The following is a 57,671-nucleotide window of genomic DNA, read 5'->3' as shown; positions in this document are numbered from 1 at the left end:
CTCGGCGCGCAGCGCCTCGTACTCAGGCAACATTCTGGGGTCTCGCCCCACCTTCAATGCCTGCTGGCCTTGTTGATTCTGTGACATATCGGCTTCCAAGATGAGAGGGGCTCGTATGCCCCCCCTGCATGATCAATAGAGGGATTCAGGCAAGCTGAACTGGCTGAACAGGCCGCCGGTGAAGGGGTTCTGGGCGCTGTCGGTATAGACCCGATAGGTCATGGCACCCTGATCCACCGGGAAGCGCACATCAAAGGTGGCCTCGTTGACCTGAGTCAGCTCCCCCTTGTCCATCAGGCGGAACATGGCCCAGGGACCGACAAAGCCCTCGCTGCGCGGTGAACGTTCGCGGGCAGCCGGTACCAGGGTGATCTTGCTCTCGGCCCCGTCGCGCATGGTGTTTGGCCACACCAGCGGGATCTTGTTGCGACGGCCGTGGGCATACTCCAGCAACTGGCCATCCAGGTTGAGCACACTACGCCGCTTGTTGGCGGTGAGTTCGATGGGCTCGAGGGCAAATTGCACCTCCAGATTGCCCTGCTGGCTGAAGAAGATCTGGCGGATCCGCGCAGCGCGATCCAGCTGTTTGATCAGCTCCGCCTGAATAGGTGAGCTCAGTTCTCCCTCCATCAAGCCCCCCTCCACCATGGGTTTCAGGTTGACCTGATAGAAGCTGTCCAGGGTGCCACCGGGGGCAAAGAAGCGCTCCATCTCGGAGAGCGGCACATCCTTGGCAGAACCCGGATTGAACGGATAGCGATCCGCCAGTTGGCTGTTGAACGGTGCCAGCACCTTCGCCTGCCACTCCTGATTGAGGGATGACATGGCCAGATCGACCACCAGTTGCGAGCTTTGATCCGCCAGCTGCCCCACCCAGCGATTGAGTGGTTCTGGCAGGCCACGGGCATACTGCTGCAGAGCAAAGACCGGGTCGGCATACTTGTTGGTCAGACGCAACTGCACCGCCTTGAGGGCAGACTGTCCCGGCTCGGTGGCATTGACGATCAGCTCCATATAATGCTGCAGCTCAATCAGCTTCTGATTCACTTCCGAAATGAGCGGCCCCTGTTCCCCACGGCCAGTCAAGACGCCATTGGTGGCCATAAAGGGGCGACCGATCCGGGCAGTGATCGCCTGCGCCGGATCTCCTTCCGCATCGGAGATCTTGCGAATACGGGTATTGTCATCCAGCGCAGCGAGCACCCGCAGGAATGGCTGGTCGTTGCCGGTGATGGCAGAGAGCACATCGAGCGCCTGCTCGGGGCTGGCAAGGGTCTGCACATCCAGATTGGTCAGCAATTTTTGCCACTGGTTGACGTAATCGGTGACATAGCGATCGTTGACCTGACGAGTGATCTCCTTGCGATCCGCCTCGCTCAACTGGCTCAGCTTGCGCTGGCCCAGCACCCAGGCATCCATGGCGGTGAGATCGATCAGCGCCTTGTCCTGCTTGAGGAAGAAGTCACTGAACCCGGGCCAGGTCAGCAAACGCGGCACCTGACCAGCACTCTCGTTGCGCAGGGCAAACACGGTGTCGAAGGTGGGGCCCACCTCGTCACGGACATTGAGATCCGGCGGCAACACATCACCCGCCTTCACCACCAGATTCTGATAGACCCGCTGATACATGGGCAATTTGCCCAGTTCACGCTGGGCGCCATACACCGGCTCCTTGAATGGCACAAATGCCGTGATGGCGGCCTGATCCCGAGCAGCGCGAGCACCATGCCAGTCGGTATGATCGAGGGCATAGTCAAGATGCCCCATCAACTGCTCCTGCACCGCCCCCTGTCCCGGGAACGCTTTCTGCCAGCGGCTGGCCATGTACTGCTCCACCAGCTCCTTGTTGCGACCGGAGGCATCATCGAGCATCCGCATCACCCGCAGGATGGAGAGCTTCTCCTCGCTGCCAGACGGTGCACGGTTGAGATCCTCCAGCAGTCCCTGCATCTGGGCAGGCAGGAAACGCAGCCCCAACAGTTGCAGATAGGAGCCTTCCACATAGGGGCCAATCTCATCCCCCTGATAGAGACCTAGGTCTGCCACCAGCGGCATCCGTTCGCGGTAGTTGCCAAAAGAGAGGGTTGCCTCGCGAATAAGGTTGAGACGTGGCAACTGGCTGACACCGAAGGCATGTTCATCAGCGACCTCGTTGGTCTCGGTGAACGCTTGCGCCTTGGTCAGTACATTGCGCCCCGCCTCCTCGTTGACCCGGTAGAAGTAGTGCCAGCCACCGATCAGGGCTGCAGAGAAGAGCGACAAACAGCCGAGGCCAATGGTCATCCGGCGGCGGCGATAGAGGGTATGCAGCCGGTTTTCTCCGGCCAGATGGGCCTCGGGGAAAATGATCGAGGAGAAGAGCTTGCGCACGAAATAGGTGTTGGACTCCCCGCGCAGGGCGGAGTGGATCGGCTCGGGCAAGCTGTAACGCCGGGAAGCGGCCTGAGCAAAAGCATCGAACGGGACACCTTGCTGATAGACGGAGCTGATATAGACGCCGCGCACCAGCAGTGGCTTGCTCTCTTCAATGGTCAGGGTTTCATCGAGCAGGCTGGTCACATAATCCTTGAGACCCGCCAATTGACGAACAAACGAGAAGAGGGCGTTGCGCTGGGCGGCATCGAGCCGGGCCAGCATCATTTCCGGCAGATTGCGGTTGAGATTGTCGACCCACAGATCCCAGAACAGCGCCAGATCCTGCTGCCAGGATTTGCCCTGACTGCTGCTGGGGTTGAAGGTCACCCCCAACACGGCGTCACGGGCCTCTTTATCCAGCTGTTCAAAGACCACATCAAAGCCGCGCAGCATGTCGAGTTTGGTGAAGGTGACATAGAGCGGCAGCCGGGTATTCATGGTGGCCGACACCTCTTGCAACCGGGCACGCATCAGCTGGGCATACGCCTTGCGCTCGGCCACACTGGCCGCGGACAGCCATGCCAAATCAACAGTCAGTACCAGACCATTGAGGGGCTGACGACGACGGTGCTCGTTGAGCCAGTTCAGCAGATGCAACCAGAGCCGCTCATGCTTGCGAGCTTGCGGGTCCAGCTCGGGCTCGGCTTGTGACAACAGTGCACCGGCCGGATCCAGCATCACGGCTTGCTCCCCCAGCCAGCAATCGACCAGCTGGCCTTGCGCCACGTCCCGCAGTTCGGTATCGAGTCTGGGATTGAGCTTGTTGGCCGGATTGGCACGGTGGATCAGGCTGCTCTTGCCGCTGCCGGGCAGACCCAGCACCAGATACCAGGGCATGGCGTAGAGCGCCCCCTTGCCAAGGTGTTCATTCAAGGCTTGCAACCAACGATTGAGGAACTGCGCCTGTTTGTCGATGAGCCCTTTGACCGGATCTTGTTCCAGCAGCACCTCATGCTGGCGCTCGGCCTTGAGCTGCTTCATCTTGCGCCATACCCGCCAGGAGAGTACCCCCAGCAGCAACCAGAGCCAGAGCAGGGTAAACACCACCCGCCCCCACAAGGGCTCGAATGGCTTGGCATCACGGATCTCGATGCGAGGCCCCAGCCACCACACCAGGATCAGGGCGACAACCCACAGCACCACACCGAGCAGGGGCCAGGAGGGTTTCAGTTTCGGCAGCTGTTGCCGCAGAAAGGTAAAGATGGTTTTGAACATAAAATGTGATCCAACTCCGACTCAATGACTCATTTCGGCACTTATTTCGGCAAATGGGTGGCATAGGGGGCCAGGCGGCTGACCAACCCGGGCTCCCACTGAGACAACCCAAGGCGCTCCGCCTCTTGCCACAAGTGTTGATATTGCTGGCGCGCAAGCGCCTCCATGCCTTCCTGCTCCAACAACTCCGCCTGCACCAGCAAGGCATGGAAGCGGGCTCTTGGCTCTTTCATCTGTGCCATCCGTTCATCAAGCAGGGCGAGCGCGGCGGCAATCCCCTGCTCCCCATGACGCAAGGCGACCTCCTCGGCCAGCTCGGCCTGTCCGCTGCCGCCCCCACTGCTCTTGGCAGGCTGCAACCAGCGGCTGCACTCGGGGGAGAGAAACGGGGAACCATCGCTGAAGGTGAGATCCCGCAGCGCTGGCAGGCGCTGCAAAAACGCATCCAGCTCCGCCATGATCGCCTGCGCCACCGCGCCATATCCCAGCTTCTGGGCCACCTCGGCCGAGAGCCTGTGCCCCTCGAACCAGTAAGGGGCCAGCGTCAGGCTCTGCTCGATGCGCTGCCAGAGCGCCAGATCTGGCGTGCCCATGGCGGCGCGATATTCATCCACCATGTCTGCCGACATTGAGGCCAGCTGGGTTTTGTTCCCCTGCGCCGTTATCGGCGGGGTGGTGATGCCGGCCCAGATGGCGTGACGACGCAGCCGATAGCCGATAGCCACCTCTGGCTGGCGCTCAATCAGCAGCTCCGCCACCTTGAGCTGGGTCTGTCGCCATGCCCGATCGTTGGAGCTGTCAATCTCGACCCCGGAGCCCTTGCTGCTGCCACTGAGCACCATAGCGCTCGCCATGCTGCTTGCGCTGGCGGAGGCCGAGACAGAGCTGTTCGACGGTTGGCCAGCGGAATCAGCCTGAGCCTGGACAACCTGCTGTCGCTGGGCCCGCTTCAACCCCATCACCAGAGGATCCAGCAGTTCCCCCTTGTCAGGGCACTGGGCCAGCCAGACGGCCTCCAGCTGTTCTGCCTGCGCCAGCAACTGCGCCAGTTCAGCCGCAGAGGCGCTCTCGCTCACCCTCGGCAGGGCACCCTCGAAGCGCTTGATGATCTGCACCATCAATCGCTGCTTCTGGGTCGCATTCCCGGGCCAGGCCAACAGCCAGTAAGCCTTGATCCAGGCTTCCAGCAAGCTCAGCGCAGCCCCCATCGGGGTCGCCTTGGCGGGGTGCTGCAGGCAGCGCAACAGCTGTGCCAGCACCCGCATATCCTTGGTGCGGCTCTCCAGCAAGCCGAGGCAGGCCTCGGCCACCGCATTGAGATCGACCTGGCTGTGAGCGAGGGAGCCCAGCTTGACCAGCTCGGTCTCCACATAGTCCCAGCGCGGCTCGTCGGCCAGCACGGCGCCTCTGATCTGTTCATCCGGCAGGCTGGTGAGCAGGCGTGCACACCAAGGGTGTTGATAGCTCATCTTCCCCCCTACCATCGGCACTGCTGACGCAGCGGTGCCAGCGCCTCTTTCAGGCCGCTCAAATCGACCCGCAGAAGGGCGCCGTTGTCGGCCCGCACCTGCAGCTCGCGATGGCCCTGCCAGCGCTTGAGCTCCTCGATGGCGGGCAGACCGCGGCCATATTCGAGCAGCCATCCCTGATCCCGGATAAACCAGCTCTGACTGCTGCGAGTTGCTTGTCCATCCAGCGCGACTTCGACACTCTCCCCGCGCCACGGCGCATCCAGCCGCAAGCGAATATGGGTGATGCTGTTGACACAACCGATCGCCAGGGTGGCACCGCGCAGGGCCGGACGGGTCAATACCGCCGTGCCACTCTCCTCATCCTGTCGCAACAGGAAGGGTGAGCTATCCGGCACTCGGGCCAACTCCTGCTCCGCTATCGCCAGCCAGGCCGGAGACTTGGTGCTCTCCTTGCTGCCTGATGGCGTCGCCTCATTGCCAAGGGCGTCATAACAGGCGAGCCGGATCAGAGGGGATGGCTCGCGACGACACGCTTGCCATGCCGCCATATCGAGGGGAGGCACCACATTGCCGGTCGCCAGCAGCAGGGGCAACAAACCCATGATGCTCATCAGTTCACCTCCAGTTTCTGGCACTTGTGATCCAGGGTGCGCTTGGGAATATTGAGGCTCTCGGCCACCAGCATGCGATTGCCCTGAAAGTAGCGCAGGCGCGCTTCAATCACCGATGCCTCGTACTGCTGCATGGCCCGGCGCAGATCGCGGATATGGTTGTAATCATCCAGCGCATCCGGCAGCTCGGCACAGACCCGATCCCGCAGCTCCGGCGGCAAGGCGCCAAGCCCCACCTCTTCACCATGACGGGTGTGGGCACAGGCCACCTCCAGCAGATTGCGCAGCTCGCGCACATTGCCGGGGAAATCGTAACTTTGCAGTTGCTTGAGGAACTTGCGCTGCAAACCAGCCAGTCCCTTGTCATCCTGCGCGGCAAACTGGGCCATGAAGTGCTGGCAGAGCAGCGGCACATCCTCGATATGCTCGCGCAAGGGGGCGATCAGCAGCAGACACTGGCAGAGACGGTGGTAGAGGTCGGCACGGAACCGCCCCTCCTCCACATGGCGGGTCAGCGGCTGATGAGTGGCCGCGATGAGGCGAAAATCGGAGTGATACTCCTGCTCTGCCCCAAGCGGCCGGTAGCTGCGGGTTTCCAGCACCCGTAGCAGCTTGGCCTGCATGGCGGCGGGCATATCGCCCACTTCGTCTAGAAACAGGGTGCCACCATTGGCCTGCGCCACCAGCCCGGTCTTGTTGGAGAGGGCGCCGGAGAAGGCCCCCTTCTGATAACCGAACAGCTCGCTCTCAATGAGATTCTCGGGGATGGCGGCGCAGTTGATGGCGACGAACGGCTTGGCGGCACGCTCGGAGCACTGATGCACCAAGCGGGCGACCACCTCCTTGCCACTGCCGGTCTCTCCCTGAATAAGCACGGTCAGCTTGTGCTGGCCCGCCTGGGCGATCTGCTCGCGCAAGCCTCGGATCACCGCCGACTGGCCAACCAGCTGATCCCCCAGCAACTTCTCGTGCTGGCGCTGGCGCTCCCCCTCCCCCTTGATCTGACGCAGGGAGTCGCGCAGCACGTTCTGATCCCGGCGGCTACGCCCCAGATCGCGGATCAGGGTGAGCTGGTTGCAAAAGACCTGCGCCAGACTGGCCAGCTCGGGGCGAGCCGCCCACTCCTGCAACACATCGCCACTGTCCATCATCGCCAGCACGGCAAACGGCTTGCCGTTGCCATCATTGAGCGGAAAGGCGTGCAGGCCGCACGGCTGGCCAAGGTTGGCCAGCAGTGAGCGAAAACCGGCGTGCTCAATGCGGGCACCGCCATGGAGGGAATCCCAGGTGCGGGATTGCGCCTTGTGCAGCACATAGGCGAGTGGATGAGAGAAATCATCCACCGCCAGCGCCAGCGCAACCTCCTGCCCCTTGACCCACCCTTTGCACTCCAGCTGGCGGCCGCTCACGTCCAGCATGCCAAGCAGCAGTCCTTTGGGCTGGAAGCTGGCATTGAGGGTCGAGCTCCACCAGTGGCAGAGATGTTGTTCATCCCGTTGCGAGGTGAGCGCGAGGGCGAATGCGAGGGCTTGCTCCATGGTCAGCCCTCCACCTCAGCCACAAACTGGTGATCGGCCACCGAGAAGCGCACCCGGTTGATGGGCTCACCGGCCGAGAGGCGCTGCAACAGTTGCAGGGAGACCGGCGGCAACAGGGCTCCATCGATGACGGATTCGAGCATCCGCGCGCCGTTCTCGCTGCGGTTGGCCCGCAGCAGGATCTCCTCGGCCACCTCGCTCTCCAGCACCACCTCCGCACCGAAACGCTCCTTGAGCAGCTTGACCAGCCGGTTGAGTTTGCCACCGACGATCTGCACTAGCGTGTCGTGACCGAGCGGCAGGTAGGGGATCACCTCCATCCGCGCCAGCAGGGCCGGTTTGAAGAAGGCGGCGAGCTCCGGATAGAGGGCATCCAGCAGCACATCGGGCTGCTCGGCATGCTCGACGATGGTCTGGAAACCGAGGTTGGAGGTGAGGAAGAAGACCACGTTCTTGCAGTCGATGATCCGCCCTTCCCCATCCGCCAGCTCGCCCTTGTCGAACGCCTGATAGAAGAGGTTGAGCACGTCCGGATGGGCCTTCTCCACCTCGTCCAGCAGCACCACGGAATAAGGCTTCTGACGGATCGCTTCGGTCAACACGCCCCCCTCGCCAAAACCGACATAGCCGGGCGGCGAGCCGATCAGGCGCGAGACAGTGTGCTTCTCCTGATATTCGGACATGTTGATGGTGGTGAGATACTGGCGACCGCCAAACATCAGCTCGGCAATCTGCAGCACGGTTTCGGTCTTGCCGACCCCACTTGGCCCCACCAGCAGGAAGGCCCCCAGCGGACGGCCTGGACGACGAAGATCGGCGCGGGCGGTCAGCAGGTGTTTATGCAGGTGGGCCACCGCCACATCCTGCCCCTTGATGAGCTCGCCAAGGTACTCCGGCAGACGGGTCACCACATCGAGCTCCCCTTGGGAGATGCGATTAAGCGGCACCCCGGTCCACTCGGCGATCACCGCTGCGATCTGGGTCTTGTCGACATGGGCAGAGACCAGCACCTCACCCTGTTGCAGCTCGACCAGCTCGCGCTCGAGCCCGGCAAGCTGCCCGGCGGCCGCTTGCGGATCGAGCGGCGCATCGGCGAGATCCAGCGCCTCTCTGGCCAGCATCTCATCCTGCTGATCCGCCAGCAGGGCGGCACGCAGTTCGACAATCCGATGCACCAGCCCCTGCTGTTGCTGCCATCGGGCTTCCTGCTCACGCAGGTTGTCACGACAGGTCTGCTGGGCCGCTTGCAGCTCGGCGAGGCGCTCATCGTTGTCACCCAGACCAATCAGGCTCTGGCGCTCCAGCTGACGGATCTCCAGCTCGCGCTGGCGCAGTTCGTTTTGCAGGTGACTGACCGCGCGTGGCGGCGTGGTCAGGTTGATGGCCACCCGGGCACAGGCGGTATCGAGTACGTCGATCGCCTTGTCCGGCAGCTGACGGCCGGAGATGTAGCGGGCGGAGAGCTGAGCGGCAGCTTGCAGCGCCTCCTCGTCAATCAGCACCCCATGGGCCTTCTCGTAGATGCTGCGCAGGCCGCGCAGGATCACGGTGGCTTCACCTGCATTGGGTTCACCCACTTTCACCAGCTGGAAGCGGCGCGACAGGGCGGCATCTTTTTCAACGTACTTCTTGTATTCGCTCCAGGTGGTGGCAGCGATGGTGCGCAGCTCGCCCCGGGCCAGCGCGGGCTTGATGAGGTTGGAGACATCCATGCCGCCCGCCTGGTTGCCGGCACCAATCAGGGTGTGAGCCTCATCGATAAAGAGGATGACAGGTCGCACGGCATCCTTGACCTCCTGCATCACCCCCTTGAAACGCTTCTCGAACTCCCCCTTGACCGAGGCGCCCGCCTGCATGGCGCCGAGATCCAGGGTCATCAGTTCGACCCCGCGCAGCTTTTCGGGTACCTGACCCGCCACGATGCGCAGCGCCAGCCCCTCGATCAGGGCGCTTTTACCGACGCCGGCCTCCCCCACCACGATGGGGTTGTTTTTGCGGCGACGGGAGAGAATGTCGATCATCAGATCGATCTCGTGATCCCGGCAGAGCACCGGATCCAGGGTTCCCTGACGGGCCTGTTCGGTGACGTTGACAGTAAAGCGGGCCAGCAGGCTGGCATCGGCGGGCAGCGCGGCCTGAGTCGAAGTGCCGTTGGCAGAAACAGTCACTTGGGTCTCGGCAGACTCTTTCACCCACTCGTCGAACTGCTGGCGCAGCAGCTCGCGATTGATGTTGGCAAGCAAACGGGTCACCGAGCCCGGCAGGTAACGCAGGGGAGTCATCAGCAGCACCAGCAGCATGACGCCGCTGCGCAGTTGGCCATGTTGCAGCTCGGCAGAGGCGAGCAGCCAGCTGTCTTGCAGCCACTCCACCAATAGCGGCGAGAAGGAGGGATAACCCTGACCATAACCGTTATCGGCCGCCGAGGGTTGCAGCAGGCTCTTTAACTCTTCAACCTCAACTTCGGCCCGCTTGAGGATCTGGCGCACATCGCTGAGGGGGGTCTCCAGCATCTTCAGCAGCAGGTGCTCGATGCGGATCTCGGCGCCCTGATGATTGACACAGAGGGCCGCTGCCTCCTCCAGCATGTGACGGCAGATGGGGTTGAGTCTTTCCACCAGTACCGGTAGCTCTATACGAATCAAGGCGTGCTCTCCTTAAGTATTTATTTTAATAATTCGCCCAGTTGACGCAGTACGTCCTGGGTCTGGTTATTGAGTTGGTGGTGATAGAGGCCAAAGATGATGGCCAGGATCAGCGCCCCTCCCATAAACAGGGTGCGCAGGGAGACTTGCTTGCGCAGCTGGTAGCGAGATGCCTGCCGACCGAGGTCGAGATGAAACACGCTGGGTGCCTCGCCGCCGGCCTCGGGGGCCAACTGCTTGTGCAGTTGGCGCACGATGCGCTCGAACTCCCCTTGCCCCTTGCTCATCACCTTGTAACGCCCCTCGAAGCCGAGGCAGAGGCAGAGATAGATGAACTCCAGGATGTCGCGATAGCGCACCGGATCTTCCTGCAGACGGGCCAGCAGGACGAACACCTTCTCGCCCCCCCAGGTCTCGTTGTGAAACCGGGCCAGCAGAGAATGTTGGGACCATTCACTCTGGCTGCCCCAGTCGCGCCCCATCACCGCCTCATCGATAAAAGTGCAGAGGATGTAGCGAAACGAGAGGACGACGCCATTCTCGTAACCCTGCGCCATCAACTCCTGTTCGATGGCCTGGATCTCGGTCACCACCCGCTGATAAAGCTCGGGCACCCGGTCGTAGCGCGACAACAGACGCACCCGCTGCACCAGCCCCAATAGCGGGGTCACCGCATCGATCATCGGGTTGATGCTCTGGCCACGCAGGCGGAACCAGTAGTCCGAATCCATGTCCAGCTGCTCGGCGTGATCGAACAGCAGGTCGCTCAGTTGCTCGTTGTTGATAATGTCCGTGGTCATCTCTGCTTGTTTCCTTGATGCGATCACTGGCTACGGATGGCCCAGAGCTGCATGTCGAGCTCGGGGAAATCGCCGGCAATGTGGAAGGCGAGCGTGTTGCTGACCGCCAGCATCTGCCAGGCAGGGCTCTGACGGTCGAGCTGGAAGTAGCTGTAACCGGCGTGATAGGGCAACTGGCGCGGCGCCACCGGCAGCGGCAACAGCGGGATACCGGGCAGCTGCAGGCTGATGAGTTCGCGGATCTTGTCGCTCGACGCCACCTTGGTCTGCTGCAGCAACTGTTTGCGCAGCTGCTCCTGCGGCATGCGGGCACGCACTGCCAGCACGAAATCGGCGCTCTGCATCAACTCGCTCTCGTTGACCATGGCCACCATGACGCCGTACTGGTGCTTGCGCAGCTGGATGGAGACGGCACGTGGCGACAGCACGGTACTGAGCGCCTGACGCAGGGCCAACATCACCGGCTCGAAGCTCACCTGCTGATCGTCATGACGATAAGCGGGGAACTCGGGGGGCAGACGGGACTCGTCGGTAAAGGTCATCAACTCGCCACAGAGCTGCACCAGCGCCTCGTGCAACCGCTCGGGGTGCAGGGTGCCAAGACGCGCCAGATGGGAGAGCAGGGGCTGAGCCCGGTTGAGCAGTTGCAGCATCATGAACTCGGCCACATCGGCCACCCCCTGCTGACCCGGCGTGGCGATGCGCTGGGAGAGGCTGCGAGCCCGCTCGGCCACGAGGCCAGCCGACTCGCCGAGGAAGCGCTTGAGGGTCGGGATGGCAGAGACACTGATACTGCAGGGCATGAAGTTGGGATCCAGCACCAGACCGCCATCCGGGCGCTTGTCCAGAATGCGAGCAATGGCGAGGGACGCGTAGGCGCTGCGGTCTTCCCGCTCCAGCATCAGCCGCAAGCTGACCCGCCCCACTTCGAGGGAGACCACGTCGCCCCCTTCGCTGTGGAGATCCCGCACATCGTGGCGATGAGCCTGCAGCCGGGTTGCTACCTGACCGCCCTGATTGACCTCGTTGACCCCGCTCACCGAGAGCGGCAGCGCCAGATAGACCTTCTGGTTGGCCACCGAGGCATCGGTGATCTCCAGCGGGGTCGGCAGCACATCATCGTTCGGAATGTTGAAGACGGTGCCGTCCGGCATGATACCGGTGGCCCCCACCAGCGCGATGCGGCCAAAGCCGAGGTAATCCTCGTTGATGGCAAGCGACTGCAACCCGTAGAAATAGTCGGACAGCGCGCTCAAACGCGCGTGCAGCGCGTAATCTGAATGTCTCTGTTGTTGCTGGAAGTGCTGGGGCTTGATAAAGAGCCCTTCACGCCAGATAACCCGATTTCGACTCGACATGATTATTCTTCTTCTTTTTGTAGTTCCACTTCATCCAGGCGCAGGTGCACCAGAATTTGATAGGCCGTTCCCTTGCTCTTGACCTTGATGACCTTGCGCCACTCGGCGCTGTCCGGATCGGCGTACCGAGCAATCACGCCGATGTAACGGGTCTTCTCGTCAAGCTTGACGGGGGGCAGGTATTTGAACTGGCCGGGTAGCAGGGTGTAGTCCTGATGATCCAGGTAGTTCTTGCCAAGGGCCTTCTCTACATCTGCCGTCACCTGGTCGTAGTCGGTGGCGAGCAGCCTGGAATCTTCCGCCAGCAGCACCACCTGAAACTCGATGGGTGCCGCCTCCCCGCTCTCGTTGGGGTTGACGTCAGGCTCCGCCAGCAGGCTGAGCCCCAGGGTGGAGGGCTGGTCATCGTTGCTCCCCACCTGGACATCCGGGTTCATGACCACATCGGCCATCTTGCCCATGGTGGTACAACCGGCCAGGGCCAGCAGACAGGCCCCAAACCACAGTGCACGTATCATCAAATCAGTCCCTGTTGCTGACGCACGGCCTGGTCATAGGCCTGGGCGTAGACCTGATGGAACAGCTTGTCGAACCCCTGCTGACGGGCAGAGGTGAGCTCACGGTAGTAGTGCTGATACATGTTCCAGGCCCACCCCTCATCAGCCATACCCGGCGCGCCGCTGCGGCGGTATTGCTCGAAACGGCCGAGCAAGGCTTCCGGTGAGAAGGCCTGCAGGATGCTGTCGAGCGCCGCACTGATGGCCTGCTGGTTTGCCACGTGGTGGATGCGCACGTTGTGCAGGCTCTCGGCCACCGCGGCCGGTGCGCTCAGGTGCACCGGGCTCTTCTGCTCGGCAAACAGCACCGCCAGGGTCTCGTCATAATCGAGGCCAAGGCGCAGAGGGTTGTCCTCGATGGGGCGCAGGTGCTTGTCTGCCAGCGCCGCCTGATCGCTTTGCAGTTGCAGCAACCCCTCCACCATGGCCCGCACTGTCTTGCCCATCTCTTCGAGCATGTCGTGGGCCTGTCGGGTGTCCTGCAACTGCAACGGCTGACCCAGCCCGCGCATCAGCGGGGTCAGGGCGACGTGATCAACGCCCTCCAGCGGCTGGAAGTCGGGGTGGTTCTCGATGGCGGGCATATCCAGAAATTCTTGGTTCATGGTGTTCTCGACGGCAGAAAATGGAGCGAGGGATACGGTGTCCATATCCGGTTGAAAATGCGGTTGAGCCTGCGGCTGGGTATCCATCAGCGGGCCAGGAGCCGCACGCTCCTGCTGCAATGCCAGCAGGGGATCGACTGCCAGGGCCCGAGGATCATCCAGGGTCTGGGTGTGGTGGGGATCGCTGGCCAGCCACTCGTCAAGCTGTTCGGTTGGACGGTTGCCCAGCACCTGCTGCAGGCTCTGCTCGGGGGAAATGGCACCGAGATAGGCGCGCAGCCGGAACGGGCCGACCACCAGCTCGTCTCCCTGCTCCAGATGCACCTTGCGAGCCCGCCCGATGGGCGAGGTAGCACCATTGATGTAGGTCTGGCCGCTGAGATCGCACAGGCAGAAACGACCGTCATTGAGCTCGACCCGGGCATGGGCCGGCATCACCGCACCCAACCTGTCTCGCAGTTGCCAGTCATCCTGTTCGGAGGAGCCCAGGGTGCCTCCCATCTCGTCGAAGCGATATTGCACCTGCTGGCTGCCGTCGAGCTGCTCGCTGTTAAGCACCACCAGAGATAGTTGCTGGTTAAAGTCGTCCACATTCACTCCTGCACGTATTCCTACACTGAATTTCTGTGCTTATTCCTGTACACAGATCGTCACGAACGGGTCACTCGGCGGTTGGCCGAGAAAGGTACTCCACCCCAGACGGGCACTCTGCTCCTCCCCCAATCTCAGCCCCTTGGCCTGCTCCTGACCGAAGCCAAGCCGCAGATCCCAGGCCAGCTGATCGCGCAAGATGAAGGAGACAAAGGTCACCAAGGCGTGGAAATGCTCCCCGTTCGGGAGAAATCCGAGAAACTGGCTAAAACTCAGATCATTGATTTTCAATAAAAACTTGCCGGCACAATCATTGACCTTGTCACCGATGACGAAGTCATTCCCCAGAGTGGCGCAAGCACCGCCCAGGCGGTTTTGCTGCTCCGGATGGATCGGCACATTGCGCCACTGCCAGGCGCTCACCTCTACATCCGCCAGATCGAAGCAGTGGGCCACCAGACCGGCGACCACCTCGGGCGAGCGGCTGGGGCTGGCCAGCATGCCCGCATAGGAGAGCATCTTGGCGCGGTTGACCGGCAGGCTCTGGCAGACGGCGTCGTTGCCAAGCCCCACCAGCGCAAACATCAGGCGGGAGAACCCATCCTCACCGTCGTCCTGAAAACGGACGTGGTAGCGATACTTGCGCCAGATCCGGTGCAGCAGGGTCAGCAGACGGTGGTGGAAGAAATCCAGAAACAGGCCGAGCTTCTGCTCACCCTGGGCGTACTCCCACGCCAATGAGTCGAGGTAATACCCCGGCATCGGCGACTGGCTGCCGTGCAGACCCAGAAAGGCCACTTCCAGCTCGTGGCGCCCCTTCTCGTCGCGGCCAATCTGCAGCACGTCACTGGTGGGAAACCCCAGCGATGCGGTCGCCTTGAAACGAATATTCTCGTCACTTGGCAGGTGGTCGAGACCACGCTCCTGATCGGCGCCATCGAGCCGGTTGAGCAGCTCGACCAGCTGGAAGAAATTAAAACGGGGCGCCTCGTTGGCGGCGCTCACATCAGGGAGTGCTGACCGATCTGGACTGGCCACTGATAGCGCTCCTTGTTATCGAGATTGACCACCTCAAGCAGGTGGAAAGCGTTGACGCTGGCATAGAGCGAGAAGAAGTGGGCCAGCACGGTGCTGAAGAGATAGAGCTCCCCTTCGCTGCCAAAGGCGGACTGGCGGATGGAGAGCACCGACTTGAGCCCCCGCACCGGCATGCCGCGCACCAGTCTGTCCACCGGCTTGGTCTCGATCTCCTCGATCCCCGCCAGCCGCTTGCGCGACGCCTGCTCTGCTTGCTTGTCGTGCAAAGCGGGAAAGTCGTAGGTACGCAGCACCTGCACCAGGGCATCGCGGCGCAGCAGAGAGACATAGTTGAGCGACAGGTTGGAAATCAGGGTCCAGTGCAGGCTGCCATCCAGTGCCGGGCGCAGCGGCCGGGTCGGCCGGATCAGGTTGCGGAAGGTGGCAAACGACGGCGAGCTGCCGGTCGGCACGCAGATGCTGCCGACCTTGAGGCGGGCGGCGCGGGAGCGGTTGGTACAGGTAAGCGTCACCGAGATGGATTCATCGAGGTCGACCGTGGTGGTTTCATCGCCCCGCACAAACGAGAGGCTGTGCTCGAAACCATCACCACTCACCGACTCCCTGACCCGCACCCGGTAGTAGAGTGCCAGCCGCTGCTTGGCCCGCTCTATCTGGTGCTGAAAACTTTCGAATGGCTGATAGATGCGCGGCGTGCCCCGAGAGCGCCCCAGATTGCCCTCGACCCAACCTTCAACCTGATCCACCGAGAAAATTTCGAAACTGTCGGCATAGCGATAGCTCGCCTTGAGCGGGTATTCCGCCTGACGGCCGTTGAGATTGACCGGCTCGCTGTCGTGCTGGAACAGGTTGATGGCCGGCACGCAGTTGAGCATGAAGGAGTCGGGACGGATCTTGAGTTCCGCCGGCAAGGGCCGGTCGAAACAGAAATGAATTTTGAATTCACTCACCGGCAGCGGCTGTTTGGGCCACTCGCCACCGGAGAGTTCGAAGAAGAGGAAGCTCTCCGGAAAGCAGAAATACTCCTGCAGGATCCGGTAGCCGGAATAGACGTTGTTCGGATAGGGCAACAGCGCATCGTCGCGCTCGAAGCCGACCGGTTTGAGGGCCTTGGCCTCCTGACGAAAGCGCTTGCCGTCGATCTCGAGCTCGATATGGGAGAGCTGGTTGGAGAGCCAGAAGTAGAGCTCATAGGCGGTGTAGCTGTCGCCACCGAGGAAGAAGCGCAGCTTGTCCAGCTGCAACTCACTGAGCAGCAAGGGGGCATGCAGGGCAATATCGAGCGAGATGGTTGAGAGATCGTTGCCACTTTGCGCCGTCACCTCGCGCATCTCGGCCGGATAGACCCAGGCATCGTGGCAGGTTTGAAAATGACAGGTCACATCGTCAATAGGCAGACTGTCGAGTTGGCAGCCCTGCTTCACCAGCGCGGGCTGGGCGATGGCCCCCGGAATAACCGAAAACTGCATGATAGTCATGCTGGGGACGGGACGCAGGTAGTTTGGCCAGAGCATATTGAGCAGACCGTGGGTCAGCTCGGGAAACTCGTCTTCAATTTTTGCGCGCAGGTTGCCCGTGAGAAACGCAAAGCCTTCCAGCAGGCGTTCCACATCCGGGTCGGTATTCTGCTCCGACAAAAAACGGGTGAGTTCGGGATAGCTATCGGCAAATTCGCGCCCTTGCAGGCGCAAAAATGCCAACTCATCCCTGAAGTAATGTTCCAGCGACATTGATCAGACCATGCGGTAGTGGCGGTGACTGTCCATTTGGACGTTGAACGAGGTAACTTGCTCGATATGCTCCAGCCTCACGTGGGCCGTCACCTGAAACGACATCTCGAGCGGACTCGCCTGATAGTCGGGTGAACGGACATCCACATGCACAATCCGCGGTTCATAACGACGGATGCATTGCCGGATCGCTTCGCGGATCCGCCCCTTGATATCCGCACTGCCCTGAGTGGCGTCATTGAGATCGATGACACCAAGCTCGGGAGCACTGCGGCAATTGCCGGGACGGGTGTTGAGGATCTGTTCGAGCTGCCGCTTGACAGAATCAACCAACTCCTCAACCTCCGAACGGGGAGAAGGGCTCAGCCCCTCCCCCCGTATGCGATCGAACAGGCTGGCCGCATTTCCTCTATCCCAGGAAGAGAGATACGGCATCGGGCCTTATTCCTTGTCCAGTCGACCTACCAGAGAGAGCTCGAAGCTCGCCCCCATGTACTTGAAGTGCGGGCGCACTGACATGGCGACCTGATACCAGCCCGGCTCCCCTTCCACATCCAGCACCTTGATCTGGGCGGCGCGCAGCGGACGACGGCTGCGGACCTCTGCCGGCGGATTCTCCTGATCGGCCACAAACTGCCGGATCCAGCTGTTCAACTCCCGTTCCAGATCCTGACGCTCCTTCCAGGAGCCGATCTGCTCGCGCTGCAGCACTTTGATGTAGTGCGCCAGGCGGTTGATGATGAACATATAGGGCAGCTGGGTGCCCAACTTGTAGTTGGTTTCGGCCTCGCGTCCTTCCTTGGTGTTCGGGAACACCTTGGGCTTTTGCACCGAGTTGGCAGAGAAGAAGGCGGCGTTGTCGCTGTCCTTGCGCATGGTCAGGGTGATGAAACCCTCTTCCGACAGCTCGTATTCACGACGGTCAGTGATCAGCACTTCGGTCGGGATCTTCGCCTGCAGCTGACCCATGGCTTCATAGACGTGCACCGGCAGATCGTGGATCGCACCACCGCTCTGCGGGCCTATGATGTTCGGGCACCAGCGGTACTTGGCGAAACTGTCAGTCAGGGAGGTGCCCATCAGATAGGCGGTGTTGCCCCACAGATAGTGATTGTGATCCGAGCTGATATCTTCCTGATAGTTGAAGCCCTTGATGGGGTTTTCGGTCGGGTCATACGGCAGACGGGCCAGGAAGCGCGGTGCGGTCAGTCCCAGATAACGGGCATCTTCCGATTCACGCAAGGCGCGCCACTTGGTGTAGGCCGGCCCTTCGAATACCGATTTCAGATCCTTGATGGAGGGCAGCTCGGTAAAGCTGTCTACACCAAAAAAGGTCGGTGCAACGGAAGAGATGAAGGGGGCATGAGCCATGGCGCCGACGGCGCTGACATACTGCATCAGCTTGATATCGGGTCCGCTGTGGGTGAAGGCGTAATCACCGATCACGGCCCCCACCGGCTGACCACCAAACTGACCATAACCGCTGGAGTAGACATGCTTGTAGAGACCGGACTGGGTGATTTCGGGTGAGAATTCGAAATCTTCCAGCAGCTCTTCCTTGGTAGCGTGCAGCACCTGGATCTTGATGTTTTCGCGAAAATCGGTGCGATCCACCAGCAACTTCAGGGAGCGCCAGGAGGACTCCATCTCCTGCAACGGCTTGGCATGGAGAATGATGTCCATCTGCTTGCCGAGCTTCTTGTCGAGCTCGACAATCATGCTGTCCACCAGTGCCTTGTTGACCGGACTGCTGGCAGTACCGCTATCCAGAATGTTGGCGATCAGGGCTGCGACCCCCTGCTTGGCGACGCTGTAACCCTCATCAACCGGCGTGATGCGTGCTTGTGCCATGATTTCGTCCAGCAAAGAGGACGAGGAGGCGGCATTCGCCCCCGCTTGAACCTGTTCTTCGACCAAAGACATGTTTGTTCCTTCTCGTTCAGTCAATACAACCCGCCGATCACTCGACTGGCTTGATCAAATCCAGCTCTTTGAGCAACTGCTCACGAGCCTCATCACTGGACAGCAGATCCTGCAAACGATTGCGGAAAGCAGGGATATTGCCGAGCGGCCCCTTCAGGGCAACCAGCGCCTCACGCAGCTCCAGCAGCTTGCGCAGTTCGGGCACTTGCTGGGCCACATTGTCAGGAGTGAAGTCTTCCAGGGACTGGATTTTGATCGAAACCGGCAGCTCGTCCTGGCTGTTCTCTTCCAGACGATTTGGAACGGTGAAGTTCAGTTCCAATGCCGATTCTTTCATGACAGATGAGAAATTATTCTTGTCGATGGAGACAGTCTGACGCTCCTCGATGGGGGTATCTTCGGTGCGTCCTTTCATGTTGCCGACCACCATCATGGTCAGGGGAAGTTCTACTTCTCCCTGTTGACCACCAGTCGACGGTACATACTTGATATTTATACGCTCTTTGGGCGCGACAGTAGCGCCATCAATTCCTTTTCCCATGCTCTAGTACCCGATTTTGAGGTTTTATCAAGAAGGGCAGAGCTTATAGCCAATAGTACTGGCAACAACTGTAATAAATTACAGTTGAAGCAAGGCCGATATTAAAAAGGGATGATCCAGAGTAATAACTTTAATATTTGACGACATATCAATAAGCCGCCACAGCACGACCCGCACGGCACCAGCCCTCTCAAGACCATATTTATTTCTTTTGAGACTGGTAAAGCACACGCGTTACTCCGCATCATCAAAAACAAAACAAAAAAACAAATAAAATCAATGACATGGCGATTTTCAATAAAGATTTTCAGCGCCAGAAGCTTTAGTGGTGCCTTGTCAGGTACATTATCGTTCTCGGCACATTCATATACGACAAATTCTGACATATATGAATCAAGGGTATGTGACCCTGGTAGATGGCATGGTCTTGAACAAAATTGTAACCGGAAATTACAGCCTAATAATCAGAATAATCTTACGTGAAACAAGAGGCCAAAAATGGCAGAGACAGATAAGTAAAAATTACGCTATTAACAAACAGTAATTAGCGTTACATCCCTTATTTAATATATCTGAGAGCAAGCCACAACACCGTCACCACAGATGACATCAGTCAATGTGAGCACTCCCTGCTAACGCTGGAGTCAAGCAGGATTGGCTGTGAAAATCAGCCCAAGCACCCTCGTCTGTTTTGACGATGCGCCCGGTGAGCAGAGGCAGAGGAATGTCACCATCATTCACCAAGCGCATGGTATGGCACCGGGAATAAATATGAGCCTTGACCAGAGAACCGATCCGTTCGCTCAAGCCACCAGAGCAGGGCTCCCTCACCGGGGAGATGGGACGTAATGAGAGGCACAACCAGATCCCGCTCTTTGCTACATAGAGAAGTGCACCTTACTCCACAAGAGGTGTCGTTCAGTGCGCCAAAAAGCGCGGGGGGCCTGATGGCCCCCCGCAAACACACCGGATGAGAAAATGCCTTACTTGGCGGCGCTATCCTTCACGCACTTCTGAACAAAACTGTTCTTGGCCGCGCCAGCCAGCTTCTTGTCGGCTGCCGCCTTCTCGCACTTGGCCGCCGGATCGATCGCCGCGCCCGTCTTCACGCACTTCTGGATAAAGCTGTTCTTGGCCGCACCGGCCAGCTTCTTGTCGGCTGCCGCCTTCTCGCACTCGCCGGTCGCGGCGCCAGCGGCATCTTTCACACACTTGCCGACAAAGCTGGTCTTGGCGGCGCCGTTAAGCTTTTTGGCCGCAGCCTGCGCCTCGCACTGCAACTGGGCTGCATCGTTGGCAAAGACCGGATTGGCCAGCAGCACGCTGCCGCAGAGCAGGCCGAACAGGATGCTACGCTTCATGGGTGATCTCCTCTCTATCTGGTGATGTGTTTGCATGGTCATATTTGCATGACGATGTGTTGCAAATGGCTTTGATTGCAACAGCTGATTGTTGCCGCAGATCCCCCGCCTCGCCAGCTTGGGAGCGGAGCAGAGGGCAACCATCGCCCGCACTATAACGCCGATTGGCGGAGCGGGATTGTCCCCAACCAGCCCCTCCTCAGCGGCAAGCCCGCCCCCTACTTTCCCGCCATACCCGCCAACCCCAATAAAATCAAGGGCCATGGGAATCCGGTGCCCACTCAGTTCGATTTGTTGAGCCAGCGCAAAAAATCAGTCATTACTGACACTTACGTCACTTTTTGACTGGTATGGCCAGATTCGATTGGATTAACATAGCCATCCGGTGCCTATTCATCTGTGATGGGCTGCTGCCCTCGCTGGTTAATGGAGCATATTGGAAGCTGTAATCCACGGGCGGTAGCGTGTAGCTTGAACCGTGACTGATGCCATTCATGGGTTGGCGCTGAGTAGAGTGAAGCTCAACAAACGGGAGAGATGATATCCAAATCGCGATAGATAATCGTGACAATAGAAAACCAACAACCGAATTTAGCTTTCTCAGTAGACGTTGAGCATCACTTCGTTTAGCCCACACCGATAAAATCTGTTCCAATACACGAGACACCCAAATGATAAATAATATTCATCCAAGTATATAAATATTTCCCACAAGAATTACTTTTTAGCAAAGTTAAATCTATAAGATCTAAATCAGGAAAACTATCAAATGAAATATATAGAGCATAATGATGAGAATGCAGTCATCATGTTAGCCCATGCATTTTCCAACAATAGCTTAATCCCAATTATAGGTGCAGGGTTTACTGCAGGCTGCTTGACAAGAAAATCAACAAGAGTTCCAAATGGACGTGAATTCAAAGACATAATGATTAATAAAATATGTAGCATAAAATGTTACAGTGATGAACAAAAAACAAAACTTGAAAAGAAACGATTTAGTGAGGTCAGTGATTTATTTTTTGATGACTCGTGGACAGATACGAAAACTAGACAATTAATTTTAGAAAATAATTTCAGCGGCGTAATTCTTGATGATGAGAAAAAAAGGTTCATAAATGATATAAAGTGGCCTTATATATACACTCTTAATGTTGACGATGCCATTGAGAAGTCATCTAGTTATAACGTGGTATTACCATACGACATGGCCTTATCTCATGATTCTAAAAATCACCAAACACTATATAAAATTCATGGTGATGTAAATTATGAGCTGCGCCATGAAACAAGCAGATTAATATTCAAACGTTCAGACTATCTTGCATCACTTGATAAAAACAAGAAAATGCTAGAACTTCTACAGGCAGACTATCAAGAAAAAAACGTAATTTATATCGGTTGTAGTCTTAATGATGAAATGGATCTTGCTTTTGTTATTGCAAAACAAGCACAGGAAAAAAGAAAGCAAACTTTCAACATAATATTCCTAAGCGAAAAACCAGATGAAATAGATCAGCAAGACTATGTGAACATGGGAATAAACTGTATTATTCTTTATGAAAAAGGTAAATACGATCAAATATATGAATTAATCAATAAAGCATATCAACGCTCAGCTCAAAACACTCCTGAATTAGCCGCTTACAAAAAAACAATTTCACTTCTCCCAAAAAACAATGAGTTAAATAAAAACTTCCTGCTAACTGGGGCAGCTCAAATAAACGAAAAAAGCAAAACTGATACTTACACAATACCCTATTACTATGGAAAAAGAAGCCTTGAAAAGGAATTAATATCATCAATTAATAGCAATACAATCACAATTATTAAGGGCCCAAGAATTTCAGGAAAAACATTACTTTGCTACAGCGTAATCCACACGATAAAAGACAGAGAGATCTTTATCGTAGAATCCTCAAGCACTATCAATAACCACTCATTAAATAAGCTACTTGGACAAAAAGAGTCTGTTATATTTTTTGATTCTCAATCATTAGACAGTGAATCCTTCATTAAAATAAGAAAACAACTTGAACACATTCAAAAAAACAAAACCTCTATTATCATTTGCCTCAACGAGAATGATAATGATGACTCATTACTTTTAGAACGAAGGGCAATTCCAATTGGTGTATATAGATTGCACAACACCTTTAACCAAAATGAACTTGCTCATATCAATGAAAAAGCTATCGATGTTTTTCTCCCTACATTCACCCAAGGGAAATTCATTATTGACAAAATATTTAATGCGCTGAGAATCATGGGGGAAGATAAGATTATAAGCAAGATAAAACCTAGTATTGAACTTTATATTATTCTCTGTGTAATCGGTACAAAACACAGTATCTCAGGACAAGAAATATTATCATCAAGTTTAAATCCTGACAGTGTAGCCAATGTCGTAAAAGAGAATACACCTTTTTTAGAAATACAAGAAATACATAGAGGCGAGTATTACGATCACACCTCGTATAAAATTGTATCTTACGCATCCAGTTGGGTTGTTGCTGTCATAAGGGAATTTTTCAGAACAAAGGGCATTGAGTGGTGCACGGACAACTTAATTATCTTCTTAAAAGAAACATATATTAAAAACAGGTCACTAGCAATAAGCATGAGAAAATTTGACAATTTAAACTATCTATTTTCAGAAGGTAAGGGAGGTGCCGCCGGATTAATTATAAGCCTGTATGAGAAACTACAAGAAATAGAAGGAAGGGATCCTGAGTTTTATGTTCAAAAAAGCAAGGCTTATTATAATATATATCAAGGTGAAGACATATTATTGCAGTTAAGAAAAAGGATTAAAGAACTTGACACAGCTCAAACATGGGCTAAAAGCAGCAATTCATTGGCAACAGAGAGAAATATAATTCACATAAGAGCATTGCTATGGATAAAAATAATGCTCGATATAGCCACTCACGAAATTTCAGAGCATGATTTTAGTCGTTCTCTTAACTGCATCTTAGAGGCCACTGAGAATGGGAACAATCAAGAATATAGTGATACATTATTGAACAGCACAAGTAAATCATCACTAAACCTGAGGAAGTACATTGACAAGATAAATAAGAACATTACATCTATACCATTCATTTTAAAATACAAAGGCGAATGGACAACCCTGTCAAAAAAAATAAATAAATGACGTTCTCAATTAACTATGTTTTTAAGATTTTCTTTATGATCACTCTTTAGGAAATTTGAAAGCAAGCATTCAGTTCTAGTTATCGCCTGACACCGGCCTTAAACCGGTGTCAGAAGTAAGCTGAAATTTGGGACACCCACCTTTCTGAGCCAGTCATTACTCGGCTAGCTCAGAACTTATTCACCTTGCCCTATGCACAAAATAACCCCCCCCCCCCAGCTAGCGGGGGGGGGGTATTTCTATCGATTAGCTCACGACTAAGGCTCAAGCCAGCAGAAAAGTCCTTAACCGGGCAAACTCCGCTGGCAGGTTATGGGAGAGCAGCGGCAACTCGGCGTGTTTGGCCAGCGGGCCGGGCAGCGGTACATCGAGATGCAGGATCTCGTCCACCGACTCCTTGAACTTGGCGGGATGGGCGGTGCAGAGAAACACGCCCACTTCGTCCTCGGCCAGCTGTTCACCCAGCAGATCCCAAGCAATCGCACCGTGGGGCTCGCACAGATAATCCAGCTGATGCAGGCGCTTGAGCGCGTCGCGGGTCTGGGCGTCGTCACGCATGCCGGAGCCCAAGGTCTCCAGCGCCCAGCCCTTGCGACGGCACAGCTCTTCTACTCGCGGCCAGTTGTTGGGGCGGCTGACATCCATGGCGTTCGACAGGGTGGCCACTGTCTGGTGCGGCTCCCACTGACCGGTTTTCAGGTAGCGCGGCACGGTATCGTTGGCGTTGGTGGCGGCGATAAAGCGCTTCACCGGCAGCCCCAGCGCCTTGGCAATCAAGCCTGCGGTGAGGTTGCCAAAGTTGCCGGACGGCACGCTGATGACCGCCTTGGCGCGATCGGCTTTGGGCAGCTGGGCCACCGCTTCGAAGTAGTAGCAAACCTGCGCCAGCAGACGGCTGATATTGATGGAGTTGGCAGAGTTGAGGCCAATGGCCTTTTTCAGCGCTTCGTCGTCAAAAGCCTGTTTTACCAGCGCCTGACAGGCATCGAAGTCGCCATCGATGGCGATGGTGCGAATATTGCCGCCGAGGGTGCAAAAGAGCTTCTCTTGCAAGGGGCTTATCTTGCCCTTGGGATAGAGGATCACCACCTCGATCCCCTCCAGCCCGTAGAAGGCGTGGGCCACGGCGGCGCCGGTGTCGCCGGAGGTGGCGGTGAGAATGGTGATCTTGTCGTTGGTTCTAAAGGCCGCGAGGCACTGGGCCATAAAGCGGCCGCCGAAATCCTTGAACGCCAGGGTCGGGCCGTGGAACAGCTCAAGGGCATAGGTGCCATCCTTGAGTTTCACCAGCGGCGCCGGGAAGGTGAAGGCGGCGTTGATAAGCTCGCTCACTTTCGCTGCAGGCACTTCGTCCCCCAGCAGGTGGCTGATAATGCGGGCTGAGCGTTCGGCCAACGGCAGATCCAGCAGGGCATCCACATCGGCGAGCGGTTCGAGTTGTTCGGGGAAGAAGAGCCCCTGTTCGCGACCCAAGCCCTGACGCACCGCCTGCGCAAAGCTCACCTGTTCGCTGTTGTCCTTGATGTTGTAGAGATTCATAGCTCGCTTCCTGTTACCCGTGCCCCGGCCATGTCCAATTTGCAGACCCGGGCAAATCCATCTTCGTTCTGCACGAAATGTGCTTCCATCCAATCCTTCATCCGCTCGGCCTGCGCCAGATCCTTCATCACCACAAATACGGTGGGGCCGGAGCCGGAGATGCCGGTGGCCAGCGCCCCGTTCTGGGCCGCCTGCGCCCGCACCTCGGCAAAGCCTTCGATCAGCGCCGCGCGGTAGGGCTCGGCAATCACGTCTTTCAATACGCTCGCCGCCAGCCCCTCCTGCGCGGTGTAGCTGGCGTGGACAAAGGCAGCCAAGCGACGACCGTAGGTGAGGCAATCCTGACGGCGATATTGGGCCGGCAGAATGGCGCGGGCGGCAGCGGTCGAAACCACGGTACCCGGGTAGCAGACCACCCAGTACCACTGATCGAACACCGGAATACCCTGACTGATAACGCCGTGCTCTTCCAGCACCAGCTGCATGCCGCCCAGATAACAGGGGGCCACGTTGTCGTAGTGAACGGAGCCGGAGATCTTGCCTTCCATCTCCCCCATCAGCAGCAGCATGTCGTGCTCGTTGAGCGGCGCGCCGTGAAAGGCGTTGAGCCCTTCAAGGGCCGCCACCACGCTGCAGGCGCTGGAACCCAGACCCGAGCCGACCGGCAGGTTCTTCTCCAGCACCATTTCAAGCGGCTTGAGTTTAAGGCCGCGCTTCTCCAGCGCCTCGCCATAGGCCACCCAGCAGTCATGGAGGATATTCTTTTTCGGATCGTCCGGCAGCTTGTGGGCGTAGCGGCCCACGGATGAGAGGGCGAACGGCACGTCAGCCCCTTTTACCTGTACCCGATCGCCGAGCAGAGAGCCATCCACGGGGGCGAGCGCCGCCCCCAGTACATCGAATCCCACGCTCAGGTTGGCGCTGGAGGCGGGCGCGTAGGCAACCACGCTACTGCTCTGGTACATGTCTGAACTCATGCTTACAACTCCTGCTTCCAGTTCTGGGTGCGCAGCACGTCGGCAAAGACGCCCGCCGCGGTCACTTCGGTACCGGCGCCATAGCCACGCAGCACCAGCGGGATCGGCTGGTAGTAGGTGGAGAAGAAGGCGAGCGCGTTCTCCCCGTCTTTGACCTTGAACAGCGGCTCGTCGCCACCGACCGCCTTGATGGCCACCTTGCACTTGCCACCCTCGATGGAGCCCACATAGCGCAGCACCTTGCCTTCACGCTGGGCAGCGGCGAACTGGTCGCGGAACCAGCCATCGGCTTCGGGCAGGCGGGCCATAAAGGCTTCCACGTCGCCGCTCACATCAAAGCCGGGCGGCAGCGCCTGCTCGACTTCGACATCGGAGAGCTCCAGCGCCATACCTGCTTCGCGAGCCAGAATGAGCAGCTTGCGCGCCACATCCATGCCGTTGAGATCGTCACGGGGATCCGGCTCGGTAAAGCCGTTGCTGCGGGCGATTTGGGTTGCCTCGGAGAAGGCCATCCCCTCGTCCAGCTTGCCGAAGATAAAGGAGAGGGAACCGGAGAGGATGCCGTCAAACGCACGCAGCTTGTCACCGGCCATGATGAGGTTCTGCAGGTTCTCGATAACCGGCAGACCGGCGCCGACGTTGGTCTCGTACAGGAACTTGCGGCGAGTCTGGCGGGCGGTGCGGCGCAGCGCCTTGTAGTAATCGAGCGAACCGGTGTTGGCCTTCTTGTTGGGAGTGACCACATGGAAACCGGCGGCGAGGAAGTCGGCATACTGGACGGCTACCGCCTCGGAGGAGGTGCAGTCGACGATCACCGGGTTGATGATGTGGCTATCTTCCACCAGCTTTTTCACCCCTTCCAGCGAGAAGCTGTCGCGGGCTTCCACCAGCTGTTCACGCCAGTTGGCGAGGTTCAGGCCATCCTTGTTGACCGCCATCTGGCGGCTGTTAGCGATGCCGACCACGCGAAGGCCTGTGCCCTGCTCGGCCAGTACCGGTTGCTGGCGGGCAATCTGATCCACCAGCGCCGCACCGACGCCGCCGACCCCTACCACAAACAGATCGATAAACTGCTGGCTGCCAAAGAAGTTCTGGTGGCACGCCTTGATGGCTTCCGCCACCTTTCGATCCCGCACCACCGCCGAGATGGAACGCTCGCTGGAGCCCTGCGCAATGGCGACGATATTGATGGAGGCTTGCGCCAGCGAGGTGAAGAAGCGGGCCGCCATCCCCTTGCTGGTGCGCATGCCGTCACCGATCAGGGAGATGATCGCCAGATCGCTGATGATATCCAGCGGCTCCAGCAGCTGGTTTTTGAACTCCAGCTCGAACTCGCGCTCTAGCACCTTGCGGGTCTTGTCGCTGTCGTAGCTGTGGATACAGAAGCTGACGCTGTACTCGGAAGATGACTGGGTGATCAGCACGATACTGACCCCGGCGCGGGAGACGGCTGAGAAGATACGACCGGCCATGCCGACCATCCCCTTCATGCCGGGGCCGGAGACGTTGAACATGCACATGCCGGAGAGATCCGAGATGGCCTTCACTTTCAGGTCATCGTCGCCGCTCTCGGGGCCGATAAGGGTGCCCGGCCCCTGCGGGTTGAAGCTGTTCTTGATGAGGCAGGGAATGTGGAACTGGGCCACCGGCGCGATGGTTTTCGGGTGCAGCACCTTGGCACCGAAGTAGGAGAGCTCCATCGCCTCCTTGTAGGAGAGGGTTTTCAGCAGATAGGCATCCGGCACCAGACGGGGGTCGCAGCTGTAGCAGCCTTCGACGTCAGTCCAGATCTCGCAGCACTCGGCATCGACACAGGCAGCCAGCACGGCGGCGGAGTAGTCGGAGCCGTTGCGACCCAGCAGCACGGTCTCGCCCTTGTCGCTGCCACCGGTAAAGCCCGGCATCAGGTAGAGGCAGTCGCTACGCAGCCCCTTGGCGGCAAAGCGCAGGCGGGAGGCTTCGATATCGACATGGGCTTCCAGATAGCCGCCGTCGGTGACCAGCAGCTCTTCCGGTACGATCAGCTCCAGATCCAGACCACGCACCCGCAGCAATTCGTGCATAAAGGCGATGGAGAGGTTCTCGCCACGGCTCAGAATGCGCGCCTGCACGTTATCCGGGCAGAGGCCCAGCAGGCGGATGCCCTGCATCAGCCGCTCCACCTGATCCAGCTCGGCGGTGAGACGGGCCAACAGCGCCTTGTCATCGAGCGCCGGATAGGCCGCCTTCAACCCGGCCAGCAGTCGGGAGAAGATACCGTTGACTTCAAACAGGGTGGAACTGGCATCCATGCCGCGACTGGTCTGTTCCACCAGCGCCACCAGATGATTGGTCACCTTGGCAGGTGCAGAGAGCACCAGGGCTACCTGAGATTGGCCGTGGGTGTTGACCGCGATATCGGCCACCCGTAAAAAACGCTCTGCATCGGCCAGTGAAGACCCGCCAAATTTCAACACTCTCATCGCTTTCTCTCCCTGTAAATCTATGAAATTCAATCTAAAAACCAGTCCAACAAAAAGGCCCGTACTGGGTGGGTACGGGCCTTTTCTGATTTCTGTGCTTGTTCGTCAGCGCATCAACCGGCCCCAGTGCCACCTGTGGTGGTACCGGTAATAATGGTGGTGGTGATGACGTTGGTGAATAACTGCATGACGAACACTCGTTGACGAAGCTGGCTTTTAGCAATACCGCGGCGGGCGCTGGGCTGTCAACTTAAACCTCTTTGCCAAGTTTGCGCGCAAGGTCTTTGCAGAGCAGGTGGAGCATGTTCAAATCCCGCTGCGGCAGCATGGGCACCCGGTCCATCACCCATTGATACAGTTTTTCATCCTGCGAAACTCCGAGTTCACCCAGCAATTCTGCTGTTTTGCTTTTCAGCACCCGAACCTGCCCAGCGTTATCAAAATTTTCTGCTACCGCAGTGGCGCCGTCGGCGTTCAGCTCATCCATCAGCTGACTCATCTCGTAGGCGTAGAGCATGATCGCCTGCCCCAGATTGAGAGACGGGTAGCTCACCTTGAGGGGCAGATAGCTGATGAGATCGACCTCGGCCAGCTGCTCGTTGGAGAGCCCCGACTCCTCGCAGCCAAAGACGATGGCGACCTTGCCGAGTGATGGCTTGGCGCGGATCTGCTCGCGGATCTCCCCCGGCGTGAGGTAGTGCTGGTAGCGACCGCGCTCACGGGCAGTGGTGGCGATCACCAGATCCATATCCGCCAGCGCCTCGGGCAGGGTATCGAACGCCTCGGCCTGGGTCAGGATCTCCTGGGCGCCGTGGGCTACCCAGCTCGCCTCCTCCTCTTCGTGTACCCGGCTCGCCACCAGTCGCATGGCATCGAATCCCATGGTTTTCATGGCGCGGGCAGCCGCCCCCACATTCGCAGGTCGGGCAGGTGCCACCAGGACAAAATAGAGCTTCATCGGGTTTCCTCACAGGCCGAACGGCCTCTCAAACAGACAGCAAACAGTCGCTAAACCATCACCAAAACAGGGGCGCAATCTACCGTTTATCCCCGAAAATTGCCACTTGAACAGACGTTTGAATGTTGCGATAGTGGCCAGACGTGTGAACAAATTACACCCAATCCTTCGCGCTATCGGCCCGACAGATCACAAGGAAGAGAGAGATGCAGCAGCCATTGGAACAGGCCGTCGCCGAGACTATCTTGCAACGCTTCGAGTCGTTTTACAGCCGGTTTCTCGAGATAACCCAGGGCAGCAAGAGCCGCTTCGAGAACAGTGACTGGCTGGGGGTGCAGCTCGCCGGGCGCGAGCGAATTCGCCTCTATGACCACCATGTGGGGGCAACCGCCAGCTCCATCCGCCAGATGATGGGGGAGCACCACGCCACCCAGGAGCTGCTCAAGCGGGTCAAAAGCGCCTTCAGCGATCTACTGCCCCGTTGTGACAACTTCGAGGTGGCGGAGTCCTTCTTCAACTCCGTCTATCGCCGGATCTTTCGCCATCGCAATATCCGCGACGAGAACCTCTATATCCACCCCTTTGTCAGCCGTGGCGAAAAACCGGACCTGAGCGCCCTGCTGCGGATCTATCGCACCGATCTGGCCCATCTGCCGCAGACCTTGAGCCAGCTTTTGGGGGATTACAGCTTCACCCTCCCCTACGAGGACAAGCAGCGGGATATTGTCGACATCCACCGCCATCTTGCGGAGAACGGCCCGCAAATCCTCCATGACGAGCCGTTTGCCATCGAGCTCCTCAAAGAGGTGTTCTACCGCAACAAAGGGGCCTATCTGGTGGGGCTGATCCGGGCCCGGGATCAGGTCTTCCCCTTTATCCTGCCCCTGCTCAGCACCGGCCACAGCATCTATGTGGACACGGTGATCTTCGAGCCGGATCTCGCCTCCATCGTGTTTGGCTTCGCCCGTGCCTACTTTATGGTTTATGCCCGCGAACCGGCGCTGTTCGTCGCCTTCCTGCGCCAAATCATGCCCCACAAGCCCGATTACGAGATCTACAACGCCATCGGCTGCCAGAAGCACGGCAAGACCGAGCTCTATCGCCACTACCGCCATCATCTGGCCCAGAGTCGGGATCAGTTCATCATCGCCCCCGGCATCAAGGGGATGGTGATGAGCGTGTTCACCCTCCCCTCCTACGATGTGGTGTTCAAGGTGATCAAGGACGAGTTCACGCCGCCCAAAGATGTGAGTCACGAGCAGGTGAAGGCGAAATACCGGCTGGTAAAACAGCACGACCGGGTTGGCCGGATGGCCGATACCCAGGAGTTCACCAACTTCGAGTTTCCGCTCGATCGCATCTCGCCGGAGCTCCTTGCCGAGCTCAAGACGGTGGCACCGTCGGCGCTCACCATCAGCGACGACAAGCTGGTGATCAAGCACCTCTATACCGAGCGCAAGATGATCCCCCTCAACCTCTATCTGGACAAGGCGGACGAGCAGCAGACCCGGCTCGCACTGGAGGAGTACGGCAACGCCATCAAGCAGCTGGCGGCGGCCAACATCTTCCCGGGGGACATGCTGTTCAAGAACTTTGGCGTCACCCGTCACGGCCGGGTGGTCTTCTACGACTACGACGAGATCTGCTACATGACGGAGTGCAACTTCCGCCAGATCCCGCCGCCCCGCTACCCCGAGGATGAGTGGAGCGCCGAGCCCTGGTACTCGGTGGCCCCCAACGACATCTTCCCCGAGGAGTTCGCCACCTTCCTGCTGCAAAAACCGCAGGTGCGGGAGATCATGTTGCAGCTGCACAAGGAGATGTTCGACGCCAACTACTGGAAGATGCTGCAGAGCAACATCAAGGTGGGGGTGTTCGAGGATGTCTACCCCTACCGGCGCAAGAAGCGCTTCAAGTACCAGCGCGGCGGCTGATCCCGCAGCGCCCGCGCACATCGCAGCAACGAAAACGGGGTGGCCAGTGCCACCCCGTTTTGCTGACCGCTGCGCGACTTAACTGCCGCGACGGCGGATCACCCCCTCCTGCATGGTGCTCGCCACCAGCATGCCATCACGGGTAAAAAACTGGCCGCGCACCAGACCGCGACCGCTGCTGGCGCTCGGGCTGTCTACCACGTAGAGCAGCCAGTCGTCGAAGCGGAAATCCCGGTGGAACCACATGGAGTGATCGATGGTGGCCACCTGCATATCCGGCTCCCAGTAGGACACCCCGTGGGGCTGCAGCGAGGTGAGCAGGAAGTTGAAGTCGGAGGCGTAGGCCAGCAGGTATTTGTGCACCCGCAGATCATCCGGCATCTGGCCGTTGGCCTTGAACCAGACGTGACGCACCGGATCCTGCACCGTTGGCCGGATAGGGTCGACCAGGGTCACCGGGCGCATCTCGATGGGCTGCTCGCAGAGGATTTTATCGCGCAGGGAGGCCGGGATCAGGTTCTCGTAGGGGCGCACCAGCTCCAGCTCGCTCTTGAGCTCCTCCGGCGGAGTGATGCCGGTCGGCATCTGCGCCTGATGCTCGAAACCGTCGGCCGGCACCTGAAACGAGGCGTTGAGATAGAAGATGGGCTTGCCGCCCTGAATCGCCTTGACCCGACGGGTGGAGACGGTCTGGCCGTCGCGGATATTCTCCACGTCATAGACGATGGGACGGGTCACATCCCCCGGACGCAGGAAGTAGGAGTGAAAACTGTGAACCTGACGGCCGGTCTCGACCGTCTGCTTGGCGGCTGACAAGGCCTGCCCCATTACCTGTCCGCCAAACACGGCCCGCAGACCGAGATCCTGGCTCTGGCCCCGAAACAGGCCCTCCTCGATTTTTTCCAGCGCCAGCAACGCCAGCAGCTCATCAAGTACCTTGCTCATCGTTCACTCCTCTATCAGAGCCGCACAGGCTAACAAGCTCACCGGAGCAGAGCAACCGCCACAACCCCTTCCGCCCGCCAAAGGGAACTTCAAGGGCCATACGCCGCGACCAACAGCATTTATCGAGTCTGTTTTTTCCCTGCCAGAACCGCTACGCTGTCAGCAATCGATAGAGGTGAGGTCACCCGCCATGCACATCCGTTATCCGGTCACGCCCTCTGCCACTTATCGCCTCCGCTCGTCCCTTCGCTTTCTTGCCACCCTGTTTGCTCTCTCGCTGCTCCCGGCCGCCACGGTGCAGAGCGCGGTGATTATCACCGGCGAATTGCCCCCCTACTCTTCAGCGACGCTGGCCAATGGCGGCGAGCTGGCAAGCAAGGTGCTCACCACTCTCAAAGCGGCAGGCCACCCAGGTCTGCGGATCTCCTACCAGCCTTGGCCGAGAGGACTTAAAAACATCGAGCTGGGCAACGCCATCGCCGCCTTCCCCTTTACCTGGACCAACGAGCGCAGCAACACCCTGTTGTTCAGTACCCCCATCGCCTTCGATATCCAGTCCTGGTACACCACGCCCGACAAGAAGGGGCTGGAATCCCCACCCTGGCAGCAGAAAACCGCCTGCGTGCCCAAGGGGTGGTTCTCCGATGCCATCGAGCGGGTGACCATCGAGCAGAAGCTGATCGTCAGAACAACCAACCGCCTCAACCAGTGTGTCGAACTACTGAAAAAGGGCAAAGTCGATCTGGTGCCCATCAACGACACCTCAAAAAAGAACCTCTCGGAGGAGGACAACGCCGCCCTCTACCGCCTCTCGCTGTTTCGCCAGAACGTCACCTTCTATCTGGTCACCGCCCGCAATGAAGAGGGAGAGATGTTTATCCGCGACTTCAACAAAGAGTGGATGACACCGGCCAACTGAGGAGTGTGAGAGCAATCATTGCCACATGACCGGAGCCAGCCTGCAGCTGGAGGTCACCCGCTAGAGATGAAAAAGGCCCGCACCAGTTGGTGCGGGCCTTTGCTTGGCCGACTGCGCACTTGAACGGCGCACAGTTCGCAACGGGCTATCGGCTTACTTGCTGCCGGTACCGGAGTTGCGGGTAGACGCTTGTGGCTTGCGACGGGCGGTGGTGGCGCGAGCGCGCGGCTCTTTGCCCTGCATCTCTTTGTGACGCTGCACGGCGCGACGGATCTGGGCGGCCTGCTTGTGGCGGCTGGTTTTGCCATCTTGCTGCAGATCGACCTTGGATTCGGTCTCCGGCGGCAGGTTGACCAGACCGCGCAGGTAGTTCACTTCCGGCAGTTTCAGCTCTTGCCAGCCGCCGCGCGGGATGCCGCGGTCCAGCTTGACGTCGCCGTAGCGGATACGCATCAGGCGGCTCACCTGCACTTCCTGGGATTCCCACAGGCGGCGCACTTCACGGTTGCGACCTTCAGTCAGGGTGACGTTGAACCACTGGTTCAGACCCTCACCGCCAGCCGGTTTGATCTTGTTGAACTTGGCGGTGCCATCTTCCAGCTGCACGCCCTTGCGCAGACGCTGCAGCATGGCTTCGGTGATCTCGCCAAAGACACGCACCGCGTATTCCCGCTCCACTTCGTGGCTCGGGTGCATCAGACGGTTGGCCAGCTCACCGTCGGTGGTGAACAGCAACAGACCGGAGGTGTTGACGTCGAGGCGGCCGACCGCAATCCAGCGGGCACCTTCCATCTTGGGCAGACGATCAAACACGGTGGGACGACCTTCCGGATCGTGACGGGTACACATCTCCCCTTCCGGCTTGTGGTAAGCCAGTACGCGGCAGATCACTTCCTCTGCGGCACGGGTCTTGACCTGGTGACCATCCACCCGGATCACGGCGTTCACTTCGACGCGATCCCCCAGTGTGGCGACCTTGCCATCCACACTGACCCGACCTGCGGTGATCAGGGCCTCCATCTCACGACGGGAGCCGTGACCCGCGCGGGCCAACACTTTTTGCAGTTTTTCACTCATCGGGGTTACCTGATTGTTGATCGCTGCCCACTGGTAAAAGGGGCAACGGGGTTAACTGTAACAAACGCCGGTTGGAGCGATCGCCACAGTTGAAAAATGTATATCTCGGTGACATCGGCACGCTTGGGCGCCATTCACCGGGCATCGCTCTCCCCGTCCACCGCAGAGGGCAACAGGGGTTGCAGCTCCGGATCCAGCTCGGGGAGCTGCTCCAGACTCTGCAGATTAAAATAATCCAGAAACTCTCTGGTGGTGGCGAGCAGTTCGGGGCGACCGGCCACCTCTTTGTGGCCTATGCTGCGCACCCAGCCACGCTCTTTCAGGGTATTCACTATCTGGCTCGACACCGCCACCCCGCGGATCGCTTCGATCTCGGCCCGGGTGATGGGTTGGCGATAGGCGATCAGGGTCAGCGTCTCCATCACGGCGCGCGAATAGCGCGGAGCCCGCTCGCTCCAGAGCCGCGAGAGCTCTTCGGCATACTCCTGACGCGCCTGAAAGCGCCAGCCGGAGGCGACCTCCTTGAGCTCGACGCCTCGTGAGCTGTAATCTTGCCTGATCTCGGCCAACAGCAGCTGAACATAGCGACTGGTCACCGGATAATCCGCCAGCACGCTGCTTTTCAGCTCGCTGACATTGAGCGGACGACCGGCCACAAACAGCGCCGCTTCGATCAGGGTCTTGAGTCGTTCAGTGGGCAGCGCCACGGTTGCCCTCCTCGCTCTGCTCGGCCAATGCGAAATGGATTGGGCCAAGGGGTTCTGCCTGCAGGATCCAGATCAGTTGCTCCTTGCACAGCTCCAGCAGGGCCAGAAACGTCACCAGTACCCCCATCCGCCCCTCTTCGGCACGCAGCACCTGCTCAAGGCGCAGGGTCTGCCCCAGCGTGAGCATGGCAAGGATCTCCGCCATGCGCACCCGGGTCGGGATCTGTTCGCGGCGGATCTGGTGATGTTCGAAATGAGTCGCGCGTTTTACCACACTTTGCATGTAAAGGGCGAGCTCAACCAGCGAAACATCGGGCGCCAGTGGCTTGAGGGCGCCAAAATCGGGGGGCAAGGCGGTGGCGATATAAATCTCCCGCTCCACCCGAGGCAGCTCATTGACCTTCTCCGCCCCTACCTTGTAGCGCTCGTACTCCTGCAGGCGGCGGATCAGGGTCACCCGCGGGTCTTCTCCCTCATCTTCATCCTCCAGCTCCGGCGCCTTGGGCAGCAGCAGGCGGGATTTTATCTCCGCCAGCCAGGCTGCCATCAGCAGATACTCAGCCGCCAGCTCAAGGTTGAGCCCCTGCATCAGCTCCACGTACTCCATGTACTGGGCGGTGATCTGCAGGATCGGCAGGTTGAGAATATCGAGCTGCTGGCGCCGGATCAGATAGAGCAGCAGATCGAGCGGCCCCTCGAAGGTATCGAGGAACACCTCCAGCGCATCGGGCGGGATGAACAGATCCTGGGGCAGCTCGTGATAGGGCTGCCCCAGGACTTTCGCGATGGGTAGTGCGGTGCCAGCCCCCGTCACGGCGGAAGGGACTGTCACCGGTTCAGCGACATCACTCAAATGGAGTCGGATCCCCGGCGCCGCGACGACGCAATACCGGCTCGTCGTCAGAGAAATCGACCACAGTGGTGGGCTGCTCACCCAGATAACCGCCGTTGACCACCAGATCGATCTGCTTGCCCAGCTTGTCGAAGATCTCTTCCGGGTCGAACTCGGCCATCTCTGACTCCGGCAGGATCAATGTGGTGGAGAGCAGCGGCTCGCCGAGGGCTTCCAAGAGCGCTTGGGCAATCTTGTTGTCCGGCACCCGGATACCGATGCTCTTCTTCTTCTCGTTCATCAGGCGGCGAGGCACCTCTTTGGTCGCCTTGAAGATGAAGGTGTAGGCGCCCGGGGTGTTGTTCTTGATCAGGCGAAACGCGCTGTTGTCGACCTTGGCGTAGGTGGAGATCTCGGAGAGATCGCGGCACACCAGGGTGAAGTCGTGGTTGGCATCGAGGCGACGGATGCGGCAGATGCGCTCCAGCGCGCCCTTGTCACCCATTTGGCAACCCAGCGCATAACCGGAGTCGGTCGGATAGACGATGACGCCGCCGTTCTGGATGATCTGTACCGCCTGACCGATCAGACGGGCCTGGGGGTTTTCAGGATGTACGTAAAAATGCTGACTCATAGCTTGTTCTCGCAATGGGGGCAGCAATACCTGCCCGCTCGTATGGTCACGGGTCAAAGACCCATGACACTACCTTAACCTGTTTGTGGCCGCTTCGCTGGCGCCGTTACCGGCTCGCCAGCAGCTCGGCATGCTGTTCGGTGGTGAGCCCAAAGTGACCGGGATAGGCCAACCAGACGGGCATTCCCTCTTTGGGCAGCCAGAGGTGGCGGCCCAGCTCGGTCCAGTTGGAGGGGAAGTGAAAATCCGATCCCACCGAGATATAGAGGTCGTGCTCCTTGGCCCACTGGCCCAGATTGGCCCGCTCCTGCGGGCTCTGCTGGGGCAATGAGACCTCCATGGCATCGCCACCGGCCGCCTTGAAGGCCACCAGCAGCCGCTTGATCCACTTGGCGGTGAGATCGTAACGGCTGGGGTGGGCCAGCACAGCCAGCCCACCAGCGGCGTGAATGGCGGTGATGGCTTCACTCATCTCGGGCCACTCGGCCGGGGCATACCCTTTATTGCCACGGCTCAGGTACTTTTTGAATACCTTCTGCATGTTGTCGGCCACCCCGCGTGCCACCAGCACCCGGGCAAAGTGGGCACGGGTCACGGCGGCGTCACCGGCGAGCGCCTTGGCCTCTTCATAGGTGCTGGGGATGAGGCACTTCTCCAGACGACGCCCGATTTCCAGCGCACGCGCCTCACGACGTGCCAGCTGACCGGCCAGAAAGTCGGTCAGCTGCGGATTTTTTTCATCCACCCCCAGCGCCACTATATGGATCTCGTGATGCTCCCAGCCGGTGGAGATCTCGACCCCGCTCACCAGTCGCAGCGGCAGTTGCTCGGCTTCGATGGTGCGGCGTACCTCATCAAGCCCGGCAAGGGTATCGTGGTCAGTAACTGCTAACACCTCGACCTGTTTCTCGGCGGCGCGGCGCACCAGTTCGGCTGGGCTCAGCACCCCGTCGGAGGCAGTGGTATGGCAGTGAAGATCGAATCTCATCAGGTTATTCCGCTCTCGTGGTCAGGTCACCATTCATGGCAAATCGGTGAAAGAAGGCTAAAAAGCGACTTGACTTGGCCGCGGCTTTATCGTTTTCTGTAGGCACTTCATTGCAAACATCTTTTTACAGGACTTTATCATGCAAACGACTTCCATCCTGACCATCTGGTGGTGGCACACTCCCTGACATGCGGGCGTGTGGTCGTTGCTGTACCTGTAATCTGACAGCAAATTAAGAACCCAAAGAAAAAGCCCGCTGACCCCAGCGGGCTTTTTTATTATCCGGCAAATGGACCTGTGATGAAACCGAGAATTCAGACAAGCAAGCTGACCTGGCGATGGCGCCCCTGAACCAGCCACCCCGGACCAATAAAATTTCTAAGGAATTCAAAGTCATGAACATCGGTAAAACGCATCACACGCAAGGGAACGCACTATGACAGCCACACATCGCCTTCCTCTGGGTGAATTCGATACCCTCAAACTCAACGCCCCCTATGTGGCCGATCCGCTGGCGCTCTATACCCGCCTCTGTCAGGGCCGCCCCAACAACCTGCTGCTGGAATCGGTGGAGATCGACTCCAAGGCAGGCAAACAGAGCCTGCTGCTGGTCGATGCTTGCCTGCGCATCGAGTGCCGTGGCCGCACCGTGCGGGTGCGCAGCCTGAACGACAACGGCGCTCAGTTGCAGAGCCTGCTGGCCGAGCGGCTGCCTGCGGTGGTGGCTCGTTCGCTGGTAGATGGCGAGCTGCAGCTCGACTTCCCGGCCTCCGATCGGGAGCAGGACGAAGATTCCCGCCTCAAGGGGGGCAGCGTGCTGGACGTGCTGCGCACCCTGCAGCGGGAGCTTGATTGCCAGTTGGGTAAAGAGGCCCTGTTTATGGCGGGCAGCTTCGCCTACGACCTGATCGCCTCTTTTGAAGATCTGCCCGACGTGCCGGAGGGGAGCAACGACTGCCCCGACTACTGCTTCTATGTGGCCGAAACCCTGATCACTATCGACCATATCGAACGCACCACTCAACTGCTGGCCTGCATCTTTGGCGGCGATAGCGACGAAAGCCAGGTTGAAGACAGATACACCCGCCTGACCGAGCGACTCACCGACTTCAAACAGATTTGCCAACAACCCCTAAGCGCCGAGCTGACCATCCAGCCTCTGACCGGTGGCATGAGCGTGGACAAGAGCGACAAGCAGTTCTGCGCCGAGGTGGAGAAGCTCAAGGGCTTTATCCGCCGGGGTGACATCTTCCAGGTGGTGCCGTCCCGCTGCTTCTCCCTGCCCTGCCCCAGCCCCATCGCCGCCTATCGCCGCCTCAAACAGACCAACCCCAGCCCCTACATGTTCTATGTGCAGGATGAGGGCTTCACCCTGTTTGGCGCCTCCCCCGAGAGCGCGGTGAAGTTCTGCGCCACCAGCCGTGACGTTGAAATGTACCCCATCGCCGGTACCCGCCGCCGCGGCTTCAACCCGGATGGCAGCATCAACCGCGATCTCGACGGCCGCATCGAGCTGGAACTGCGTCAGGACGAGAAAGAGGTGGCCGAGCACCTGATGCTGGTAGATCTGGGCCGCAACGACATCGCCCGCATCTCGGAACCCGGCACCCGCTACGTCAAGGAGCTGCTCAAGGTGGATCGCTACAGCCACGTGATGCATCTGGTCTCCAAGGTGGTCGGCACCTTGCGCTCCGATCTTGACGCCCTGCACGCCTATCAGGCCTGCATGAACATGGGCACCCTCACCGGCGCCCCCAAGATCCGCGCCAGCGAGCTTATTCGCATGGTGGAAGGCAAGCGCCGCGGCAGCTACGGCGGTGCGGTCGGTTACATCAACGGCGCCGGCGAGATGGATACCTGCATCGTCATCCGCTCCGCTTTCGTGAAAGATGGCGTGGCCCACGTACAGGCCGGTGCCGGGGTGGTCTATGACTCCAAGCCCCAGGCCGAAGCGGACGAAACCCGCGCCAAGGCGGCCGCCGTGCTGGCCGCCATCGCAGCCAGCCATGGCACCTCCCTGCAAGCCCTGAGCGCCCAGCAGGAGCAACATAAGGACGTGAGCCATGACTAACATTTTCCTGCTCGATAACTTCGATTCATTTACCTACAACCTCGTCGACCAGTTCCGCTCCCTCGGCTATCCGGTGCGGATCTACCGCAACAGCCTGCCGGCCAGCCGCATCATGAGCGAAATTGCCGCCTGCGAAGGGGATGCCGTGCTGGTGCTCTCGCCGGGGCCGGGAGCCCCCCATGAGGCGGGTTGCCTGATTGACCTTATCAAGCTGGCCCGCGGTCAGGTGCCCATCCTCGGTATCTGTCTCGGCCATCAGGCCCTGTGCGAAGCCTACGGTGGCACCGTCGGCGCGGCGGGCGAGATCGTCCACGGCAAGCGGTCCCTGATTGAGCACAACGGCCACGGCGCCTTCGCGGGGCTGCAAAGCCCGCTACCGGTGGCCCGCTACCACTCGCTGGTCGCCACCTATGTACCGGAAGAGCTGACGGTGATTGCCCACTATCAGGGCATGCCCATGGCCATTGAGCAGCAGGATGAGCGGGTGCTGGGTTTCCAGTTCCATCCCGAATCCATCATGACCTCGGAAGGGGCCCGTTTGCTGACTCAGGCGCTCGCCCATATCACCCGCCCAGAAAGCAGCGTGCGTTAAGGTAAGGAGACCAACATGCATCAACATCTCAACACCCTCTATCAGGGTCAGTCTCTGAGCCGTGAAAGTACCCGCGACGCCTTCGGCCAGGTGGTACGTGGCGAAGTGGATCCCATCGTGCTCGCAAGCCTGCTGACCGCCCTCAAGATCAAGGGGGAGACCCCGGAGGAGATCGCCGGTGCCGCCGAGGCGCTGCTGGCAGAAGCGCGCGACTTCCCGCGTCCGGACTATGAATTTTGCGACATCGTCGGCACCGGTGGCGATGGCCTCAACACCATCAACGTCTCCACCACCTCGGCGCTGGTCGCCGCCGCCTGCGGCCTGAAAGTGGCCAAGCACGGCAACCGCTCGGTCTCGAGCAAGTCGGGTTCGAGCGATCTGCTCGACAAGATGGGCATCAAGCTCGACATGAGCCCGGCGCAGGCGCGCCGCTGTCTGGACGAGCTCGGCATCTGCTTCCTGTTCGCCCCCCAGTACCACGCCGGGGTGCGCCACGCCATGCCGGTGCGCCAAGCCCTCAAGACCCGCACCCTGTTCAACGTGCTGGGGCCGCTTATCAACCCCGCTCGCCCCACCTATCAGCTGATGGGGGTCTATGCCCCCGAGCTGGTGCGCCCCATCGCAGAAACCCTGCTGGCACTGGGGCTGAAAACCGGTATGGTGGTTCACGGCGCCGGGCTCGACGAGATTGCCATTCACGGCCCGACCCAGGTGGCCCAGATCCGTGACGGCGAGATCCGCGAGTTTCTGCTCACCCCGGCTGACTTTGGCCTCGAGACCTATCCGGTCAGCGCCATTCAGGGTGGTGAGCCTGAAGAGAACCGCACCATCACCGCCGCCATTCTGGAAGGGCGTGGCACCCCGGCCCACAACGCCGCCATTGCCGCCAATGTGGCGCCACTGCTGCTGATGGCGGGCAAGGCGAAGGATCTCAAGAGCGCGGCGGCCGAGGTGCTGGCTGTGCTGGCAAGCGGCAAGGCAGCAGATCTGGCTGCTCGGCTCGCCACTTTGAGCCATCAGGAAGCGGGCAATCAGGAGGCATGATGTCAGCCACCATGTTGCACAACAGTCATTCAGAACGCCCACAGGGCAAGAGCCAGTTTCGCAAGGATAACGAGATGTCAGACCTTATTGCCCCCCATGCATTTCTGAACATGGCCTCCATCAGCCAGACCATTCTCGGCAAGATCGTGGCGGCCAAACAGGAGTGGGTTGCCGCCCGCAAGCTGGCCCAGCCGCTGGAGAGCTTCCAGAGCGCTCTGACCCCAAGCGATCGGGATTTCGTCGGGGCGCTCAAGGCAGGCTCCACCCGCTTTATTCTTGAGTGCAAGAAGGCCTCCCCCTCCAAGGGCTTGATCCGCGACGATTTCAGCCCGGAGGCGATCGCCGACATCTATGGCAAATACGCCACCGCCATCTCGGTGCTGACCGACGAGAAGTTCTTTCAGGGGGATTTCGCCTTTTTGCCGCGGGTGCGCAGCCGCGTCAGTCAGCCGGTGCTCTGCAAGGATTTCATGATTGACCCCTATCAGGTCTATCTGGCCCGTCACTATCAGGCGGACGCCATCCTGCTGATGCTCTCGGTGCTAACCGACGAGGGCTATCGCGCCCTGTTCGCGGTGGCCAAGGAGCTGGGCCTGGGCGTGCTCACCGAGGTGAGCAACGAAGAGGAGCTAACCCGCGCCATCGCGTTGGGGGCGCCGGTGATTGGCATCAACAACCGGGATCTGCGAGATTTGAGCGTCGATCTCAACCGCACCAAACAGCTGGCCAAAGACATTCCAAGCGATCGGGTGGTGATCAGCGAGTCCGGCATCAACCACCGCGCTCAGGTAGCGGATCTGCGCCACCACGCCAAAGGCTTTCTGGTGGGCTCATCCCTGATGGCCGAGCCGGATCTGGAGGCAGCGGTGCGCAAACTGGTACTGGGCCAGAACAAGGTGTGCGGCCTGACCCGCGCCGAAGATGCCGCCGCCGCCCATCAGGCGGGCGCGGTGTTTGGCGGTCTGATTTTTGTGGCCAAAAGCCCGCGCTATGTGGACATCCCCGCCGCCCGCGCCGTGATGGCGGGCGCACCGCTCTCCTACGTCGGGGTATTTCGCAACGCCCAGCCCGCCACCATCGCCAAGACGGTGGATGCGCTGGGGCTCGCCGCGGTGCAGCTGCACGGCGATGAAGATGCCGCCTATATCGAGATCCTGCGCCCACTGCTGCCAGCGGGCTGCCAGACCTGGAAAGCAATTGGCATCACAAGCGGCGAGCCGCTGCCCGCCCTCGACTATCCGGCGGATCGCCTGCTGCTGGATACGAAAGTCGGCAGCCAGAGCGGCGGTACCGGTCAGGCGTTCGACTGGGCCCTGCTGGCCACGCTCGATAAAGCCAAGCTGATGCTGGCGGGGGGGCTCAACCCCGACAACGCCCTGCAGGCAGCGCAAGTGGGCTGCCTCGGCCTTGATTTCAACTCCGGGGTGGAGAGTACCCCAGGCCAGAAGGATGCGCACAAAATTGCAGCCGCCTTCGGCGCACTGCGCAACCTGTAGCGCAACCCTTTTTGATGTTTCGATTTAGCTAATACAAGGAAGAAGCCATGACCCTGCTCAACCCGTTTTTCGGTGAATTTGGCGGTATGTATGTACCCCAAATCCTTATCCCGGCCCTGCTCCAGCTGGAGAAAGCCTTTGTCGATGCCAAGGATGATCCGGCCTTTATCGCCGAGTTTCAGTCCCTGCTGACCGAGTATGCCGGTCGCCCGACCCCGCTCACCCTGACCCGCAATCTGACCAAGGGCACCAAGACCCGCCTCTACCTCAAGCGTGAAGATCTGCTGCACGGCGGCGCCCACAAGACCAACCAGGTGTTGGGTCAGGCGCTGCTGGCCAAGCGGATGGGCAAGAGCGAGATCATCGCCGAGACCGGTGCCGGTCAGCATGGCGTCGCCACCGCACTGGCCTGTGCCCTGCTCGGCCTCAAGTGCCGGGTCTATATGGGTGCCAAGGATTGCGAGCGCCAGAAGCCCAACGTCTTTCGCATGAAGCTGATGGGCGCCACCGTCATTCCGGTGCACTCCGGCTCCAGCACCCTGAAAGATGCCTGCAACGAGGCGCTGCGCGACTGGGCTGCCAACTACGAGTCGGCCCACTACCTGCTCGGCACCGCCGCCGGCCCGCACCCCTTCCCCACTATCGTGCGGGAATTCCAGAAGATGATCGGCGAAGAGGCCAAGGCCCAGTGCTTCGAGAAGGAAGAGCGGCTGCCCGATGCGGTGATCGCCTGCGTCGGCGGTGGCTCGAATGCCATCGGCATGTTTGCCGACTTTATCGATGAGCCTTCAGTGCGCCTGATCGGCGTCGAGCCGGGTGGTCACGGCATCGAGAGCGGCGAGCACGGTGCGCCGCTCGGTCACGGCAGCAAGGGGGTCTTCTTTGGCATGCACTCCTACCTGATGCAGGACAATCAGGGCCAGATTCAGGAGTCCTACTCCGTTTCGGCGGGGCTCGATTTCCCCTCCGTTGGCCCGCAGCACGCCCACCTGGCCGCCATCGGCCGCGCCGAATACCCCTCGGTGACCGACAAGGAGGCGCTGGACGCCTTCCAGGAGCTGGCAAAATCCGAAGGCATCATACCTGCGCTGGAGTCCTCCCACGCGCTGGCCCATGCACTCAAGATGGCCCGCAGTGAACCGGAAAAAGAGCAGGTGCTCATCGTCAACCTCTCCGGCCGTGGCGACAAAGATATCTTCACCGTCGCTGACATTTTCGAGAAAGAAGGAACCTTGTCATGAACCGTTACGCACAACTCTTCTCCCGTCTGGACGAGGCCAATCAGGGCGCCTTTGTGCCGTTCGTGATGCTGGGTGACCCCACCCCCGAATTGTCGCTAGCCATCGTCGATGCGCTGGTGGAAGGGGGCGCCGATGCCCTCGAGCTCGGCATTCCCTTCTCCGATCCGGTGGCGGATGGCCCCACCATTCAGGGCGCCGCCCTGCGCGCGTTTGCCAGCCACACCACCCCGGACGACTGCTTCGAGCTGCTTGGCCGCATCCGCGCCAAGTACCCGCAGTTGCCCATTGGCCTCCTGGTCTACGCCAATCTCGTCTATGTGCGCAAAATTGACGGCTTCTACGAGAAGTGCCAGCAGGCGGGCGTGGACTCGGTGCTGGTCGCCGACGTGCCGGTGCAGATGTGCGCCCCCTACAAGGCGGCCGCCGACAAGTTCGGCATCGACAGCATCTTTATCGCCCCGCCCAATGGCGACGCCGAGACCCTGAAACAGGTGGCGGAGCTCGGCAATGGGTACACCTATCTGGTGAGCCGCGCCGGTGTCACCGGTGCCGAGACCAAGGCCGGCATGCCGGTGGAGGGGCTGATCAATACCCTGCGCGAGTTCAACGCCCCCCCCGCCCTGCTCGGCTTTGGCATCAGCGAACCGGCTCAGGTGCGTGAGGCAATCGCCGCTGGCGCCGCCGGTGCCATCTCCGGCTCCGCTGTGGTGAAGATCATCGAGACCCACCACCAGAACCCGGAACATATGCTCACTCGTCTGAAAGAGTTTGTGGAAGGGATGAAGGCTGCAACCAATCGATAAGGGATGGCATTGGTAAAATGCAATTGGCAGTGATGTTCTCGTCTACACATTGAGATCACGCATAAATGTATCAATACATCAAAGGGAGCCTAGCCGGCTCCCTTTCTTTTTGCTCCAATCCATGCGGAAGAAGATCTATGTAGGGAAAATCTACGGCAACCGTGATTGCTCACATCAAATGTTGATTAATCTCTAATTTATTGATCTAGAACTAACTCCTACCATAACACACTTTCCAATATCCAATTCCCGCCATTACAATAGCCAAACGAAAATCCCTCTATCAGGTGGAATCATGGCAACAACTTCTGACACTATATGGGTTAAAGTAGCAGGCACAGAGTTGTGATTATGATGAAGTACTTGACCTAATGAGATAGCCTGCACTCAGCACGCTACAATGTGTCACTAGTCGAATGCTATCAGATTAGTGACACTATTTAATCAATCACTATTAACCCTCTTGTAATAGCTAATAAAAATGAGGTCAAGGAATGTACATAAGCTCATTAAAAATAAGAAACTTTAGAAATTTTTTAAGCTCAGAACTTTTGTTTAAAAAAGGCGTAAATACAATTCTAGGTGAAAATGGCTCTGGTAAAACGAATGCTCTTTTCGCCTTAAGGTTACTACTTGATGAATCATTACCTAGAAATATTACCAAGCTAAGAGAAAGCGACTTCTGCCGTAACCTAGGTAACTGGAAAGGCCATTGGATTGTGATCTCTATAGATTTTAACGAGCTGTCTCCTCATGAAGGCTGCCAAATGTTAAAACATGATACAGGCCATATGGATAACAGTAATAAAGGAACGTTAAATTTTTATTTTAGGCCTTGTTTTAAAATAAGGAAAGCACTATTTGATGCCAGCGGTAATTCTACCTTAGCTCAAGAAATAATTGAAAAGATCCATATAGATGATTATGAGTCAGTTTTTTCTGGCAGATCTCACGCTAACTTTACATGTAACGAAACTTACAAAAATTTAGTCGGTGACTTTAATAAGTTAGTATTTCCAGATCCCAATAATAAAGACTTTAAGTCTTATGGTATACATCTTTCACCATTACATGAAGAGGTCTCTTTTACATTTATAAAAGCTCTAAGAGATGTTGTTTCAGATCTCAAAAATTACCGTAACAGCCCATTAATTTCCTTATTAAAAGGATTAGAATCAGAGATCTCCGATAAGGATTCTAAAAGAATTACAACTCTTATTGCAGAGGTAAATGATACTATTTCAGAACTGGATGAAATCAGACAAGTTTCAAGTGGCATTCAAAATATGCTGCACAAGACTGTAGGTCATACATTCTCCCCAATTATTGATATTGAGTCGTCATTACCAAGTGAATTAGATAAACTACTTCAAAAACTTTCACTTACCGTAGGGGATAACTATGTTGATGGATATAGCGGAGATCTAAATGAATTAAGTCTAGGTGGTGCCAACTTAATTTATGTGGCGCTAAAATTGTTAGAATATGAGCGTAAACAGGATGCAGATAAAGCAGCTCAGTTTTTAGTCATCGAGGAGCCCGAGGCTCATATACACACTCACATTCAAAAAACACTATTTGAGAACCATGCGATAAATAAGACACAAGTATTCTTGTCGACACACTCAACCCATATATCTTCAGCGGCAAAAATATCCGAAATGAATATATTGGGTTTAAATGAGAATAGGGTTGATGTATTTCAACCTGCAACCGGATTAACAAAGGTTAAATGTAATCGCATAGAAAGGTATTTAAATGCCACTCGTTCAACACTACTTTTTGCCAAAGGCGTAATACTAGTTGAAGGAGAAGCCGAACTAATCTTAACTCCTGTTTTAGTGAAAAAAGTATTTGGTGTTTCATTAGACGAGCTTGGCATCAGCTTAATAAGTATGGATAGTGCTTTCTTTGAACACATATCCAATTTATTCCATCCCAATAGAATCAGGAAAAATTGTGCAATAGTTACAGATCTAGATACGTCAATTGTACCACTTCCATATGATGAGGAAGAGGATGATGCATATCAAAGGTCTTGTCGAAACTCTCAAAAATCAGGTGTTATAAGAAAAGCAAAACTAGACCACCACACAAATGAAAATGATTTTATATGTGCATTCTACGCTCATCACACTTTCGAAGTTGATTTTATTAAAGCGGATAACTCAATTGAGGTTAAGGATGCATTGCCTTCTATTTATAAGAATCTGAGAAACATAGAAAATTCAGCTAAAAGGCTGATAGATAACAATGTGGAAATTTATGGAAAAGAAATACTGAGACTTGCAGATAAATTTGGAAAAGGATGGCTGTCACTACTTATATCAGAAACCGTGAGTTCTCGGACATACATTCCTAAATACATACTAGATGCCATAGCATTTTCATGTGGCTATAAACTTTCTTCTAAAACAATATACAAAATGTGTGTACATCGCTTAAAACATCCCATGCCAGTAATGGAGGATGAGGATAAACCGACACAGTATTTTAATGACACTCCCCATAATATTAATTCCTGTATAGCTGAATTTGTAAAGCAATGCCCTGACGATGATTTATCTTACTTTATTAATTTGCTAGGCAAGTAACTATGAAATTAAGTGATGAACAGCAAACCGCAGTTAACTGTAATGGAAATGTTTACATTACAGCCTGTCCAGGGAGTGGTAAGACCAGAGCTCTTACCGCAAGAATTGCCAAAGGTGTAGATGAATTAATACATCGAAGTAATAAAGTTCTTGCTGTGACATTCACAAATAGAGCCGCAGATGAAATAAAAGCGAGACTTGAAGAAAATTACACCATAGAAAATGGGCGTATTTGGGCTGGGACTATTCATTCATTAGCACTTGAGTGGATAATTAGACCGTACGCATCTTACTCTCCTTATCTTAATTCTGGCTTCACGATTGCGGATGAATTCGAAACAAGGAAAATTATAAACAAATTAAAAGCAGATAAAGGATTAAGAGTTTTCGATGATGTAAATATAAGTTTCGATCGAAATGGCTCCGTCTATAATACAAGCACCCAAGCAATCGAAGTAGAGAAAGAATATAGAGAGATTCTTCATTCACGCAAAAAAATTGACTTTGACCAAGCACTTTATTTTGCCTTTCACTTAATGGAAAATGTGCCAGAAATCGCATCTACACTAGGCAGCATCTTTAGTCTTATCTGTGTGGATGAAGTTCAAGACACGCAAGACTTACAGTATGCGATTTTGGCAAAAATATATAATAAAGCAGACGTAAAGCCATCTTTATTTATTGTGGGAGATGAAAACCAAGCTATCTATGGAGGTATTGGAGGTAAATCCCTTACTTTATCTGAGTTAAATACTGAGTTCTCCGGCTGCAATATAAATCACTTTACTTTTAGTGATAATTATCGCTCAACACAACGCATTATTGACTATTTCTCTGCTTTTAGAAAAGTTCAGGGCAGCATAGCAAAGTCGGCATATAAAAATGAACACGGAATTATAAGTTTTTTTAACCAAACTGTAGATAAAGACGATTTGCCAGTAATCATTTCTAAATTAATTCAAGACGAGCTTAATAATGGTACTAGTGAGAATGATATCTGTGTTATCGCGCCTCAATGGGCGCCGATAAGGTCAATGACAAAAAAATTAATATCTTTAATGCCACATGTAACGTTTGATGCCCCCTCACTATCACCATTTTATGGTCAGCAGGACAACTTCTGGTTGTTAGTTTCTAAGCTAGCTTTGACTAAGCCGTCAGGACAGTTACTTAGTTGTCGTGTCCGATGGGCAAATGAATTGTTAGGTAAACTAGTTGATAACCATCACCATACAAAAGAGTTAACCGCAAAAAAATTATTAAAGATAATTAACTCTTTTCATAGTGAAACTCTAGTTGGAACGGAATATTTAAGAGAGTGTTTTGTATTTTTACTTGAAAAGTTAAAGGTTGATTTATCTAGTGACTTGCATCTCAATGAACAATTTGACCTATTTTTTGAAAAAGCCATTTCCAATATGGCAAATAATAATGGTCAGTATGAAGATACTGTAGTTGCATTTAAAAGCTTCTTTAATAGAAAAACAGGAGTAGTGGTTAATTCGTGTCATGGAGTTAAAGGCGAAGAATATAAAACTGTTATTGCATTTTGTTTATTAAAAGGATTCATTCCCCATTGGAGTGATATAATAAATCAACCTGAAGTAGTTGGGTATAACTCTGAATCTAAAATGCTTTATGTAATAGGGTCTAGAGCAAAAGAAAATTTGTACATATTTTCTGAGTCTGGGCGTAGAACACAGCGAGGGAGTTATTATGAAACATCAAGCCAGTTGAATACATACAACTATCAATATGATTAATGACAAAAAACAGGATACCCACATTTCTGAACAGGCCGACAAAAGATGGGTATCCAATTTTTAGTTATTCTCGATATTTACCAAAGTAGGACATTTCCAATAATCCTTTCCAATCCCACCACTACCTCTCCTTTTTCCACACCCGCCACCCCATCAACACCAGCATCAACGCCCCCCCCGGCAGCCAGACCCAGTAGAACTCGGAGAGGATCACCGCTTCACCTCGGGCTGTGAGATAGGCCTCCAGCTTGAAGGGGGCGACCCGGATCACTTGCCAGGGGGCAAAGAAACGCTCGTCACGCCACGGCCAGAGCCAGCCAACCCCCTTGCCGCCGGTGGTAAGTGAATCGAGCAGGCTGTGGGAGAGCAGCGAGACCAGCAGAAACGACCAGACGGTGGCGGCGCGGGCCCGAAATTGGCGGTGAAACAACATGGCCAGGGTGGGCAAGGCAAAGGCGAACAACAGGGAGTGGGTAAAGCCGCGGTGGCCAAAGACATGGCCGTAGGCAACCCCCAGTTTAAAGGCGAGCACATCGGCATCGGGCAGCATGGCGATGGCGACCCCCGCCAGCAGCAGGCGCGGCGGGATAATGCGGCTGCCAAGCCCCAGTCCAAGGCAGAGAGGTACGGCGGCGTGAGTGACTATGGTGGGCATAGGATAAAGCTCCAACTGAAAACGTGAGCCTACCCTACCCCCGTTCGGTGAAGTGAAGGTGAAGTGCCTCCTCTTATGTTGCTGTATTCCCCCTCAAATCCTTAGCCATCAGCCAGAAGAGGCGTCACACAGGAAAGCTGTTGCACGCGCTCCGAAGCAGGGGCCGAAATCCTGTGGTTTGTCCCTCTGTATTGGCTCGTTCGTTGTGTGTCGAACGCAGGCCCAATCAGCGTTGGCGCGTTAACTTGAAATGTTCATTTAACAGCGGCTGACATGCAGAACGGGATCGTGATAAGTAGTCTCTTCGGTTCACATCACAGGGATAGTGGCAGCGATGAATGTATCAAAAGGCATCAGGCTGATTGCGAGCGTTATCAGCCTTTGGTTAGTGACTGGATGCATGGCAGAGGCCGCCTCTGCGCAGCCGCAGCAAGAGCCGTATGCGCTGATCTATAACGGGCCGGTATCTGATGGGGATAGCACCAGAGCGATTGCGGATGTGGTCAAGCAGGTGGGCTTGCCGGTCAGGTATCTCTCCAATATCGAGGCGCTGCCTGCAGAGCTCGATCATGCCAGGGTGTTTATCGTTGGCGGCACTGAGGACGATGTTGAGCCGCTGCTCAACGCCTTCACCGCAGACGCGCGCTCGGCATTAAAAACCTATCTGCAAAACGGTGGCCGCTACCTCGGGATCTGTGGGGGGGCCTTTGTGGCATCCACTGGCTGGTCTGAGGACGAAGGCTTTGTGCCGGCGCTGGGCCTCGTCCCTGCCACATCCGATGATTATGACGGCGACTTTAGCGCCAGGATCTTCCCGATCACCTGGCTTGGTGAAGAGCGCCAGATGTATTACCAGGCCGGCCCGCAATTTACGCCGGTGCCAAGCCCCGAGCAGGTCAAGGTCATCGCCCATTTTCAAAACCATCATATTGCCGCGCTTATCAGCTCATATGGCAAAGGCAAGGTGGCGGTTTCCGGGCCACACCCCGAAGCCCCCGAATCATGGAAAGCGAACGCAGTGGACGGCGACAAGATGGAGTCGAATATTCATCTAGCCGTTGGACTCGTCAACGAGTTGCTCTCCGAAGAGCCCGTCACCCATTCGAAGTAGTCGCGTCCCTACGCCCCGGATTTGACCCGATAGCTAGGCCCGGAAGTGAGGGCAGCCAATCGGCAGCAATCCATAAAAAAAACCACCGACCTGCAAAAGGTCGGTGGTTTTTTTATCGGTGGTAGATAACGGGTAGCCGATATGAAGCGTTCGCTACCTCAACTTTCGCCCGGGAACGAGCACTACTCTTCCTGCTCCTCCGGTTGTCTCTCCCCACCCCGCAACTGTTGCAGCTCATCGACTCGGGCTTGCCACTTCTCTTGGGCTTTTTTGCGCTCCTGAAGCTGGAACTCTTCGCGCATGGTGTCGATGTTAAGGTCAAGTGTTTCCATCAGAGTGTCTCCTTTGTATGACCGCTTAAAGACTGGCTGACGGCGCATTGGCCAACCTGCTCCCCTATTCAGACACCACTCATCCCCCAAACGCCCAACTAAATAATCGATTGAATATGCAACATTCAATCTAAAAAACTATTCATTCTGCACGGTGACACGCTGTAGCAGCGGCTGCAGCCCCGTTACGCGAAACGCAACGAGGCCCACGTCCCCCGCCAAAAAGGTGATAAAGGCATACGCAGTAACCCGGTTTGGCGTAGTCCCATGCTGGAGCAGATCTCATCGCCGAACCGGATTATCTGGCACTGCGCCGAAATGGCGTTAAGCAGTGCTACTACCATTTTCAAAGGCAGGCAGCGCAGCTGCCCAACCGACGAAACCAATAAAAAGACCCCCTATTGCCCAGCGGTAAGAGGGGGTCTTTTGTTTGAGCCGCCGGCTAGCCGGCTATTGCCTCACGCTATCAGGCCAGCGAGACAAAGATCCCGGCCAGGGTGGCGCTCATCAGGTTGGCCAGGGTCGCCGCCAACACAGCCTTGAAGCCCATATTGGCCACATCGTGACGACGCTCCGGTGCCATGGTACCGATGGAGCCGAGCTGCACCGCAATGGAGCCCAGATTGGCGAAACCGCACAGCGCGAAGGTGATGATGATCTGGGTGTGGGCGCTCAGATCCGCCTTGATATTGGCAAAGTCCAGATAGGCGACGAACTCGTTCATGATCACCTTCTGACCAATCAGGGAGCCTGCCGCCATCATCTCGCTGGCGGGCACGCCAATGAGCCAGGCCACCGGGGCAAACAGATAACCCAGCAGCTGCTGCAGGGAGAGATCGGCCCAGCCGAACCACTCGCCGACGGTGGTGAGACCGGCGTTGATCATGGTGATGACGCTGACAAAGGCCAGCAGGATAGTACCTATGGCCACGGCGATCTTCATGCCGCCCATGGCGCCGCCCGCCAGTGCGTCGATGGCGTTGCTGTAGTCGCTCTTGTCGAGGGTGATCTCGGTCTGATCGCTCACCTGCTGCTGCTCCGGCACCAGCAGTTTGGCCATCAGCAGGCCACCCGGCGCCGCCATAAAGGAGGCGGCGATGAGGTATTTCAGATCCACACCCAGACCGGCGTAACCGCCCAGTACCGAGCCCGCCACCGAAGCCATGCCGCAGGTCATCATCGCAAAGAGTTCAGAGCGGGTCATACCAGCAAGGAAGGGGCGAATAAGCAGCGGCGACTCCCCTTGCGACAGGAAGATATTGCCGGTGGCCACCAGCGACTCGGCGCGGCTGGTGCCGAGCAGGCGGTGCACGGCGCCACCCAATACACGGATCACCCACTGCATGATGCCGAAGTGGTAGAGCACGGCGATCAGCGCGCTGATAAAGATCACCAGCGGCAGCACCCGCACGGCGAAGATAAAGCCGTTGCTGGCGAGATCGCCAAACACAAAACGGATGCCGCTGTCGGCAAAGCCGAGCAGGGCGGAGACGCCATTGCTCATGGCACCGAGCATGATTTGTCCGGGGGGGAAATAGAGCACCAGGGCAGCAAAACCGGTTTGCAGGGTGAGCGCACCCAGCACGGTTCGCCAGCGGATGGCTCGGCGGTTTTCACTCGCCAGCCAGGCGATAAACATCAGGGCCAGCATACCGACCAGACTCAATAACAGTGTCATCTTGCACCTATGAAGAGAGGAGTTTCATATGGCAAGTCTGCAGACAGGCGTCGCGGGAGATCCGGCGGGAGAGGTGCCGACCCACGCGACACGCAGACCACAAACCTACAGGTTAGTGGCGGGTCCCATCCTGGGGTCATTCACGTTCCGGGTGACAGCATGTATCGGGTGACGCCAGCGCCGTCGCAGGGGGAGATGCGGCCGGGTGGCAGGTCGGGCGGCGATGGTACAGTGATCATCGTCGCAGAAAAAGCGGTAAAACGATTGGCCGGAATAACTTTTTCAACTTGTTCACACAACGAAACAGGGCCAGCGTGACGCTGGCCCTGTTTCAATCCGTACTTGAGTACTCAGATGATTACTTGAGGCGCTTGCCGCTCGCATCCACCACCTGCTCGCCATCCTCCTTGGCGAAGGCCCCTTTTTGCTGATCGGGCAATATATCGAGCACCACTTCCGACGGACGGCACAGTTTGGTGCCAAGCGGCGTAACGACGATGGGGCGGTTGATGAGGATGGGGTGAGCCAGCATGGCATCGATCAGTTCATCATCGCTGAAACGATCTTCCGCCAGACCGAGCGCCTCGTAGGGTGGAACGTTCTTGCGCAGCAGATCGCGCACCGGCATGTCCATGGCGGCGATCAGCGCCACCAGCTGGTCACGGGAGGGGGGCGTCTCCAGATAGTGGATGACAGTGGGCTCGACGCCGCTGTTGCGGATCAGCTCCAGGGTGTTACGGGAGGTACCACATTCCGGGTTGTGATAGATGGTGATTGCACTCATTTGCGTGTCTCTCATTAATCAAGTGAATAGAAAATGGATAGCATCTAGTTCGCGGCCAGCTGTTAGCGGCCATCAGTTAACGGCTCAGCCCCGCTTCGTACCAGGGTTTGCTGGCGTTAACCACCCGCACCACCAGCAGCATGACCGGCACCTCGATCAGTACCCCGACCACGGTGGCGAGCGCCGCGCCGGAGTGAAAGCCGAACAGGCTGATGGCGGCGGCCACCGCCAGCTCGAAGAAGTTGGAGGCACCGATCAGGGCGGAAGGACAGGCAACCGAGTGCTTCTCCCCCACCTTGCGGTTGAGCCAGTAAGCCAGCCCGGAGTTGAACAGCACCTGGATCAGAATGGGCACCGCCAACAGGGCGATAACCAGCGGCTGCTCGATGATGGCGTTGCCCTGAAAGGCAAACAGCAGCACCAGAGTGAGCAGCAGGGCCGCCACCGACCAGGGCTGGATGCGGGTCATGACGCCGTCAAAATGGGCCTCTCCCTTTTTCAGCAAGGCCTTGCGCAGCGGCTGGGCGATGATGACCGGAATGACGATATAGAGCACCACAGAGGTAAGCAGGGTATCCCAGGGCACTATGATGCTGGAGACCCCGAGCAGCAGCGCCACCAGCGGTGCGAAGGCAAACACCATGATGAGGTCGTTCACCGCCACCTGCGACAGGGTGAAGTAGGGATCGCCGTTGGTGAGGCGACTCCAGACAAACACCATGGCGGTGCAGGGGGCCGCCGCCAGCAGGATCAGGCCCGCTACGTAACTGTCGAGCTGATCAGCCGGCAGCCAGTCGGCAAACAGCACGCGGATAAAGAGCCAACCGAGGAAGGCCATGGAGAAGGGCTTGACCAGCCAGTTGATAAAGAGGGTGACCCCAATGCCCTTCATGTGCCCCTTCACCTGATGCAGGGCGCCAAAATCGATCTTGAGCAGCATGGGGATGATCATCACCCAGATCAGCAGCCCCACCGGCAGGTTGACCTTGGCCACCTCCATGGCGCCGATCGCCTTGAAGAGATCCGGCAACCCCTGCCCGAGACCAATCCCCACCAGAATGCAGAGGGCGACCCAGGCGGTCAGATAACGTTCAAAAAAGCCGATGGCAGGCACGGCCTTGGCATCACATGTTGCAGACATCACAGCTCCCGATGCGGCGCAATCCCGCATCTTCTATTGGTTCAAAACACAGGTTTATAACAAGTAACGGCATATTCAAGCCGCCCCGGCAGCAGACCGGGGCGGCGACTCAATGGTGCTGGCAGAGGCGGCGCAGGGCATCGGGCCCCACCGGCTCCTCGGCGAGCAGCGGCACCACGGCGTAGCGGCTGGCATGTTGCTGCTCGACCGCCTCGATATGGGGCAACTGGCGCTCGGCCCGCAGTTGCAGCAGCGGTGAGCTGACCGCGGCTTGCTGCAAGCTGTGGTTGATAAGCCAGCCCCAGGGCTCGATACCAGCCCGGCGCAGATCGGCCTGCAGATTGGCCGCCTCCTGTACCGGCGTCGGCTCGGGCAGCGTCACAATCAACACCTTGGTCTGCTTGGGGTCCTGCAACTGCATCATGGGGGTGGTGAAGTGCAGCCCCTTGTTTCCCATCTGGCGAGCGATCTCCCTGTGGTAGGCGCCGGTGGCGTCAAGCAGCAGCAGGGTGTGGCCGGTGGGGGCGGTATCCATCACCACAAAGCGCTTGCCCGCCTCGCGAATGATGCGGGAAAAGGCCTGAAACACGGCGATCTCCTCGGTGCAGGGGGAGCGCAAGTCCTCCTCCAGCAGTGCCCGCCCCTGCTCGTCCAGGGCCGCTCCCTTGCTGGCCAGCACCTGGGCGCGGTAACGCTCGGTCTCGGCGTGGGGGTCGATGCGACTCACCTCAAGATGGGACAAGCTACCTGCCAGCGTCTCGCTCAGGTGCGCGGCGGGATCCGAGGTGGTGAGGTGCACCGGCAAGCCGCGGCTGGCCAGCTCCACCGCCACGGCGGCCGCCAAGGTTGTCTTGCCTACCCCGCCCTTACCCATCAGCATGATAAGGCCATGACCATCGGCGGCCAGCTCGTCCACCAGCGAACTCAACTCGGGCTGGGCTTGCTTGACAGTGGACTGTACTGTCGAGGATTGAGCAGCTCTTCCCTCTGCTTGCAGCAACAGCCGCAAACTGTCGACCCCCACCAGATTGGTGGCCAGCAGCGGGATCTGATCCTGCGCCAGCCCCTTTATCCCCTGCGGCATATCGGCAAGAGCCTGTTGCTCGCGCTGCCAGAGCGCCATTGCCAGCGGATCTCCGGCAATGGCGCCTTCGGGGAAGAGGCCATTGATCACCAGTTGCTGATTCAACAAGCCGATGGCGGCCAGCTCCTCGTGGGTGCGGGCCACTTCCCGCAGAGTGGATTGCTGGGCCCGCGCCACCAGCACCAACCGGGTGCGAGTGGCATCAGCCAGTGCGGCGACCGCCTCTGCATACTGGCTGCGCTGTTTCTCCAACCCCGCCAGCGGGCCTAGGCAGGAGGCATCCCCCTTGCCCTGCTCCAGAAATTCGCTCCAGGCTCCCGGCAGTTGCAGCAGCCGGATGGTGTGGCCGGTTGGCGCCGTATCAAAGACGATATGGTCATACTCGGCCAGCAGCGTTTGGTCAGTCAGCAGGGCGGTGAATTCGTCAAAGGCGGCGATCTCGGTGGTGCAGGCGCCGGAGAGCTGCTCCTCGATGCTGCGTACCACGCTCTCGGGCAACTTGCCGCGCACCGGCCCGACAATCCGCTCCCGATAGGCTTTGGCCGCCGCAGGGGGATCTATCTCCAGCGCCGACAAACCGGGCACCGCGGCGATGGCAGTGACGCGATTGCCGATCTCGGTGGCAAACACCTGCCCCACGTTGGAGGCAGGATCTGTGCTCACCAGCAGCACCCGCTTGCCAATATCACAAAGAGCCACCGCACTGGCGCAGGCCAGCGAGGTCTTGCCCACCCCGCCCTTGCCGGTGAAAAAGAGAAACGGCGGTGGATTGGTCAGAAAATGGTACATAGCCTCTCCCGAATGGTGCGTCACGACTCAGCAGCAACCGCTGCCGGAGCAGCAGCCGCCCTTGACAATCCCCTTGATGGTCGCTTGAGGCGCAGGCAACCCGGCATAACGAGCCAACTCGCTACGGCTCGGATAACGGCCGGTCAACACCACCTGCCCCTCCACCAGCACCAGTGGCAACCCCTCCTCCCCGGCGTGGGTCAGAAAAGCGCTGACGGCAGGTGTCTCGGCAAACTGCATCGGCTGCTGGGCCAGATTGAAACGCTCGATGGCAACGCCCTGCTCCTTGGCCCAGGCGAGGTCGGCAGCGAAGGTGACCAGTGCCTGATCAACCTCGGTACCGCAAACACCGCTGGAGCAGCAGAGGGCGGGATCAAAAATCTGAATGGAGGACATGGCATTACTCCTTGTTGCAGCAGGGCTGCGCAGGCAGAACATGGGGGGAGCAGGCTGACTCGGCACGCATCACGCCGCACGCCTCGGGATGACCGGCGCAGCACTCCTCGGTGAGGTAGGCGATCACATCCAGCATCAGGGGTATATTGGCGCGGTAGCGCAGAAAGCGCCCCTCCTGCTCCACCGACAGCAGACCGGCATTGAGCATCGCCTTGAGGTGAAACGAGAGGGTATTGGGGGCAATATCGATCTCGCTGGCCAGTTCACCAGCGACCCGCCCCTCCAGCCCGGCCTTCACCAGCAGCCGCCATACATCGAGCCGGATGCCGGATGCCAGCGATTCAAAGACCTTGGTGGCCATCTCTTTGTTCATCTTCATTCCCCTTGGTGCGACCTTTCATTTCAACTATACAAGAATTATTGAAATAATCAAAATGCGTACCGAAGCAAAAATTCGAGGTTCTGACATCAAACCGGGCAGAAAGGGGAATCGACGAGTGAACAACCGTTGCGGACGAGCACACAGGGCTCGTCGCAGATAAACAGACGCCCTCCAGACGGAGGGCGT

46 protein-coding genes (1 of these 46 running past the window's edge) are annotated in these 57,671 nt (G+C 57.5%); 12 read left to right on the top strand and 34 right to left on the bottom strand.

Features of this window, described 5'->3' with window-relative positions:
* The 16 genes from G5380_RS06625 to G5380_RS06550 form a co-directional block, all read right to left on the bottom strand.
* A protein-coding gene (locus G5380_RS06625; protein WP_421312582.1) for a VasL domain-containing protein crosses the window boundary here: on the bottom strand, positions 1–87 show its start. 1,341 nt of this gene lie to the left of the window's left edge; the window shows 87 of its 1,428 coding nt (coding positions 1–87); it begins with the start codon at positions 85–87; its stop codon lies beyond the left edge, outside the window.
* A gap of 45 nt (positions 88–132) precedes the next feature.
* Positions 133–3,630, bottom strand: coding sequence for a type VI secretion system membrane subunit TssM (gene tssM / locus G5380_RS06620; protein ID WP_421352552.1), 3,498 nt, complete (start codon positions 3,628–3,630; stop codon positions 133–135).
* A 41-nt stretch (positions 3,631–3,671) separates the two neighbouring features.
* Positions 3,672–5,099 carry a type VI secretion system protein TssA gene (tssA, locus tag G5380_RS06615; RefSeq protein ID WP_421254943.1) on the bottom strand — a complete coding sequence of 476 codons (1,428 nt, stop codon included), beginning with the start codon at positions 5,097–5,099 and terminating at the stop codon, positions 3,672–3,674.
* A gap of 8 nt (positions 5,100–5,107) precedes the next feature.
* The gene (gene vasI, locus G5380_RS06610; RefSeq protein ID WP_421352551.1) at positions 5,108–5,713 is read right to left on the bottom strand and encodes a type VI secretion system-associated protein VasI; all 606 of its coding nucleotides are present in this window, start codon (positions 5,711–5,713) and stop codon (positions 5,108–5,110) included.
* The gene (locus G5380_RS06605) at positions 5,713–7,251 is read right to left on the bottom strand and encodes a sigma-54 interaction domain-containing protein (protein WP_421352550.1); all 1,539 of its coding nucleotides are present in this window, start codon (positions 7,249–7,251) and stop codon (positions 5,713–5,715) included. The genes vasI and G5380_RS06605 overlap by 1 nt, the downstream gene beginning before the upstream one ends.
* A 2-nt stretch (positions 7,252–7,253) precedes the next feature.
* Positions 7,254–9,896 (bottom strand): type VI secretion system ATPase TssH, encoded by a 2,643-nt coding sequence (gene tssH, locus G5380_RS06600; protein ID WP_421352549.1) that lies wholly within the window; start codon positions 9,894–9,896, stop codon positions 7,254–7,256.
* A gap of 20 nt (positions 9,897–9,916) precedes the next feature.
* Positions 9,917–10,696, bottom strand: coding sequence for a type IVB secretion system protein IcmH/DotU (gene icmH, locus G5380_RS06595; RefSeq protein WP_421352548.1), 780 nt, complete (start codon positions 10,694–10,696; stop codon positions 9,917–9,919).
* A 23-nt stretch (positions 10,697–10,719) separates the two neighbouring features.
* Positions 10,720–12,054 carry a type VI secretion system baseplate subunit TssK gene (gene tssK / locus G5380_RS06590; protein ID WP_421312587.1) on the bottom strand — a complete coding sequence of 445 codons (1,335 nt, stop codon included), beginning with the start codon at positions 12,052–12,054 and terminating at the stop codon, positions 10,720–10,722.
* Positions 12,055–12,056: 2 nt separating this feature from the next.
* The gene (gene tssJ, locus G5380_RS06585) at positions 12,057–12,572 is read right to left on the bottom strand and encodes a type VI secretion system lipoprotein TssJ (protein WP_421208642.1); all 516 of its coding nucleotides are present in this window, start codon (positions 12,570–12,572) and stop codon (positions 12,057–12,059) included.
* A complete protein-coding gene (gene tagH / locus G5380_RS06580) occupies positions 12,572–13,807 on the bottom strand; it encodes a type VI secretion system-associated FHA domain protein TagH (RefSeq protein WP_421221381.1) in 1,236 nt (411 codons plus the stop codon). Before tagH ends, tssJ begins: the two co-directional genes overlap by 1 nt.
* Before the next feature lie 39 nt (positions 13,808–13,846).
* Positions 13,847–14,845, bottom strand: coding sequence for a type VI secretion system baseplate subunit TssG (gene tssG / locus G5380_RS06575; protein WP_421352547.1), 999 nt, complete (start codon positions 14,843–14,845; stop codon positions 13,847–13,849).
* Positions 14,809–16,575 (bottom strand): type VI secretion system baseplate subunit TssF, encoded by a 1,767-nt coding sequence (gene tssF, locus G5380_RS06570; protein ID WP_421208638.1) that lies wholly within the window; start codon positions 16,573–16,575, stop codon positions 14,809–14,811. The genes tssG and tssF overlap by 37 nt, the downstream gene beginning before the upstream one ends.
* 3 nt (positions 16,576–16,578) lie before the next feature.
* Positions 16,579–17,010, bottom strand: coding sequence for a type VI secretion system baseplate subunit TssE (gene tssE, locus G5380_RS06565; protein WP_421208636.1), 432 nt, complete (start codon positions 17,008–17,010; stop codon positions 16,579–16,581).
* 6 nt (positions 17,011–17,016) lie between these two features.
* Positions 17,017–18,498: a type VI secretion system contractile sheath large subunit gene (tssC, locus tag G5380_RS06560; RefSeq protein ID WP_421208634.1), complete on the bottom strand. Its 1,482-nt coding sequence runs from the start codon at positions 18,496–18,498 to the stop codon at positions 17,017–17,019.
* Between the two features lie 37 nt (positions 18,499–18,535).
* Positions 18,536–19,039: a type VI secretion system contractile sheath small subunit gene (gene tssB / locus G5380_RS06555; protein WP_421205362.1), complete on the bottom strand. Its 504-nt coding sequence runs from the start codon at positions 19,037–19,039 to the stop codon at positions 18,536–18,538.
* Between the two features lie 983 nt (positions 19,040–20,022).
* Complete coding sequence (locus G5380_RS06550; RefSeq protein ID WP_421352546.1) at positions 20,023–20,400, bottom strand: hypothetical protein; 378 nt, start codon at positions 20,398–20,400, stop codon at positions 20,023–20,025.
* A gap of 769 nt (positions 20,401–21,169) precedes the next feature.
* On the opposite strand from G5380_RS06550, the gene G5380_RS06545 reads away from it, so the two are divergent.
* Positions 21,170–23,557, top strand: a complete 2,388-nt coding sequence (locus G5380_RS06545) for an SIR2 family protein (protein ID WP_421352545.1) — start codon at positions 21,170–21,172, stop codon at positions 23,555–23,557.
* Between the two features lie 264 nt (positions 23,558–23,821).
* On the opposite strand, the gene thrC is transcribed toward G5380_RS06545, so the two are convergent.
* The 4 genes from thrC to G5380_RS06525 all read right to left on the bottom strand — a co-directional run bounded on the left by thrC (position 23,822) and on the right by G5380_RS06525 (position 29,493).
* A complete protein-coding gene (gene thrC / locus G5380_RS06540; protein ID WP_421352544.1) occupies positions 23,822–25,096 on the bottom strand; it encodes a threonine synthase in 1,275 nt (424 codons plus the stop codon).
* Positions 25,093–26,073, bottom strand: a complete 981-nt coding sequence (gene thrB, locus G5380_RS06535) for a homoserine kinase (protein ID WP_421352543.1) — start codon at positions 26,071–26,073, stop codon at positions 25,093–25,095. The genes thrC and thrB overlap by 4 nt, the downstream gene beginning before the upstream one ends.
* Before the next feature lie 2 nt (positions 26,074–26,075).
* Positions 26,076–28,535: a bifunctional aspartate kinase/homoserine dehydrogenase I gene (gene thrA, locus G5380_RS06530; RefSeq protein WP_042080981.1), complete on the bottom strand. Its 2,460-nt coding sequence runs from the start codon at positions 28,533–28,535 to the stop codon at positions 26,076–26,078.
* Positions 28,536–28,785: 250 nt separating this feature from the next.
* Positions 28,786–29,493: a tRNA/rRNA methyltransferase gene (locus tag G5380_RS06525; protein WP_421208620.1), complete on the bottom strand. Its 708-nt coding sequence runs from the start codon at positions 29,491–29,493 to the stop codon at positions 28,786–28,788.
* Positions 29,494–29,699: 206 nt separating this feature from the next.
* Between G5380_RS06525 and aceK the strand changes: the two genes are divergently transcribed.
* Complete coding sequence (gene aceK, locus G5380_RS06520; RefSeq protein ID WP_058059117.1) at positions 29,700–31,427, top strand: bifunctional isocitrate dehydrogenase kinase/phosphatase; 1,728 nt, start codon at positions 29,700–29,702, stop codon at positions 31,425–31,427.
* A 78-nt stretch (positions 31,428–31,505) separates the two neighbouring features.
* Here the strand turns inward: aceK and tesB are convergent, their stop codons facing one another.
* On the bottom strand, positions 31,506–32,372 hold the full coding sequence (tesB, locus tag G5380_RS06515) for an acyl-CoA thioesterase II (RefSeq protein ID WP_019445657.1): 867 nt from the start codon (positions 32,370–32,372) through the stop codon (positions 31,506–31,508).
* A gap of 190 nt (positions 32,373–32,562) precedes the next feature.
* On the opposite strand from tesB, the gene G5380_RS06510 reads away from it, so the two are divergent.
* A complete protein-coding gene (locus tag G5380_RS06510; RefSeq protein WP_201991674.1) occupies positions 32,563–33,291 on the top strand; it encodes a transporter substrate-binding domain-containing protein in 729 nt (242 codons plus the stop codon).
* A 153-nt stretch (positions 33,292–33,444) separates the two neighbouring features.
* Here the strand turns inward: G5380_RS06510 and rluB are convergent, their stop codons facing one another.
* The 5 genes from rluB to rnm form a co-directional block, all read right to left on the bottom strand.
* On the bottom strand, positions 33,445–34,368 hold the full coding sequence (gene rluB, locus G5380_RS06505) for a 23S rRNA pseudouridine(2605) synthase RluB (RefSeq protein WP_005347347.1): 924 nt from the start codon (positions 34,366–34,368) through the stop codon (positions 33,445–33,447).
* 134 nt (positions 34,369–34,502) lie between these two features.
* Entirely contained in the window at positions 34,503–35,075 is a 573-nt protein-coding gene (gene scpB, locus G5380_RS06500; RefSeq protein WP_005350230.1) for an SMC-Scp complex subunit ScpB, read from the bottom strand.
* A complete protein-coding gene (locus G5380_RS06495) occupies positions 35,059–35,928 on the bottom strand; it encodes a segregation and condensation protein A (protein ID WP_421352542.1) in 870 nt (289 codons plus the stop codon). Before G5380_RS06495 ends, scpB begins: the two co-directional genes overlap by 17 nt.
* Positions 35,921–36,541: an L-threonylcarbamoyladenylate synthase gene (locus G5380_RS06490; RefSeq protein WP_021231208.1), complete on the bottom strand. Its 621-nt coding sequence runs from the start codon at positions 36,539–36,541 to the stop codon at positions 35,921–35,923. The genes G5380_RS06495 and G5380_RS06490 overlap by 8 nt, the downstream gene beginning before the upstream one ends.
* Positions 36,542–36,647: 106 nt before the next feature.
* Positions 36,648–37,529 carry an RNase RNM gene (gene rnm, locus G5380_RS06485; RefSeq protein WP_421236007.1) on the bottom strand — a complete coding sequence of 294 codons (882 nt, stop codon included), beginning with the start codon at positions 37,527–37,529 and terminating at the stop codon, positions 36,648–36,650.
* Positions 37,530–37,965: 436 nt separating this feature from the next.
* Between rnm and G5380_RS06480 the strand changes: the two genes are divergently transcribed.
* The 8 genes from G5380_RS06480 to G5380_RS06445 all read left to right on the top strand — a co-directional run bounded on the left by G5380_RS06480 (position 37,966) and on the right by G5380_RS06445 (position 49,133).
* On the top strand, positions 37,966–39,600 hold the full coding sequence (locus tag G5380_RS06480) for an anthranilate synthase component 1 (protein WP_421352541.1): 1,635 nt from the start codon (positions 37,966–37,968) through the stop codon (positions 39,598–39,600).
* Entirely contained in the window at positions 39,593–40,192 is a 600-nt protein-coding gene (locus G5380_RS06475; protein ID WP_016351382.1) for an aminodeoxychorismate/anthranilate synthase component II, read from the top strand. Before G5380_RS06480 ends, G5380_RS06475 begins: the two co-directional genes overlap by 8 nt.
* A gap of 15 nt (positions 40,193–40,207) precedes the next feature.
* Positions 40,208–41,236, top strand: a complete 1,029-nt coding sequence (gene trpD, locus G5380_RS06470) for an anthranilate phosphoribosyltransferase (protein ID WP_421352540.1) — start codon at positions 40,208–40,210, stop codon at positions 41,234–41,236.
* Positions 41,236–42,732, top strand: a complete 1,497-nt coding sequence (gene trpCF / locus G5380_RS06465) for a bifunctional indole-3-glycerol-phosphate synthase TrpC/phosphoribosylanthranilate isomerase TrpF (protein ID WP_421352539.1) — start codon at positions 41,236–41,238, stop codon at positions 42,730–42,732. The genes trpD and trpCF overlap by 1 nt, the downstream gene beginning before the upstream one ends.
* Positions 42,733–42,779: 47 nt before the next feature.
* The gene (trpB, locus tag G5380_RS06460; RefSeq protein ID WP_005347359.1) at positions 42,780–43,973 is read left to right on the top strand and encodes a tryptophan synthase subunit beta; all 1,194 of its coding nucleotides are present in this window, start codon (positions 42,780–42,782) and stop codon (positions 43,971–43,973) included.
* Positions 43,970–44,776 (top strand): tryptophan synthase subunit alpha, encoded by an 807-nt coding sequence (trpA, locus tag G5380_RS06455; protein ID WP_100654204.1) that lies wholly within the window; start codon positions 43,970–43,972, stop codon positions 44,774–44,776. Before trpB ends, trpA begins: the two co-directional genes overlap by 4 nt.
* Positions 44,777–45,270: 494 nt before the next feature.
* The gene (locus G5380_RS06450; protein ID WP_421352538.1) at positions 45,271–47,370 is read left to right on the top strand and encodes an ATP-dependent nuclease; all 2,100 of its coding nucleotides are present in this window, start codon (positions 45,271–45,273) and stop codon (positions 47,368–47,370) included.
* Between the two features lie 2 nt (positions 47,371–47,372).
* Positions 47,373–49,133 (top strand): UvrD-helicase domain-containing protein, encoded by a 1,761-nt coding sequence (locus G5380_RS06445; protein ID WP_421352537.1) that lies wholly within the window; start codon positions 47,373–47,375, stop codon positions 49,131–49,133.
* 121 nt (positions 49,134–49,254) lie between these two features.
* Here G5380_RS06445 and G5380_RS06440 read toward each other — a convergent pair whose 3' ends face one another.
* Entirely contained in the window at positions 49,255–49,788 is a 534-nt protein-coding gene (locus tag G5380_RS06440) for a metal-dependent hydrolase (RefSeq protein ID WP_421352536.1), read from the bottom strand.
* Between the two features lie 334 nt (positions 49,789–50,122).
* On the opposite strand from G5380_RS06440, the gene G5380_RS06435 reads away from it, so the two are divergent.
* Positions 50,123–50,899: a BPL-N domain-containing protein gene (locus G5380_RS06435; RefSeq protein WP_421352535.1), complete on the top strand. Its 777-nt coding sequence runs from the start codon at positions 50,123–50,125 to the stop codon at positions 50,897–50,899.
* A 182-nt stretch (positions 50,900–51,081) separates the two neighbouring features.
* On the opposite strand, the gene G5380_RS06430 is transcribed toward G5380_RS06435, so the two are convergent.
* The 7 genes from G5380_RS06430 to G5380_RS06400 all read right to left on the bottom strand — a co-directional run bounded on the left by G5380_RS06430 (position 51,082) and on the right by G5380_RS06400 (position 57,476).
* Positions 51,082–51,231: a hypothetical protein gene (locus G5380_RS06430; RefSeq protein ID WP_005347375.1), complete on the bottom strand. Its 150-nt coding sequence runs from the start codon at positions 51,229–51,231 to the stop codon at positions 51,082–51,084.
* Positions 51,232–51,697: 466 nt separating this feature from the next.
* Entirely contained in the window at positions 51,698–52,909 is a 1,212-nt protein-coding gene (locus G5380_RS06425) for a NupC/NupG family nucleoside CNT transporter (RefSeq protein WP_421352534.1), read from the bottom strand.
* Positions 52,910–53,267: 358 nt separating this feature from the next.
* Positions 53,268–53,693, bottom strand: coding sequence for a glutaredoxin-dependent arsenate reductase (gene arsC, locus G5380_RS06420; RefSeq protein WP_080741219.1), 426 nt, complete (start codon positions 53,691–53,693; stop codon positions 53,268–53,270).
* A gap of 76 nt (positions 53,694–53,769) precedes the next feature.
* Positions 53,770–54,834: an ACR3 family arsenite efflux transporter gene (gene arsB / locus G5380_RS06415; RefSeq protein WP_421352533.1), complete on the bottom strand. Its 1,065-nt coding sequence runs from the start codon at positions 54,832–54,834 to the stop codon at positions 53,770–53,772.
* Between the two features lie 109 nt (positions 54,835–54,943).
* Positions 54,944–56,707 (bottom strand): arsenical pump-driving ATPase, encoded by a 1,764-nt coding sequence (arsA, locus tag G5380_RS06410; protein WP_421208606.1) that lies wholly within the window; start codon positions 56,705–56,707, stop codon positions 54,944–54,946.
* A 27-nt stretch (positions 56,708–56,734) separates the two neighbouring features.
* Positions 56,735–57,103 (bottom strand): arsenite efflux transporter metallochaperone ArsD, encoded by a 369-nt coding sequence (arsD, locus tag G5380_RS06405; protein WP_201909432.1) that lies wholly within the window; start codon positions 57,101–57,103, stop codon positions 56,735–56,737.
* A 4-nt stretch (positions 57,104–57,107) separates the two neighbouring features.
* On the bottom strand, positions 57,108–57,476 hold the full coding sequence (locus G5380_RS06400; protein ID WP_216978347.1) for an ArsR/SmtB family transcription factor: 369 nt from the start codon (positions 57,474–57,476) through the stop codon (positions 57,108–57,110).
* Positions 57,477–57,671 lie beyond the last annotated feature (195 nt).

Origin of the sequence: Aeromonas sp. 604443, assembly GCF_049170315.1 — a bacterium.
GTDB lineage: Bacteria > Pseudomonadota > Gammaproteobacteria > Enterobacterales > Aeromonadaceae > Aeromonas > Aeromonas veronii_A.
Note: the sequence above shows the minus strand (reverse complement) of the source record. Positions and strands in the feature narration are given on the sequence as shown.

Coding starts and splice junctions, on each gene's coding strand:
- tssM (WP_421352552.1), bottom strand. CDS start 3,630: ATGTTCAAAACCATCTTTACCTTTCTGCGGCAACAGCTGCCGAAACTG.
- tssA (WP_421254943.1), bottom strand. CDS start 5,099: ATGAGCTATCAACACCCTTGGTGTGCACGCCTGCTCACCAGCCTGCCG.
- vasI (WP_421352551.1), bottom strand. CDS start 5,713: ATGAGCATCATGGGTTTGTTGCCCCTGCTGCTGGCGACCGGCAATGTG.
- G5380_RS06605 (WP_421352550.1), bottom strand. CDS start 7,251: ATGGAGCAAGCCCTCGCATTCGCCCTCGCGCTCACCTCGCAACGGGAT.
- icmH (WP_421352548.1), bottom strand. CDS start 10,696: ATGACCACGGACATTATCAACAACGAGCAACTGAGCGACCTGCTGTTC.
- tssK (WP_421312587.1), bottom strand. CDS start 12,054: ATGTCGAGTCGAAATCGGGTTATCTGGCGTGAAGGGCTCTTTATCAAG.
- tssJ (WP_421208642.1), bottom strand. CDS start 12,572: ATGATACGTGCACTGTGGTTTGGGGCCTGTCTGCTGGCCCTGGCCGGT.
- tssF (WP_421208638.1), bottom strand. CDS start 16,575: ATGTCGCTGGAACATTACTTCAGGGATGAGTTGGCATTTTTGCGCCTG.
- tssE (WP_421208636.1), bottom strand. CDS start 17,010: ATGCCGTATCTCTCTTCCTGGGATAGAGGAAATGCGGCCAGCCTGTTC.
- tssC (WP_421208634.1), bottom strand. CDS start 18,498: ATGTCTTTGGTCGAAGAACAGGTTCAAGCGGGGGCGAATGCCGCCTCC.
- tssB (WP_421205362.1), bottom strand. CDS start 19,039: ATGGGAAAAGGAATTGATGGCGCTACTGTCGCGCCCAAAGAGCGTATA.
- G5380_RS06550 (WP_421352546.1), bottom strand. CDS start 20,400: ATGAAGCGTAGCATCCTGTTCGGCCTGCTCTGCGGCAGCGTGCTGCTG.
- G5380_RS06545 (WP_421352545.1), top strand. CDS start 21,170: ATGAAATATATAGAGCATAATGATGAGAATGCAGTCATCATGTTAGCC.
- thrC (WP_421352544.1), bottom strand. CDS start 25,096: ATGAATCTCTACAACATCAAGGACAACAGCGAACAGGTGAGCTTTGCG.
- thrB (WP_421352543.1), bottom strand. CDS start 26,073: ATGAGTTCAGACATGTACCAGAGCAGTAGCGTGGTTGCCTACGCGCCC.
- thrA (WP_042080981.1), bottom strand. CDS start 28,535: ATGAGAGTGTTGAAATTTGGCGGGTCTTCACTGGCCGATGCAGAGCGT.
- G5380_RS06525 (WP_421208620.1), bottom strand. CDS start 29,493: ATGAAGCTCTATTTTGTCCTGGTGGCACCTGCCCGACCTGCGAATGTG.
- aceK (WP_058059117.1), top strand. CDS start 29,700: ATGCAGCAGCCATTGGAACAGGCCGTCGCCGAGACTATCTTGCAACGC.
- tesB (WP_019445657.1), bottom strand. CDS start 32,372: ATGAGCAAGGTACTTGATGAGCTGCTGGCGTTGCTGGCGCTGGAAAAA.
- G5380_RS06510 (WP_201991674.1), top strand. CDS start 32,563: ATGCACATCCGTTATCCGGTCACGCCCTCTGCCACTTATCGCCTCCGC.
- rluB (WP_005347347.1), bottom strand. CDS start 34,368: ATGAGTGAAAAACTGCAAAAAGTGTTGGCCCGCGCGGGTCACGGCTCC.
- G5380_RS06490 (WP_021231208.1), bottom strand. CDS start 36,541: ATGAGTCAGCATTTTTACGTACATCCTGAAAACCCCCAGGCCCGTCTG.
- rnm (WP_421236007.1), bottom strand. CDS start 37,529: ATGAGATTCGATCTTCACTGCCATACCACTGCCTCCGACGGGGTGCTG.
- G5380_RS06480 (WP_421352541.1), top strand. CDS start 37,966: ATGACAGCCACACATCGCCTTCCTCTGGGTGAATTCGATACCCTCAAA.
- G5380_RS06475 (WP_016351382.1), top strand. CDS start 39,593: ATGACTAACATTTTCCTGCTCGATAACTTCGATTCATTTACCTACAAC.
- trpD (WP_421352540.1), top strand. CDS start 40,208: ATGCATCAACATCTCAACACCCTCTATCAGGGTCAGTCTCTGAGCCGT.
- trpCF (WP_421352539.1), top strand. CDS start 41,236: ATGTCAGCCACCATGTTGCACAACAGTCATTCAGAACGCCCACAGGGC.
- trpB (WP_005347359.1), top strand. CDS start 42,780: ATGACCCTGCTCAACCCGTTTTTCGGTGAATTTGGCGGTATGTATGTA.
- trpA (WP_100654204.1), top strand. CDS start 43,970: ATGAACCGTTACGCACAACTCTTCTCCCGTCTGGACGAGGCCAATCAG.
- G5380_RS06450 (WP_421352538.1), top strand. CDS start 45,271: ATGTACATAAGCTCATTAAAAATAAGAAACTTTAGAAATTTTTTAAGC.
- G5380_RS06445 (WP_421352537.1), top strand. CDS start 47,373: ATGAAATTAAGTGATGAACAGCAAACCGCAGTTAACTGTAATGGAAAT.
- G5380_RS06440 (WP_421352536.1), bottom strand. CDS start 49,788: ATGCCCACCATAGTCACTCACGCCGCCGTACCTCTCTGCCTTGGACTG.
- G5380_RS06435 (WP_421352535.1), top strand. CDS start 50,123: ATGAATGTATCAAAAGGCATCAGGCTGATTGCGAGCGTTATCAGCCTT.
- G5380_RS06430 (WP_005347375.1), bottom strand. CDS start 51,231: ATGGAAACACTTGACCTTAACATCGACACCATGCGCGAAGAGTTCCAG.
- G5380_RS06425 (WP_421352534.1), bottom strand. CDS start 52,909: ATGACACTGTTATTGAGTCTGGTCGGTATGCTGGCCCTGATGTTTATC.
- arsC (WP_080741219.1), bottom strand. CDS start 53,693: ATGAGTGCAATCACCATCTATCACAACCCGGAATGTGGTACCTCCCGT.
- arsB (WP_421352533.1), bottom strand. CDS start 54,834: ATGTCTGCAACATGTGATGCCAAGGCCGTGCCTGCCATCGGCTTTTTT.
- arsA (WP_421208606.1), bottom strand. CDS start 56,707: ATGTACCATTTTCTGACCAATCCACCGCCGTTTCTCTTTTTCACCGGC.
- arsD (WP_201909432.1), bottom strand. CDS start 57,103: ATGTCCTCCATTCAGATTTTTGATCCCGCCCTCTGCTGCTCCAGCGGT.
- G5380_RS06400 (WP_216978347.1), bottom strand. CDS start 57,476: ATGAACAAAGAGATGGCCACCAAGGTCTTTGAATCGCTGGCATCCGGC.